Origin of the sequence: Streptomyces canus 299MFChir4.1 (assembly GCF_000383615.1) — a bacterium.
Classification (GTDB): Bacteria; Actinomycetota; Actinomycetes; order Streptomycetales; family Streptomycetaceae; genus Streptomyces; species Streptomyces canus_C.
This window is the reverse complement of record NZ_KB911595.1, coordinates 1-55754: the sequence shown is the minus strand read 5'-3', so window position 1 is coordinate 55754 and position 55754 is coordinate 1. Positions and strand designations below refer to the sequence as shown.

The 55754-nt window shown below is 70.2% G+C and carries 59 protein-coding genes and 1 pseudogene; 45 read left to right on the top strand and 15 right to left on the bottom strand.

The genetic code is table 11. From position 1 onward, the window contains the following. Positions 1 to 85 precede the first annotated feature (85 nt). Positions 86 to 1279 (top strand): signal recognition particle-docking protein FtsY, encoded by a 1194-nt coding sequence (gene ftsY, locus H293_RS0127140; RefSeq protein WP_020120987.1) that lies wholly within the window; start codon positions 86 to 88, stop codon positions 1277 to 1279. A gap of 135 nt (positions 1280 to 1414) precedes the next feature. Here ftsY and H293_RS0127135 read toward each other — a convergent pair whose 3' ends face one another. Continuing rightward, positions 1415 to 2071, bottom strand: a complete 657-nt coding sequence (locus tag H293_RS0127135; RefSeq protein ID WP_020120986.1) for a bifunctional DNA primase/polymerase — start codon at positions 2069 to 2071, stop codon at positions 1415 to 1417. A gap of 433 nt (positions 2072 to 2504) precedes the next feature. Between H293_RS0127135 and nsdA the strand changes: the two genes are divergently transcribed. From nsdA to ffh, 5 genes are all read left to right on the top strand, one after another. After that, on the top strand, positions 2505 to 3998 hold the full coding sequence (gene nsdA / locus H293_RS0127130; protein WP_020120985.1) for a transcriptional repressor NsdA: 1494 nt from the start codon (positions 2505 to 2507) through the stop codon (positions 3996 to 3998). Between the two features lie 313 nt (positions 3999 to 4311). Continuing rightward, positions 4312 to 5643: an ammonium transporter gene (locus H293_RS0127125; protein ID WP_020120984.1), complete on the top strand. Its 1332-nt coding sequence runs from the start codon at positions 4312 to 4314 to the stop codon at positions 5641 to 5643. Further along, a complete protein-coding gene (locus H293_RS0127120) occupies positions 5640 to 5978 on the top strand; it encodes a P-II family nitrogen regulator (protein ID WP_003997576.1) in 339 nt (112 codons plus the stop codon). The genes H293_RS0127125 and H293_RS0127120 overlap by 4 nt, the downstream gene beginning before the upstream one ends. A 26-nt stretch (positions 5979 to 6004) precedes the next feature. Next, positions 6005 to 8452 carry a [protein-PII] uridylyltransferase gene (locus tag H293_RS0127115; RefSeq protein WP_020120983.1) on the top strand — a complete coding sequence of 816 codons (2448 nt, stop codon included), beginning with the start codon at positions 6005 to 6007 and terminating at the stop codon, positions 8450 to 8452. 84 nt (positions 8453 to 8536) lie between these two features. After that, entirely contained in the window at positions 8537 to 10084 is a 1548-nt protein-coding gene (ffh, locus tag H293_RS0127110; RefSeq protein ID WP_020120982.1) for a signal recognition particle protein, read from the top strand. Positions 10085 to 10200: 116 nt separating this feature from the next. Here the strand turns inward: ffh and H293_RS0127105 are convergent, their stop codons facing one another. Continuing rightward, positions 10201 to 11058, bottom strand: a complete 858-nt coding sequence (locus tag H293_RS0127105) for a methyltransferase type 11 (protein WP_033415711.1) — start codon at positions 11056 to 11058, stop codon at positions 10201 to 10203. A 199-nt stretch (positions 11059 to 11257) separates the two neighbouring features. Here H293_RS0127105 and proS point away from each other — a divergent pair, with 199 nt between their 5' ends. The 18 genes from proS to H293_RS0127015 all read left to right on the top strand — a co-directional run bounded on the left by proS (position 11258) and on the right by H293_RS0127015 (position 25904). Continuing rightward, on the top strand, positions 11258 to 12673 hold the full coding sequence (gene proS / locus H293_RS0127100; RefSeq protein ID WP_020120980.1) for a proline--tRNA ligase: 1416 nt from the start codon (positions 11258 to 11260) through the stop codon (positions 12671 to 12673). Positions 12674 to 12934: 261 nt separating this feature from the next. Next, positions 12935 to 13537 carry a hypothetical protein gene (locus H293_RS0127095; RefSeq protein WP_007384963.1) on the top strand — a complete coding sequence of 201 codons (603 nt, stop codon included), beginning with the start codon at positions 12935 to 12937 and terminating at the stop codon, positions 13535 to 13537. 252 nt (positions 13538 to 13789) lie between these two features. After that, a complete protein-coding gene (gene rpsP, locus H293_RS0127090) occupies positions 13790 to 14218 on the top strand; it encodes a 30S ribosomal protein S16 (protein ID WP_007384964.1) in 429 nt (142 codons plus the stop codon). A gap of 2 nt (positions 14219 to 14220) precedes the next feature. Beyond that, positions 14221 to 14460 carry an RNA-binding protein gene (locus H293_RS0127085; RefSeq protein WP_007384965.1) on the top strand — a complete coding sequence of 80 codons (240 nt, stop codon included), beginning with the start codon at positions 14221 to 14223 and terminating at the stop codon, positions 14458 to 14460. A gap of 93 nt (positions 14461 to 14553) precedes the next feature. After that, on the top strand, positions 14554 to 15096 hold the full coding sequence (gene rimM / locus H293_RS0127080; RefSeq protein WP_020120979.1) for a ribosome maturation factor RimM: 543 nt from the start codon (positions 14554 to 14556) through the stop codon (positions 15094 to 15096). Between the two features lie 3 nt (positions 15097 to 15099). Beyond that, the gene (gene trmD, locus H293_RS0127075; RefSeq protein WP_020120978.1) at positions 15100 to 15933 is read left to right on the top strand and encodes a tRNA (guanosine(37)-N1)-methyltransferase TrmD; all 834 of its coding nucleotides are present in this window, start codon (positions 15100 to 15102) and stop codon (positions 15931 to 15933) included. Between the two features lie 131 nt (positions 15934 to 16064). After that, positions 16065 to 16415 (top strand): 50S ribosomal protein L19, encoded by a 351-nt coding sequence (gene rplS, locus H293_RS0127070; protein ID WP_007384968.1) that lies wholly within the window; start codon positions 16065 to 16067, stop codon positions 16413 to 16415. A gap of 45 nt (positions 16416 to 16460) precedes the next feature. After that, positions 16461 to 17156 (top strand): signal peptidase I, encoded by a 696-nt coding sequence (gene lepB, locus H293_RS0127065; RefSeq protein ID WP_028808237.1) that lies wholly within the window; start codon positions 16461 to 16463, stop codon positions 17154 to 17156. After that, positions 17149 to 18243 carry a signal peptidase I gene (gene lepB, locus H293_RS0127060; RefSeq protein WP_020120975.1) on the top strand — a complete coding sequence of 365 codons (1095 nt, stop codon included), beginning with the start codon at positions 17149 to 17151 and terminating at the stop codon, positions 18241 to 18243. The genes lepB (H293_RS0127065) and lepB (H293_RS0127060) overlap by 8 nt, the downstream gene beginning before the upstream one ends. Next, positions 18131 to 19102 (top strand): signal peptidase I, encoded by a 972-nt coding sequence (gene lepB, locus H293_RS0127055; RefSeq protein WP_078612675.1) that lies wholly within the window; start codon positions 18131 to 18133, stop codon positions 19100 to 19102. Before lepB (H293_RS0127060) ends, lepB (H293_RS0127055) begins: the two co-directional genes overlap by 113 nt. A gap of 124 nt (positions 19103 to 19226) precedes the next feature. Continuing rightward, a complete protein-coding gene (gene lepB / locus H293_RS0127050; protein WP_020120973.1) occupies positions 19227 to 20000 on the top strand; it encodes a signal peptidase I in 774 nt (257 codons plus the stop codon). Next, on the top strand, positions 19990 to 20508 hold the full coding sequence (locus H293_RS0127045) for an NUDIX hydrolase (protein ID WP_020120972.1): 519 nt from the start codon (positions 19990 to 19992) through the stop codon (positions 20506 to 20508). The genes lepB (H293_RS0127050) and H293_RS0127045 overlap by 11 nt, the downstream gene beginning before the upstream one ends. A 56-nt stretch (positions 20509 to 20564) precedes the next feature. Then, complete coding sequence (locus H293_RS0127040; protein WP_003965949.1) at positions 20565 to 20873, top strand: DUF2469 domain-containing protein; 309 nt, start codon at positions 20565 to 20567, stop codon at positions 20871 to 20873. A gap of 138 nt (positions 20874 to 21011) precedes the next feature. Continuing rightward, positions 21012 to 21374, top strand: coding sequence for a YraN family protein (locus H293_RS0127035; RefSeq protein ID WP_020120971.1), 363 nt, complete (start codon positions 21012 to 21014; stop codon positions 21372 to 21374). A gap of 1 nt (position 21375) precedes the next feature. After that, a complete protein-coding gene (locus tag H293_RS0127030) occupies positions 21376 to 23001 on the top strand; it encodes a YifB family Mg chelatase-like AAA ATPase (protein ID WP_028808236.1) in 1626 nt (541 codons plus the stop codon). Further along, positions 22998 to 24155, top strand: a complete 1158-nt coding sequence (gene dprA, locus H293_RS0127025; RefSeq protein WP_020120969.1) for a DNA-processing protein DprA — start codon at positions 22998 to 23000, stop codon at positions 24153 to 24155. The genes H293_RS0127030 and dprA overlap by 4 nt, the downstream gene beginning before the upstream one ends. Before the next feature lie 243 nt (positions 24156 to 24398). Continuing rightward, complete coding sequence (gene whiG / locus H293_RS0127020) at positions 24399 to 25241, top strand: RNA polymerase sigma factor WhiG (RefSeq protein ID WP_028808235.1); 843 nt, start codon at positions 24399 to 24401, stop codon at positions 25239 to 25241. Positions 25242 to 25346: 105 nt separating this feature from the next. Next, entirely contained in the window at positions 25347 to 25904 is a 558-nt protein-coding gene (locus H293_RS0127015; protein ID WP_020120967.1) for a TetR/AcrR family transcriptional regulator, read from the top strand. A 149-nt stretch (positions 25905 to 26053) separates the two neighbouring features. On the opposite strand, the gene H293_RS0127010 is transcribed toward H293_RS0127015, so the two are convergent. Then, positions 26054 to 26644: a M23 family metallopeptidase gene (locus H293_RS0127010; protein ID WP_106968422.1), complete on the bottom strand. Its 591-nt coding sequence runs from the start codon at positions 26642 to 26644 to the stop codon at positions 26054 to 26056. 272 nt (positions 26645 to 26916) lie between these two features. On the opposite strand from H293_RS0127010, the gene rpsB reads away from it, so the two are divergent. The 10 genes from rpsB (at position 26917) to H293_RS50060 (ending at position 34431) form a co-directional block, all read left to right on the top strand. Continuing rightward, positions 26917 to 27837 carry a 30S ribosomal protein S2 gene (gene rpsB, locus H293_RS0127005; protein WP_020120965.1) on the top strand — a complete coding sequence of 307 codons (921 nt, stop codon included), beginning with the start codon at positions 26917 to 26919 and terminating at the stop codon, positions 27835 to 27837. Positions 27838 to 27995: 158 nt separating this feature from the next. After that, the gene (tsf, locus tag H293_RS0127000) at positions 27996 to 28832 is read left to right on the top strand and encodes a translation elongation factor Ts (RefSeq protein ID WP_020120964.1); all 837 of its coding nucleotides are present in this window, start codon (positions 27996 to 27998) and stop codon (positions 28830 to 28832) included. 187 nt (positions 28833 to 29019) lie between these two features. Then, positions 29020 to 29778: a UMP kinase gene (gene pyrH / locus H293_RS0126995; RefSeq protein WP_020120963.1), complete on the top strand. Its 759-nt coding sequence runs from the start codon at positions 29020 to 29022 to the stop codon at positions 29776 to 29778. Between the two features lie 148 nt (positions 29779 to 29926). Then, the gene (frr, locus tag H293_RS0126990) at positions 29927 to 30484 is read left to right on the top strand and encodes a ribosome recycling factor (RefSeq protein ID WP_020120962.1); all 558 of its coding nucleotides are present in this window, start codon (positions 29927 to 29929) and stop codon (positions 30482 to 30484) included. After that, positions 30484 to 31653 carry a phosphatidate cytidylyltransferase gene (locus H293_RS0126985; protein WP_033415710.1) on the top strand — a complete coding sequence of 390 codons (1170 nt, stop codon included), beginning with the start codon at positions 30484 to 30486 and terminating at the stop codon, positions 31651 to 31653. The genes frr and H293_RS0126985 overlap by 1 nt, the downstream gene beginning before the upstream one ends. Before the next feature lie 215 nt (positions 31654 to 31868). Continuing rightward, the gene (locus tag H293_RS0126980) at positions 31869 to 32198 is read left to right on the top strand and encodes a WXG100 family type VII secretion target (protein WP_259294545.1); all 330 of its coding nucleotides are present in this window, start codon (positions 31869 to 31871) and stop codon (positions 32196 to 32198) included. Next, positions 32195 to 33331, top strand: coding sequence for a WXG100 family type VII secretion target (locus H293_RS0126975; protein ID WP_020120959.1), 1137 nt, complete (start codon positions 32195 to 32197; stop codon positions 33329 to 33331). Before H293_RS0126980 ends, H293_RS0126975 begins: the two co-directional genes overlap by 4 nt. Beyond that, the gene (locus H293_RS0126970) at positions 33328 to 33591 is read left to right on the top strand and encodes a hypothetical protein (RefSeq protein WP_020120958.1); all 264 of its coding nucleotides are present in this window, start codon (positions 33328 to 33330) and stop codon (positions 33589 to 33591) included. Before H293_RS0126975 ends, H293_RS0126970 begins: the two co-directional genes overlap by 4 nt. Positions 33592 to 33865: 274 nt before the next feature. Then, positions 33866 to 34171: a putative quinol monooxygenase gene (locus tag H293_RS0126965; RefSeq protein WP_259294544.1), complete on the top strand. Its 306-nt coding sequence runs from the start codon at positions 33866 to 33868 to the stop codon at positions 34169 to 34171. Between the two features lie 53 nt (positions 34172 to 34224). Beyond that, entirely contained in the window at positions 34225 to 34431 is a 207-nt protein-coding gene (locus H293_RS50060; protein ID WP_020120956.1) for an Imm32 family immunity protein, read from the top strand. Positions 34432 to 34625: 194 nt separating this feature from the next. Here the strand turns inward: H293_RS50060 and H293_RS0126955 are convergent, their stop codons facing one another. Next, entirely contained in the window at positions 34626 to 34919 is a 294-nt protein-coding gene (locus tag H293_RS0126955) for a hypothetical protein (protein ID WP_020120955.1), read from the bottom strand. A gap of 221 nt (positions 34920 to 35140) precedes the next feature. Here H293_RS0126955 and H293_RS0126950 point away from each other — a divergent pair, with 221 nt between their 5' ends. The 6 genes from H293_RS0126950 to H293_RS0126925 all read left to right on the top strand — a co-directional run bounded on the left by H293_RS0126950 (position 35141) and on the right by H293_RS0126925 (position 41655). After that, on the top strand, positions 35141 to 35767 hold the full coding sequence (locus H293_RS0126950) for a hypothetical protein (RefSeq protein WP_020120954.1): 627 nt from the start codon (positions 35141 to 35143) through the stop codon (positions 35765 to 35767). Between the two features lie 94 nt (positions 35768 to 35861). Continuing rightward, positions 35862 to 36968 carry a dual-specificity RNA methyltransferase RlmN gene (rlmN, locus tag H293_RS0126945; RefSeq protein WP_020120953.1) on the top strand — a complete coding sequence of 369 codons (1107 nt, stop codon included), beginning with the start codon at positions 35862 to 35864 and terminating at the stop codon, positions 36966 to 36968. 131 nt (positions 36969 to 37099) lie between these two features. Continuing rightward, positions 37100 to 38182, top strand: coding sequence for a thiamine ABC transporter substrate-binding protein (locus H293_RS0126940; protein WP_020120952.1), 1083 nt, complete (start codon positions 37100 to 37102; stop codon positions 38180 to 38182). Continuing rightward, entirely contained in the window at positions 38158 to 39828 is a 1671-nt protein-coding gene (locus H293_RS0126935; protein ID WP_078612674.1) for an ABC transporter permease, read from the top strand. The genes H293_RS0126940 and H293_RS0126935 overlap by 25 nt, the downstream gene beginning before the upstream one ends. Further along, positions 39828 to 40853 (top strand): ABC transporter ATP-binding protein, encoded by a 1026-nt coding sequence (locus H293_RS0126930; protein ID WP_020120950.1) that lies wholly within the window; start codon positions 39828 to 39830, stop codon positions 40851 to 40853. Before H293_RS0126935 ends, H293_RS0126930 begins: the two co-directional genes overlap by 1 nt. Before the next feature lie 25 nt (positions 40854 to 40878). Further along, positions 40879 to 41655 (top strand): maleylpyruvate isomerase family mycothiol-dependent enzyme, encoded by a 777-nt coding sequence (locus tag H293_RS0126925; RefSeq protein ID WP_020120949.1) that lies wholly within the window; start codon positions 40879 to 40881, stop codon positions 41653 to 41655. A 62-nt stretch (positions 41656 to 41717) separates the two neighbouring features. Here H293_RS0126925 and H293_RS0126920 read toward each other — a convergent pair whose 3' ends face one another. The 7 genes from H293_RS0126920 to H293_RS0126890 form a co-directional block, all read right to left on the bottom strand. Further along, positions 41718 to 42416, bottom strand: coding sequence for an LAETG motif-containing sortase-dependent surface protein (locus H293_RS0126920; RefSeq protein ID WP_051138165.1), 699 nt, complete (start codon positions 42414 to 42416; stop codon positions 41718 to 41720). A gap of 141 nt (positions 42417 to 42557) precedes the next feature. Next, a complete protein-coding gene (locus H293_RS0126915; RefSeq protein ID WP_020120947.1) occupies positions 42558 to 43679 on the bottom strand; it encodes an LOG family protein in 1122 nt (373 codons plus the stop codon). Between the two features lie 36 nt (positions 43680 to 43715). Further along, positions 43716 to 44135: a VOC family protein gene (locus H293_RS0126910; RefSeq protein ID WP_020120946.1), complete on the bottom strand. Its 420-nt coding sequence runs from the start codon at positions 44133 to 44135 to the stop codon at positions 43716 to 43718. 82 nt (positions 44136 to 44217) lie between these two features. Beyond that, positions 44218 to 45609 (bottom strand): hypothetical protein, encoded by a 1392-nt coding sequence (locus H293_RS0126905; RefSeq protein WP_020120945.1) that lies wholly within the window; start codon positions 45607 to 45609, stop codon positions 44218 to 44220. Beyond that, positions 45591 to 46331, bottom strand: coding sequence for an ABC transporter ATP-binding protein (locus H293_RS0126900; protein ID WP_020120944.1), 741 nt, complete (start codon positions 46329 to 46331; stop codon positions 45591 to 45593). The genes H293_RS0126905 and H293_RS0126900 overlap by 19 nt, the downstream gene beginning before the upstream one ends. A gap of 203 nt (positions 46332 to 46534) precedes the next feature. Next, positions 46535 to 47899 carry an aspartate aminotransferase family protein gene (locus tag H293_RS0126895; RefSeq protein ID WP_020120943.1) on the bottom strand — a complete coding sequence of 455 codons (1365 nt, stop codon included), beginning with the start codon at positions 47897 to 47899 and terminating at the stop codon, positions 46535 to 46537. A 19-nt stretch (positions 47900 to 47918) separates the two neighbouring features. Next, on the bottom strand, positions 47919 to 48449 hold the full coding sequence (locus H293_RS0126890; protein WP_020120942.1) for an Lrp/AsnC family transcriptional regulator: 531 nt from the start codon (positions 48447 to 48449) through the stop codon (positions 47919 to 47921). Positions 48450 to 48618: 169 nt separating this feature from the next. Between H293_RS0126890 and H293_RS0126885 the strand changes: the two genes are divergently transcribed. Continuing rightward, positions 48619 to 50058: a gamma-aminobutyraldehyde dehydrogenase gene (locus H293_RS0126885; RefSeq protein ID WP_020120941.1), complete on the top strand. Its 1440-nt coding sequence runs from the start codon at positions 48619 to 48621 to the stop codon at positions 50056 to 50058. A 109-nt stretch (positions 50059 to 50167) separates the two neighbouring features. Here H293_RS0126885 and H293_RS0126880 read toward each other — a convergent pair whose 3' ends face one another. Further along, the gene (locus H293_RS0126880) at positions 50168 to 50635 is read right to left on the bottom strand and encodes a hypothetical protein (protein WP_259294543.1); all 468 of its coding nucleotides are present in this window, start codon (positions 50633 to 50635) and stop codon (positions 50168 to 50170) included. Between the two features lie 240 nt (positions 50636 to 50875). Here H293_RS0126880 and H293_RS0126875 point away from each other — a divergent pair, with 240 nt between their 5' ends. From H293_RS0126875 to H293_RS0126865, 3 genes are all read left to right on the top strand, one after another. Next, complete coding sequence (locus H293_RS0126875; RefSeq protein WP_020120939.1) at positions 50876 to 51094, top strand: hypothetical protein; 219 nt, start codon at positions 50876 to 50878, stop codon at positions 51092 to 51094. Positions 51095 to 51203: 109 nt separating this feature from the next. Continuing rightward, positions 51204 to 51626 carry an SRPBCC family protein gene (locus H293_RS0126870; RefSeq protein WP_020120938.1) on the top strand — a complete coding sequence of 141 codons (423 nt, stop codon included), beginning with the start codon at positions 51204 to 51206 and terminating at the stop codon, positions 51624 to 51626. A 43-nt stretch (positions 51627 to 51669) separates the two neighbouring features. Next, positions 51670 to 52197, top strand: a complete 528-nt coding sequence (locus tag H293_RS0126865) for a hypothetical protein (protein ID WP_020120937.1) — start codon at positions 51670 to 51672, stop codon at positions 52195 to 52197. Here H293_RS0126865 and H293_RS0126860 read toward each other — a convergent pair. Further along, complete coding sequence (locus H293_RS0126860; protein WP_020120936.1) at positions 52190 to 53341, bottom strand: serine hydrolase domain-containing protein; 1152 nt, start codon at positions 53339 to 53341, stop codon at positions 52190 to 52192. The genes H293_RS0126865 and H293_RS0126860 overlap by 8 nt on opposite strands. Positions 53342 to 53629: 288 nt before the next feature. Between H293_RS0126860 and H293_RS60275 the strand changes: the two are divergent. After that, positions 53630 to 53768: pseudogene (locus H293_RS60275) on the top strand (NADP oxidoreductase); the annotation flags it as partial. Positions 53769 to 53786: 18 nt separating this feature from the next. Here H293_RS60275 and H293_RS50055 read toward each other — a convergent pair. Beyond that, on the bottom strand, positions 53787 to 54518 hold the full coding sequence (locus tag H293_RS50055; protein ID WP_020120935.1) for a glycerophosphodiester phosphodiesterase: 732 nt from the start codon (positions 54516 to 54518) through the stop codon (positions 53787 to 53789). After that, on the bottom strand, positions 54515 to 55558 hold the full coding sequence (locus H293_RS0126850; RefSeq protein WP_020120934.1) for an adenosine deaminase: 1044 nt from the start codon (positions 55556 to 55558) through the stop codon (positions 54515 to 54517). The genes H293_RS50055 and H293_RS0126850 overlap by 4 nt, the downstream gene beginning before the upstream one ends. Positions 55559 to 55754: the final 196 nt, after the last annotated feature.

Genomic DNA, 55754 nt, shown 5'->3' with positions numbered 1-55754 from the left:
CGGGGCATGAACCGCAGATTGCTCGCTCTCCTGAGCGCAGCGGCGCAGTCGCCCCGGCGAGGGCGGGATGGATACTGGACGGGTTATGGAAACCGTCATCCTTGCTGTAGTCATCGCCGTGGTCGTGCTCGGTGTGCTCGGCGGGCTCGTCGTCGGCAGCCGACGCAAGAAGTCGCTGCCCCCGCCACCTCCCGCCGCGCCCGACATCACCGCCCCTCCGGCCGAGCCGCACGTCGGCGACGAGGCCGAGACGCCGCGCGACGAACCGCGCCGGACCATTGAGGAGGTGGATCTCCCGGGCGGCTCGGCGCCGCCCGTCGTGGAAGAGCTCCCGCCGACCGAGATCGAAGTCCCGGAGCCCACCGCCGGACGCCTGGTCCGGCTGCGCACCCGGCTCTCCCGTTCGCAGAACGCGCTCGGCAAGGGGCTGCTCACGCTCCTGTCGCGCGAACACCTCGACGACGACACCTGGGAGGAGATCGAGGACATCCTCCTCACCGCCGACGTCGGCGTGGCCCCCACCCAGGAACTGGTCGACGGGCTGCGCGAGCGGGTGAAGGTGCTCGGCACCCGGACCCCCGACGAACTGCGCGGACTGCTGCGCGCCGAGCTGCTCAAGCTGGTCGGCACCGAGGTCGACCGCACGGTGCGCACCGAGCCCGAGGAGCGCAAGCCGGGCATCGTGATGGTCGTCGGGGTCAACGGCACCGGCAAGACCACCACCACGGGCAAGCTCGCGCGCGTGCTCGTGGCCGACGGACGGACCGTCGTCCTCGGTGCGGCCGACACCTTCCGGGCCGCCGCCGCCGACCAGCTCCAGACCTGGGGCGAGCGGGTGGGCGCCCACACCGTGCGCGGGCCCGAGGGCGGCGACCCCGCCTCCGTCGCCTTCGACGCGGTGAAGGAGGGCAAGGAGATGGGGGTCGACGTGGTCCTCATCGACACCGCGGGCCGCCTCCACACCAAGACCGGTCTCATGGACGAGCTCGGCAAGGTCAAGCGGGTCGTCGAGAAGCACGCCCCGCTCGACGAGGTGCTGCTGGTGCTGGACGCCACCACGGGCCAGAACGGCCTGGTGCAGGCGCGCGTCTTCGCCGAGGTCGTCGACATCACCGGCATCGTCCTGACCAAGCTGGACGGCACTGCCAAGGGCGGCATCGTGGTCGCGGTCCAGCGGGAACTGGGCGTGCCGGTCAAGCTGATCGGCCTCGGAGAGGGCGCGGACGACCTGGCGCCGTTCGAGCCGGAAGCTTTCGTGGACGCGCTGATCGGCGACTGAGACGCCGTACCCGCGGCCGAGCCGGAGCCGTGGAACGCGAAGAAGCGCCCGCCCCCGAGGTGCAGTCGGAGACGGGCGCTTCGCTGTGTACGGCTGTGCGGCTGGACGACCGTAGGGCTTACGGCGGCTGTACGGCTACGCGCGCGACCGGTGCGCCACGTACGCAAGCGTCCCCAGCAGCAGGCGGGCCGCCGGCGGCTTCGTCGCCGTGTCCAGGGAAGGCGGCCGCAGCCACCGCACCGGCCCCAGGCCGCCCCGGTCCGACGGCGGAGCCGTGATGTGGGTACCGGGGCCCAGGCCGCGCAGGTCGAGGGAGGCGGTGTCGTCCCAGCCCATGCGGTAGAGGAGTTCGGCCAGGTCGGACGCGGCGCCGGGGGCGACGAAGAACTGGGCGCGGCCCTCGGGGGTCGCGGTCACCGGGCCGAGTGGCAGGCCCATGCGCTCCAGGCGGACCAGGGCGCGGCGCCCGGCCGGCTCGGCGACCTCGATGACGTCGAAGGCACGGCCGACCGGCAGCATCACGGCGGCGCCGGGGAACTCGGACCAGGCCTTGGTCACCTCGTCGAGCGTGGCCCCGGCCGGGACCGGGGACGCGAAGTCGAGGGGGTGGGCACCGGGGTGAGGGCAGTCCGCGCGGCCGCAGGAGCAGGCGCCGGCCGAGGCACGCGCGCCCGGCACGACGTCCCAGCCCCAGAGTCCGGTGAACTCGGCGACGGCGGTGCACTCCGAGGAGCGGCCGCGCCTGCGCGTACCGGAACGAATCTCCCGAATGCCGCCGATCGTGAAGCCCATGCCCCCTCCAACGGGTCCAGCGCGCCGGTGGTTACGAGGCGGACGCGACCGGTCACTCTCCGTTGCCTCTTCCGGGCGACGGTGGCGCCCGGAAGCGCCCAGGGTGGTGCGCCGGGACAAGTGCGCCCCTGAGTGCACCGCTCCGCCCATCTCGCTCGGTCTATGTCAAGTGAATCGTGTGGAGGCGACCGTGAGTTCATTCGAAGGGGTGGCGAATGGTGGCGTTTCCGGGATCGCCATGGCTGGACGCGTGATCGTAGGATTACGTTGAGTGCACGAGTCCTGGGGGCACATGCGCTTGTGGGTATGCCGGAGGCAAGTCGGTTCCTCGTTCGAAGGCTGACAACTGCCGGACGAACGGCCGTATTTACCGGCATTCTGATAAGGCTTGGCGCACTCGGCGACAAGTGGTCTCAGGGATGGGGGCGTTCCAGTGGGCGGCAACAGCGGAAGCGGGACGGGCGCCGGGAGCGCTGCGCAAGCTGACAAGCGCCCGAACGAACTGCTCACCTCCTGGTTCGTGCGCAGCGGCTGGTCGAAGGGCGAGCTCGCCCGCCAGGTCAACCGCAGGGCCCGCCAGTTGGGCGCCAACCACATCTCCACCGACACCTCGCGGGTGCGCCGCTGGCTGGACGGCGAGAACCCCCGCGAACCCATCCCCAGGATCCTGTCCGAGCTGTTCTCCGAGCGGTTCGGATGCGTCGTCTCCGTCGAGGACCTCGGACTGCGCACCGCCCGCCAGTCACCGTCCACGACCGGGGTCGACCTGCCCTGGACGGGCCCGCAGACCGTGGCCCTGCTCAGCGAGTTCTCGCGCAGCGACCTCATGCTGGCGCGGCGCGGCTTCCTCGGGACCTCGCTGGCCCTGTCCGCGGGCCCGTCCCTCATCGAGCCCATGCAGCGCTGGCTGGTCCCCGGGCCCGCCGCCACCCCGCACCGCGAGCCCGACCCGGCCGCCTCCCGCCGCGTCGGCCGGCTCTCCAAGCCGGAGCTCGACCTCCTTGAGTCGACGACCGTGATGTTCCGCCAGTGGGACGCCCAGTGCGGCGGCGGTCTGCGCCGCAAGGCGGTCGTCGGCCAGCTGCACGAGGTGACGGACCTCCTCCAGGAACCCCAGCCCGAGGCCACCACCCGCACGCTGTTCAAGGTCGCCGCCGAGCTGGCCGAGCTCGCGGGCTGGATGTCGTACGACGTGGGGCTCCAGCCCAGCGCGCAGAAGTACTTCGTGCTCGCCCTGCACGCCGCCAAGGAAGCCGGTGACAAGCCGCTCGGCTCCTATGTCCTGTCCAGCATGAGCCGCCAGATGATCCACCTCGGGCGGCCCGAGGACGCCCTGGAGCTGATCCACCTCGCGCAGTACGGCAGCCGGGACTGCGCGAGCCCGCGGACCCTGTCGATGCTGTATGCGATGGAGGCCCGCGCCTACGCCAACATGGGCCAGCCCGGCAAGTGCAAGAGGGCGGTCCGGATGGCCGAGGACACCTTCGCCGAGGCCGACGAGTGGGACGAGCCGGACCCCGACTGGATCCGCTTCTTCTCCGAGGCGGAGCTGTACGGCGAGAACTCCCACTCCTACCGCGACCTGGCCTACGTCGCCGGTCGCAGCCCGACCTACGCCTCCCTGGCCGAGCCCCTCATGCAGCGGGCGGTGGAGCTCTTCTCCGAGGACGGCGAGCACCAGCGGTCGTACGCACTCAATCTCGTCGGCATGGCCACCGTGCACCTGCTGCGGCGGGAGCCCGAGCAGAGCACCGTACTGGTGGAACAGGCCATGCACATCGCCAAGAAGGTCCGCTCCGAGCGGGTCAACACTCGTATTCGAAAGACGGTCGACACGGCCGTACGCGATTTCGGTGATCTCGCCGAGGTCGTGGACCTCACCGACAAGCTCGCCGTGGAACTTCCGGAGACCGCGGAAGCCGTCTGAATCCCCGGAACCCCGGCCGCGGCCGGCCCTCCCGAACTGCCCGACTCGGCTCCCCCATGCCAGGTCGTCGGAAGGCCGGCCGCGGCCGGTTTCTTTCCTTCTACGAAGGTTGCGCCACGATAACGATCGACGTGGCCCAAATCTGCCAGTTCATCGATGCGTAACACGCAAGGCGTCTTCGTCACGGCGGCGAAACAACGAGGGGCTTCCACCGAAACCGCGCTGCGTCAATCTCATGGCGCATAACCGGCCCACCCCTCAATCCGCTCTGGCTTCGCCCGCACGGGGCCGTACCTACGACGAGGAGACGCCGATGGCACCAGCCATCACGCTCGCCGCAGACAAGCTGTCTGTGGCGAACACAGGCTTCATGTTGATCTGTTCCGCCCTGGTGCTGATCATGACGCCGGGTCTTGCCTTCTTCTACGGAGGCATGGTCCGCGTCAAGAGCACCCTCAACATGCTGATGATGAGCTTCATCAGCATGGGTATCGTCACCATCCTGTGGGTGGTCTACGGCTTCTCCATGGCGTTCGGTACGGACCACGGTTCGCTCATCGGCTGGGAATCCGACTTCTTCGGGTGGACCGGCATCGACAAGGGCGACATCTGGTCCGGGTACACGATCCCGGTTCTCGCCTTCGCCGTCTTCCAGATGATGTTCGCGATCATCACGCCCGCCCTGATAAGCGGCGCGATCGCCGACCGCGTGAAGTTCTCCGCCTGGGCGCTCTTCGTCGCGCTGTGGGCGACGGTCGTGTACTTCCCGGTCGCCCACTGGGTCTGGGGCACCGGCGGCTGGGCCTTCGAGCTCGGTGTGATCGACTTCGCCGGTGGTACCGCGGTCCACATCAACGCGGGTGCCGCGGCGCTCGGTGTGATCCTGGTCATCGGCAAGCGCGTCGGCTTCAAGCGCGACCCGATGCGCCCGCACAGCCTCCCGCTGGTCATGCTCGGCGCCGGTCTGCTGTGGTTCGGCTGGTTCGGCTTCAACGCCGGCTCGTGGCTCGGCAACGACGACGGCGTCGGCTCGCTGATGTTCGTCAACACGCAGATCGCCACCGCCGCCGCGATGCTCGCCTGGCTCGCCTACGAGAAGATCCGCCACGGCGCGTTCACCACCCTCGGTGCCGCCTCCGGCGCGGTCGCCGGTCTGGTCGCCATCACCCCCTCCGGCGGTGCGATCACCCCGATCGGCGCGATCTGCATCGGCGCCATCGCCGGTGTCGCCTGCGCCGCGGCCGTCGGCCTGAAGTACCGGTTCAACTACGACGACTCCCTGGACGTCGTCGGTGTCCACATGGTCGGCGGAATCATCGGTTCCCTGCTGATCGGCTTCTTCGCCAGCGGCAAGGGCCAGTCCGACGTCAAGGGCCTCTTCTACGGCGGCAACGCGGACCAGCTCTGGAAGCAGTGCGCCGGTGTCTTCGCGGTCCTCGCCTACTCCCTGATCGCCTCCGCGATCCTGGCCTTCCTGCTCGACAAGACGATCGGCATGCGGGTCAGTGAGGACGAGGAGGTGTCCGGCATCGACCAGGCCGAGCACGCCGAGACCGCATACGACTTCAGCGGCGCCGGTGGCGGCGCCGCCCGGACCTCCGCCACGGCATCGGCCGCCGACGCGGGCAAGAAGGTGGACGCATGAAGCTCATCACCGCCGTCGTCAAGCCGCACCGGCTCGACGAGATCAAGGAAGCCCTCCAGGCCTTCGGGGTCCACGGCCTGACGGTCACCGAGGCGAGCGGCTACGGTCGTCAGCGGGGCCACACCGAGGTCTACCGCGGTGCCGAGTACACCGTGGATCTGGTGCCGAAGATCCGCATCGAGGTCCTCGCCGAGGACGACGACGCCGAGCAGCTGATCGACGTCATCGTCAAGGCGGCCCGCACCGGCAAGATCGGTGACGGCAAGGTCTGGTCCCTGCCGGTCGAGACCGCCGTACGGGTCAGGACGGGCGAGCGCGGCCCGGACGCGCTCTGACCGAAGAACAGAACAGGAGCTGCTGGGTGACGAGCACGAACGTGCGCAAGGATGCAGAGGACTCGGGACCCAGCGGCTACGCGGCGGCCCGGCTGCGCCTCCTCCAGGAGGGGGCGCGGTCCGGGCCGCCGCGCCGTTCCGCCCTCGCCGAACTGACCGACGACTGGCTCTCGGGTCTGTTCACCGCGGGCAACGAGCAGGTGCGCGGCGTCTCCCTGATCGCCGTCGGCGGTTACGGCCGCAGTGAGCTGTCGCCGCGCAGCGACCTGGACCTGGTCCTGCTGCACGACGGCAGCGACCCGGGCGCGGTCGCCACCCTCGCCGACCGCATCTGGTACCCCGTGTGGGACCTCGGCCTCGCCCTCGACCACTCCGTGCGCACGCCCGCAGAGGCCCGCAAGACGGCCGCGGAGGACCTGAAGGTCCAACTCGGCCTGCTGGACGCCCGCCACATCGCCGGTGACCTCGGACTGACGACCGGTCTGCGGACAGCGGTCCTCGCCGACTGGCGCAACCAGGCCCCCAAACGCCTTCCCGAGCTCCAGGAACTGTGCGCCGAGCGCGCCGAACGCCAGGGCGAGCTCCAGTACCTGCTCGAACCCGATCTGAAAGAGGCCCGCGGCGGTCTCCGTGACGCCACCACCCTGCGCGCCGTCGCCGCCTCCTGGCTGGCCGACGCCCCGCGTGAGGGCCTCGACGACGCCCGGCGCCGGCTGCTCGACGTCCGGGACGCCCTGCACCTGACGACGGGCCGCGCGACCGACCGGCTCGCCCTCCAGGAACAGGACCAGGTCGCCGCCGAACTCGGCCTGCTCGACGCCGACACCCTGCTGCGGCAGGTCTACGAGGCCGCCCGGGTCATCGCGTACGCCAGCGACGTCACCTGGCGCGAGGTGGGACGCGTCCTCAGGTCGCGCGCCGTGCGGCCACGGCTGCGCGCCATGCTCGGGGGCGGCAAGCCGGTCGCCGAACGGTCGCCTCTGGCGGAGGGTGTCGTCGAGCAGGACGGCGAGGTGGTGCTCGCCCGCGCCGCGCGCCCCGACCGGGACCCCGTGCTCCCGCTGCGGGCCGCGGCCGCCGCCGCCCAGGCCGGACTCCCGCTCTCCCTGCACGCCGTGCGCCGCATGGCGGCCGGCGGGCGCCCGCTGCCCACGCCCTGGCCCGCCGAGGCCCGCGAACAGCTCGTGACCCTGCTCGGCTCCGGCCGGCCCACCATCGAGGTCTGGGAGGCACTGGAGGCCGAGGGGCTGATCACCCGGATGCTGCCCGACTGGGAGCGGGTGCGCTGCCGCCCGCAGCGCAACGCCGTGCACATCTGGACCGTCGACCGGCACCTGATCGAGACGGCGGTCCGCGCCTCGGAGTTCACCCGGCGCGTCCACCGCCCCGACCTGCTGCTCGTCGCCGCCCTGCTGCACGACATCGGCAAGGGCTGGCCCGGCGACCACTCGGTGGCCGGCGAGATCATCGCGAAGGACGTCGCCGCGCGCATCGGCTTCGACCGCGACGAGGTCGCCGTACTCGCCGCTCTGGTACGGCACCACCTGCTGCTCGTGGACACCGCGACCCGGCGTGACCTGGATGACCCGGCCACCGTGCGCTCGGTCGCCGAGGCGGTCGGGTCGCAGGGCACGCTGGAACTGCTGCACGCGCTGACCGAGGCCGACGCCCTGGCCACCGGACCGGCCGCCTGGTCGTCCTGGCGGGGCTCGCTCGTCGCCGACCTGGTCAAGCGGGTGTCCGCGGTGCTCGCCGGGGACGACCCCGACGAGCCCGAGGCCGCCGCGCCCACCGCCGAGCAGGAGCGGCTCGCCATCGAGGCGCTCGCGACGGGCGGCCCGGTGCTGTCCCTGCGCGCGCAGACCGAGCCGCCCGTGGACGCCCAGCCCTCGGGCGACCCGGAACCGCTCGGCGTGGAGCTGGTGATCGCCGTACCCGACCAGCCGGGTGTGCTGCCCGCGGTCGCCGGAGTGCTGGCCGTGCACCGGCTGACCGTCCGCACCGCGGAGCTGAGCACCCAGGAGCTGCCCGACGGCGTCGAGGGTGCCGTGCTCCTGCTGAACTGGCGGGTCGCCGCCCAGTACGGCTCGCTGCCCCAGGCGGCCCGGCTGCGCGCCGATCTCGTACGGGTCCTGGACGGCTCACTGGATGTCGCCGCGCGCCTCGCCGAGCGGGACGCGGCCTATCCGAGGCGCCGGGGTGTCATCGCGCCCCCCGCGCGCGTGACGGTCGCCGCGGCCGCCTCCCGGCACGCCACGGTGATCGAGGTGCGCGCCCAGGACGCCCCCGGACTGCTGTTCCGCATCGGACGCGCGCTGGAGGACGCCGGGGTGCGAATGCGCAGCGCGCACGTGTCGACGCTGGGCGCCAACGCGGTGGACGCCTTCTACGTCACCGACGGCAAGGGCGTTCCGCTCGGGGCCGGCGAAGCGGCTTCCGTGGCCCGGAAGCTGGAGGAGACCCTGCGGGGCTGACCGGGGGATCCCGGCTATGCGTGTCGCCGGGATACCCTGGAGGGCGATTCCCAGCTGCCACCGACCCCGAGGACCGCGAGCGCCGTGTTCGATACTCTTTCCGATCGCCTCTCAGCGACTTTCAAGAACCTGCGCGGCAAGGGACGGCTCTCCGAGGCGGACATCGACGCCACCGCGCGCGAGATCCGGATCGCGCTGCTGGAAGCGGACGTGGCGCTCCCGGTCGTCCGGACGTTCATCAAGAACGTCAAGGAGCGTGCCCTCGGCGCCGATGTCTCCCGGGCGCTGAACCCCGCCCAACAGGTCCTGAAGATCGTGAACGAGGAGCTCGTCACGATCCTCGGCGGCGAGACCCGGCGCCTGCGGTTCGCCAAGAACCCGCCCACCGTGATCATGCTGGCGGGTCTCCAGGGTGCCGGTAAGACCACCCTCGCGGGCAAGCTCGGCCACTGGCTGAAGGAGCAGGGCCACTCGCCGCTGCTCGTCGCCGCCGACCTCCAGCGGCCGAACGCCGTCAACCAGCTCAGCGTGGTCGCCGAGCGCGCCGGTGTGGCCGTCTTCGCCCCCGAGCCGGGCAACGGCGTCGGTGACCCGGTCAAGGTCGCCAAGGACTCCATCGAGCACGCCAAGGCGAAGGTCCACGACATCGTGATCGTGGACACCGCTGGACGTCTCGGTATCGACCAGGAGCTGATGCAGCAGGCCGCGGACATCCGCGACGCCGTCAGCCCCGACGAGATCCTCTTCGTCGTCGACGCGATGATCGGTCAGGACGCGGTCAACACCGCCGAGTCCTTCCGCGACGGCGTCGGCTTCGACGGCGTGGTGCTCTCCAAGCTCGACGGTGACGCCCGCGGTGGTGCCGCCCTGTCGATCCGGCAGATCACCGGCAAGCCGATCATGTTCGCGTCGAACGGCGAGAAGCTCGAGGACTTCGACGCCTTCCACCCTGACCGGATGGCCTCCCGCATCCTCGACATGGGTGACCTGCTCACCCTGATCGAGCAGGCGGAGAAGACGTTCAGCCAGGAAGAGGCCGAGAAGATGGCCTCCAAGCTGGCGTCCAAGAAGGGCCAGGACTTCACCCTGGACGACTTCCTGGCCCAGATGGAACAGGTCCGGAAGATGGGCAGCATCTCCAAGCTGCTCGGCATGCTCCCCGGCATGGGCCAGATCAAGGACCAGATCAACAACCTCGACGAGCGGGACGTCGACCGCACGGCCGCCATCATCAAGTCGATGACCCCGGCCGAGCGCGCCGACGCCACGATCATCAACGGCTCGCGCCGCGCCCGTATCGCCAAGGGCTCCGGCGTCGAGGTCAGCGCGGTCAAGAACCTCGTCGAGCGGTTCTTCGAGGCCCGCAAGATGATGTCCCGCATGGCCCAGGGCGGCGGCATGCCGGGTATGCCCGGGATGCCGGGCATGGGCGGTGGCCCCGGCCGGGCCAAGAAGCAGCCCAAGAAGGCCAAGGGCAAGCAGCGCTCGGGCAACCCGATGAAGCGCAAGCAGCAGGAGCAGGAGGAGGCCGCGCGCAAGGCCGCCCAGGCCGGCAGTGCCTTCGGGGTGCCCGGCCAGCAGGCCCCGCAGGACTTCGAGCTGCCGGACGAGTTCAAGAAGTTCATGGGCTGAGTTCACGCCCGCGTGTGCCGGGGGCGGGCGTTTGTCGTAACGTCCGGATATGACCGACCCCGCCCCGGCGCGCAAGTCTCCTGAGCAACCCTGGCGTACCTGGGAGCCGCCGCGTGCTAGGGCACGCGCGCGACCAGGTAGCGGAAGACGTTCGGCATCCACACCGTGCCGTCCCGGCGCTGGTACGGATGCAGGGCTTCCGTCACCTCCTTGTCCACCTGCGCCTGGTCGGTCGCCTCGATGGCCGCGTCGAAGAGGCCGGTCGACAGCAGGCCCTTGAGGGCGCTGTCGAGGTCGGCGTACCCGAAGGGGCAGGAAACCCTCCCCGAGCCGTCGGGCCGCAGGCCGGCCCGCTGGGCGACCTCCTCCAGGTCGTCGCGCAGGGCCGGGCGCCAACTGCCCGTGCCGCGCAGTGGTTCCGCCAGCTTGGTGGCCACCCGCAGCACGGACGTCGTGGCGCACCGCTCCGGCGGACCCCAGCCGACGAGTGCCACGGGTGCTCCCCGCTCGGCGAGCGGTGTCGCCGAGGCGAGCAGGTCACCGAGCCCCTCCGAGTCGCCCGCGAGACACCCGATCGGCTCGAAGGCGGTCACGAGGGTGTACGGGGCGGTGCCGGCGTCGGAGGCGTCCCCGGGCGCTCCCTCGACGAGCCTGGTGCGCGCACGCGCGCGTGCGCCCCACACCTCCGGCTGCAGCCGCTCGCGCGCGAGCGCCAGCCGTTCCGGGGAGGAGGGCTCGACACCAGCGACCGCGGCGCCTCTGGAGGCGGCCATCAGCAGGGCGAGCCCACTGCCGCAGCCGAGGCCCAACAGCCGCGTCGTGGGGCCCACTTCCAGTCGCTCGTACACGGCCTCGTACAGCGGGACCAGCATCCGCTCCTGGATCTCGGACCAGTCACGCGCGCGTGCACCGAGGTCGCGACGGGAGGTCTCTCCCGTCGAGGGCAGGTGCTGCCGCACGAGCGTAGGTGTCATGGATAAGCGCCCCAATCCGCCGAGAGTTGACTCTGTGCCCGATTCCGTAGCCCCCGTGACGTGCGCTCGCAGTTCCCCCGTATGCCAGGTAACTCCGCACTCGACCGCTCGTCCAGAGGCAGAAGGGCCCTGCTGCCGGTTGGCATGTGCCGGGGAAAAGAATTCACATCCCGGCAATGTGCGCCCGTAGCATCGCGTCATGGCAAAGGCACCTGTTCTCACACCCCGGGCGGACGACTTCCCGCGCTGGTACCAGGATCTGATCGCCAAAGCCGAACTGGCCGACAACGGCCCGGTGCGCGGCACCATGGTCATCCGACCGTACGGGTACGGGCTGTGGGAGCGGATGCAGGCCGAGATGGACGCCCGGATCAAGGCGACGGGCACGCAGAACGCGTACTTCCCGCTGCTGATCCCGCAGTCGTACCTCACCCGCGAGGCCGACCACGTCGAGGGCTTCGCGCCCGAGCTCGCGGTCGTCACACACGGCGGGGGCAAGGAACTGGAGGAGCCCGCGGTCGTCCGCCCCACCTCCGAGATGATCATCAACGACTACTTCTCGAAGTGGGTGCAGAGCTACCGCGACCTGCCCCTGCTGATCAATCAGTGGGCGAACGTGGTGCGTTGGGAGCTCAGGCCCCGGCTCTTCCTGCGGACGACGGAGTTCCTGTGGCAGGAGGGCCACACCGCGCACGCGACCGCGGAGGACGCGCGCGTGTTCGCCTCGCGCATCCACCGGCAGGTCTACGAGGACTTCATGACCCACGTCCTCGCCATGGATGTCGTCCCCGGCCGCAAGACCGTCAAGGAGCGCTTCGCCGGCGCCGTCAACACCCTCACCCTCGAAGGCATGATGGGCGACGGCAAGGCCCTCCAGATGGCCACCAGTCACGAGCTGGGCCAGAACTTCTCCAAGGCCTTCAACACCTCCTACCTGTCCAAGGACGGCACCCAGGAACTCGTCTGGCAGACCTCCTGGGGCTCCACCACCCGCATGATCGGCGCCCTGGTGATGATGCACGGCGACGACAACGGCCTGCGCGTCCCGCCGCGGCTGGCGCAGACCCAGGTCGTCGTTCTGGCCATCAAGGGAGACGAACAGGTTCTGGCCAAGGTCCGCGACATCGGCGACCGGGTCACGGCGGCGGGCCTGCGCGTCCACGTCGACGACCGCACCGACATCCCCTTCGGCCGCCGCGCGGTCGACTGGGAGCTCAAGGGCGTGCCGGTCCGCGTCGAGGTCGGACCCCGTGACCTGGAGAACGGCACCGCGATGGTGGCCCGCCGCATCCCGGGCGGCAAGGAGGCGGTCGCCGTCGACGATCTCGTACGGCTGCTCCCGGCCGTCCTCGAGGAGGACCAGGCGCTGCTGCTGGCCCAGTCCCGCGCGCGCCGCGAGTCCCGGACGGCCGACGTGTCGACGTTCGACGAGGCCGTCGAGGCCGCCGTCGCCGGCGGCTGGGCGCGGATCCCGTGGGCCACTCTGGGCGAAGAAGGCGAGGCCAGGCTGGCCGAGCACGGGGCGACCGTACGGTGTCTGGTCGCGGAGGACGGGTCGGTGCCGGGAACCGACGACGCCCCGGGTAACGTCGCAGTGGTCGCGCGCGCTTACTGAGGCAGCGCCCTTCCGGCGGGAGAGCGGCCGAAACGCCTCTTGCGTACCTGCGGATACCAACCGCACCGGCGCGTGGACACGATCTACGCGCCGGGGCGTACCTCACACTACGCACCAGCTTGGTACGAGCTGTGAGGCTTCTCCGCAGATCAGCGCACCCGCCCTCGTCTCCACGCATCAGCGGCAACTGACGGGTACGTGCAAATTATTTGGGATGCCCCGGAATAGGAACACCGGGGCACTCTGGCTCGTTGTCATTACGTGAGCACGACACAGACACCACCTGTTCTCGCCGCAGAGCTGGCAGAGGCGTGGGCCGACATTCAGCGGTACCACCCCGAACTGCCCGACCTTGCCGCGCCAGAGTCCCTGATCGGGGAGTCGTCGTCCGCATGCGGTCACGAGCTCTCCTTCGAGCGACTGCTTCACGAGGCAGTCCACGGCATCGCCGCCGCGCGAGGCATCCGCGACACCTCCCGCGCCGGCCGCTACCACAACCGCAGATTCCTCGCGATCGCCGAGGAGATGGGCCTGGACCACCCCGAGGAGCCGCACCCGAGCAGTGGCTTCTCGCTGGTCTCGCTCACCCCCGAGGCAAAGCGCCGGTACCGCCCGACCATCGAGCGGCTCCAGCGCGCACTCAAGGCCCACACGGCGGCGACCTCCGCCGACACCGCCCGCTCCTTCCGGGGTCCGGCGGCGCGGCACGGCTCCTCCGGAGGCGGGGTCCGGGTCAAGGCGGTCTGCGACTGCGGCCGCAATGTGCGGGTCGTTCCTTCCGTCCTGGCCCAGGCGCCCATCGTCTGCGGGGGCTGCGGGAAGCCGTTCCGCATCCCCGAGATCGTGGGCGCGGCAGCGAGCTGAATCGCGGCTGCTCGTGGCAGCCGCGGTCCTGTCCGGGGGCACCTGGAGTGCCGGGTGCCCCTCAGGCATGCTCGCGCGCGGTCCCGGTCGGAGGGGAGCCCCGGGGTGTGGCACAATGGCTAGCTGTACTCGACAGCCGCACAGGAACCCTCTCGCCTCCGGCTGACGCGTCCATCGGGCACTCGGGTACCGCAACCCCACGCGGCTTTCTCGCCGTGCCCAACCACGTCAAATCCAGGAGAATCCACTCCCGTGGCAGTCAAGATCAAGCTGAAGCGTCTGGGCAAGATCCGTGCGCCTCACTACCGCATCGTCGTCGCCGACTCCCGCACCCGTCGTGACGGCCGTGCGATCGAGGAGATCGGCCTGTACCACCCGGTGCAGAACCCCTCGCGCATCGAGGTCGACTCGGAGCGCGCGCAGTACTGGCTGGGTGTCGGCGCGCAGCCGACCGAGCCCGTGCTCGCCATCCTGAAGAAGACCGGCGACTGGCAGAAGTTCAAGGGCGAGCCCGCCCCGGCTCCGCTGCTCCAGCCGGCCGAGAAGGCCGCGCGTCCCTCGTTCGAGGCCCTCGGTGGCGACGACGCGGGCAAGGGTGAGGCCATCACCCAGAAGAAGAAGGCCGAGAAGAAGGACGAGGCTGCCGCTGAGTCGTCTTCGTCTGAGTCGACCGAGGCCTGAGCATGCTCGAGGAGGCTCTCGAGCACCTCGTGAAGGGCATCGTCGACAACCCTGACGACGTGCAGGTCGCCTCGCGCACCCTGCGTCGCGGGCGAGTGCTGGAGGTCCGGGTCCACCCCGACGACCTCGGCAAGGTGATCGGCCGCAACGGCCGCACCGCTCGCGCCCTGCGTACCGTCGTGGGGGCCATCGGCGGCCGCGGTGTCCGCGTCGACCTCGTCGACGTCGACCACGTCCGCTGACGTCAAACGCAGCACCGGCTCGGGCCGGGGAGGGCCATCGGGCCGTCCCCGGCCCGTAGTCGTTACGGGCCCAACGACAGGAGATCTTCGGAAGTGCAGCTCGTAGTCGCGCGGATCGGCCGTGCCCATGGCATCAAGGGCGAGGTCACCGTCGAGGTCCGCACCGACGAGCCGGAACTCCGGCTCGCACCCGGCGCCGTACTGGCGACCGACCCGGCCGCCACCGGCCCGCTCACCATCGAGACGGGCCGCGTCCACAGCGGCCGCCTCCTGCTGCGTTTCGAGGGTGTCCGTGACCGGACCGCCGCCGAGGCGCTGCGCAACACCCTCCTGATCGCCGAGATCGACCCGGAGGAGCTGCCCGAGGAGGAGGACGAGTACTACGACCACCAGCTCATGGACCTCGACGTCGTGACCAAGGACGGCGTGGAGGTGGGCCGGATCACCGAGATCTCGCACCTGCCCTCCCAGGACCTCTTCATCGTGGAGCGGCCCGACGGCAGCGAGGTGATGATCCCGTTCGTCGAGGAGATCGTCACCGAGATCGACCTCGCCGAGCAGAAGGCCGTCATCGACCCGCCTCCCGGGCTGATCGACGACCGCGCCGAGATCGCGTCCTCGCGGGAAGAGTCGTAGAAGATGCGCCTCGACATCGTCACGATCTTCCCCGAGTACCTCGACCCCCTGAACGTCTCCCTGGTCGGCAAGGCACGCGCGCGGGGACAGCTGAACGTGCACGTCCACGATCTGCGCCAGTGGACGTACGACCGCCACAACACCGTCGACGACACCCCGTACGGCGGCGGCCCGGGCATGGTCATGAAGACCGACCCGTGGGGGGACGCGCTGGACTCCGTGCTGGCGGACGGCTACGAGACGGGCTCCGGTGCGCCCGCCCTCATCGTCCCCACCCCGAGCGGCCGCCCCTTCACCCAGGAACTCGCCGTGGAACTCTCCGCGTCCCCGTGGCTGATCTTCACGCCGGCGCGCTACGAGGGCATCGACCGGCGAGTGATCGACGAGTACGCCGGCAGGATGCCGGTCCACGAGGTGTCCATCGGCGACTACGTCCTCGCCGGCGGCGAAGCGGCCGTCCTGGTGATCACCGAGGCGGTGGCCCGGCTGCTGCCCGGCGTCCTCGGCAACGCCGAGTCCCACCGGGACGACTCCTTCGCGCCCGGAGCCATGGCCAACCTGCTCGAAGGCCCCGTCTACACCAAGCCGCCCGAGTGGCGCGGCCGCGGCATCCCGGACGTCCTGCTCAGCGGGCACCACGGCAAGATCGCCCGCTGGCGCCGCGACGAGGCGCTCAGGCGTACGGCGGCCAACCGGCCCGACCTCATCGAGCGCTGCGACCCGGCGGCCTTCAACAAGAAGGACCGCGAGATGCTCTCCATCCTGGGCTGGGCGCCGGACCCGGCGGGGGAGCCGTACGGCCGATTTTGGCGCAGGCCAGAAGGCATGGAACAATAGGCCGCTGTTGTGCGTCGTCCGGCGTGCGCCCCTGCCACAGGGGGACACGACGCCCGCCCCGACACGGACAGCCTCCTCACGAACCTATCTACCGCCGATGACCTGTGGCATGGGCGAAGAAAGCAGACGAAATGTCTCACCTGCTCGACACCGTCGACTCCGCGTCGCTGCGCACCGACATCCCGGCCTTCCGCCCGGGTGACACCGTCAACGTCCACGTCCGCGTCATCGAGGGCAACCGCTCCCGTGTGCAGCAGTTCAAGGGCGTAGTCATCCGTCGCCAGGGCGCCGGTGTCCGCGAGACCTTCACGGTCCGCAAGGTCTCCTTCTCCGTCGGCGTCGAGCGCACCTTCCCGGTGCACACCCCGATCGTCGAGAAGATCGAGCTCGTCACCCGCGGTGACGTGCGTCGCGCCAAGCTGTACTACCTGCGCGAGCTGCGCGGCAAGGCCGCGAAGATCAAGGAGAAGCGCGACAACTGAGCGCTTCTCGGACGTCACAGCGCGGCCGGATAGCATCTGGCCCCGATGGACACCGAAGCACAGCCGACGGAGCGCGACCGCTCCTCCCACCCCGCACCAGGGGCCGCGGAGGAACGGTCGCGTTTCGCGTTGGTGTCGAGGATCACCCAGTGGCTGCCCGGCGGCCGGATCTCCCTGACCCTGCTGGTCTGCCTGGTCTTTCTCTTGCTGATCAGTACGTTCGTGGTCAGACCTTTCCAGATTCCCAGCGGATCCATGGAAAACGGATTGAGGATCGGGGACCGCGTTCTCGTAAATAGGTTGGCGTACCGTTTCGGTGCCGTGCCGCAGCGGGGAGATGTGGTCGTGTTCGACGGAACCGGGTATTTCGGGGACGGGGACTACGTCAAGCGCGTTGTGGGCGTGGGGGGAGACCACGTGGTCTGCTGCGACAAGAAGGGGAGGGTCGAGGTGAACGGCCGGTCGGTCGACGAGTCGGGCTTCCTGTACCCCGGCGACAGCCCGTCCTCGGTGCCCTTCGACGTCGAGGTGCCCGACGGCACCCTGTTCGTCCTCGGTGACCACCGCAGCGTCTCCAGCGACTCCCGGGACCATCTGGGCTCACCGGGCGGCGGCATGATCCCCGTCGACGACGTCCTCGGCCGGGCCGACTGGATCATCTGGCCCGCCGGCCACGCCGTCCGCCTGCACCGTTCCGCCGCCTACGCGCGCGTGCCCGAAAGGGAGGGCGCGCATGGGTAACCGCGGCAAACCGCGCGGTGTGTCCACCACCCCCGCCGAGAATCTGCTGCCCACCGGCGTCCGGCGGTCCGCCAGCCCGGCGGGCGGCCGCTCACGCGCCGAGCGACGCCACCTCCAGCGCAAGGTCAAGCGGCGCAGGAGGCGTGGCGCGGTCAAGGAGATACCCCTCCTGGTCGGCGTGGCCGTCCTGATAGCCCTGGTCCTGAAGACGTTTCTGGTCCAGGCGTTCGTGATCCCGTCCGGCTCGATGGAGCAGACGATCCGGATCGGCGACCGCGTCCTGGTCGACAAGTTCACCCCGTGGTTCGGCTCCGAGCCGAAGCGCGGGGACGTCGTCGTCTTCAAGGACCCCGGCGGCTGGCTCCAGGACGAGCAGACCACGACGAAGAAGGACGACCCCGTCGTCGTCAAGCAGGTCAAGGAAGGGCTCACCTTTATCGGACTGCTGCCGTCCGACAACGAGAAGGACCTGATCAAGAGGGTCGTCGGAGTCGGCGGCGACCGCGTCAAGTGCTGTGACAGCGAGGGGCGGGTCACCGTCAACGGCGTCCCCCTGAGCGAGACGGACTACCTGTATCCCGGAAACGCCCCGTCCACCCAGCAGTTCGACATCACCGTCCCCAAGGGGCGGCTGTGGGTGATGGGTGACCATCGCGCCAACTCCGCGGACTCCCGCTCGCATCAGGACACCGACTACGGCGGCACCGTGTCCCTGGACTCGGTGGTGGGACGGGCCAGGGTCATCGCGTGGCCGTTCGGCCACTGGAACATGCTCGACGAACCGAAAACTTACTCTTCCGTTGCCGACTCGGTGTCCGGGACGACCGCAGCCTCCCGGGCGTCGCTTAGGGTTGCTCACGACGATCCGAACGAAGCGATCCAACTCCCGAGCCCTGCGGAACTCCCGCTCGTTATGGGAGTGGTGGGCCTGCGCCGTACTTGGCGCAGGCGGCGGCACAGAGTAAGGAGTTGGCGTGGGGGATGTGGCGGTTGGCGCACGATCCGGGCACGACGGCGAGGAGCACCGCGGACGCCCCGTGGAAGCAGCCGACCCGGCATCGGACAGCGCCGTGACCTCCGGGAGTGACTCCGGAGCGACCGAGGACGGTACGGCGACGGAGGTCCGGGGAGGGGGGCCGGGCGATTCGGCCCCCGCGGCGAAGAAGCAGCGCTCCTTCTGGAAGGAGCTGCCCATCCTGATCGGCATCGCGCTCGTGCTGGCGCTGCTGATCAAGACGTTCCTGGTGCAGGCCTTCTCGATCCCCTCCGACTCGATGCAGAACACCCTCCAGCAGGGTGACCGGGTGCTGGTGGACAAGCTCACCCCGTGGTTCGGCTCCAAGCCCGAGCGCGGCGAGGTCGTCGTCTTCCACGACCCCGACAACTGGCTGGCGGGCGAGCCCACGGCGAACCCGAACGCGGTACAGACGTTCCTCTCCTGGATCGGCCTGATGCCCTCCGCCGAGGAGAAGGACCTCATCAAGCGCGTCGTCGGCGTGGGCGGTGACACGGTCTCCTGCGAGGGCACCGGACCGCTGAAGATCAACGGCCACGCGCTGAGCGAGTCGTCGTACGTCTACGCCGGCAACACCCCGTGCAGCCAGGACGACCAGGGCGGCCAGTTCACCGTGACGGTCCCCAAGGGCTACATCTGGGTGATGGGCGACCACCGGCAGAACTCCCGTGACTCGCGCTACAACCAGTCCGACAAGCACCACGGCATGGTCCCGGTCGACGACGTCGTGGGCCGCGCCATCGTGAAGGCCTGGCCGATCAACCGCTGGGGCACGCTGCCCAAGCCGGACACCTTCGACCAGGCCGGCATCAACGACAAGGCGTCGGCCTCCGCCGCCCTGACGGTCGCGCCCCAGGGGATCGCCCTCGTCGGTGTGGTGCCGGTGGCGCTGTGGCGGCGCAGGAAGGCCGTCGTCGAGCGGACCCGCTGAGTACCGTCCTGCCGACCGGACCGCATGGCTGTCACGGGCCTGGTGAAAGGTTTGCGGAGCTTGTCGCTCCGGCCGGGCGGGAGGGGCTGACCCACTCGGGTACCGCCGGGTAGGGTGCGGATCCATGGGTGGCGAGAGCACTACACGTACGGCCCCGCACAGCGGTGGCACCAGCACGGGCCCGGTGAGCGGCCGGACCGGACAGCGACTGTCCGGACTGGCCGTCGCGCTGGGCCTGGTGCTGTTTCTCGGGGGATTCGCCTGGGGAGCGGTGCTGTACCGGCCGTACACCGTGCCCACCGGTTCGATGACGCCCACGATCGAGGTCGGCGCCCGAGTGCTGGCGCAGCGCGTCGACGGCGACGAGGTGCGCCGGGGCGACGTCGTCGTCTTCACCGACAAGACCTGGGTGAGCAACGGGCCCGTGGTCAAGCGGGTCGTCGCGGTCGGCGGTGACACGGTCTCCTGCTGCACGGACGGGAAGCTGACCGTCAACGGCAAGGAGCTCGACGAGACCTATCTCAAGGGCGGCGTGGTGGAGGACAAGTCCATCCCCACGGTAAAGGTGCCCAAGGGCCGCCTGTTCCTCCTCGGCGACGAGCGCCAGGGCTCGCTGGACTCCTCCGTCCACCTCACCGACGCCGCCCAGGGCACCGTCGCGAGCTCGGCCGTCACCGCTCGCGTGGACGCCGTGGTCTGGCCCATGAAGGGCATGCTGGAGCGCCCCGCCGCCTTCGAGCCGCTCGGCGCGCTCTCCTCACCCGGCCCGCTGCGTACGATCGTCGTTCTGATCGTCGCCGGCGGGGTGCTGGTCCTCGGCGGCGGCGCGTACGGGCCGGTCGCCAAGCTCTTCAGCAGGCGCTCCCGGGTCCGGACGGAGCCCGTAGGTGCCCGCTGAGGCGTCGGCCGCGGCCTTGTCCGGAGGCGGGCTGCGCAAGGTGGCCCGGGTGGTGCTGCTCGATCCCGAGGACCGCATCCTGCTGCTGCACGGCCACGAGCCGGACGATCCGTCCGACGACTGGTGGTTCACGCCCGGCGGCGGACTGGAGGGCGACGAGACCCGTGAAGAGGCCGCACTGAGGGAACTCGCCGAGGAGACCGGCATCACCGAGGTGGAACTCGGGCCGGTGCTCTGGCGGCGGACGTGCTCGTTCCCGTTCGCGGGCCGTCGCTGGGACCAGGACGAGTGGTACTACCTGGCCCGTACGACGGTGACGGACACCGGGGCCACGGCCCTGACCGAGCTGGAGCGACGCAGCGTCGCCGGAGCGCGCTGGTGGACGTGTCAGGAACTGACCCGGGCACATGAGACGGTGTATCCGACCAGACTCGCCGAGCTGCTGCGCAGGCTGCTAGACGAAGGTCCCCCGGCCGGGCCCGTGACCCTCGACACCGAAATCGTCTAGGTGCCGACGGGACTGGCGCACAATGGTGGGATCGCACGGCTGAAGGGGAACATGCCATGAGCGCCGAGGACCTCGAGAAGTACGAGACCGAGATGGAGCTCAAGCTCTACCGGGAGTACCGCGATGTCGTCGGTCTGTTCAAATACGTGATCGAGACCGAGCGGCGCTTCTACCTGACCAACGACTACGAGATGCAGGTGCACTCGGTCCAGGGTGAGGTGTTCTTCGAGGTGTCCATGGCAGATGCGTGGGTGTGGGACATGTATCGGCCGGCTCGCTTCGTGAAACAGGTCCGCGTGTTGACGTTCAAGGATGTGAACATCGAGGAGCTGAACAAGAGTGATCTGGAGCTGCCGGGCGGCTGACGGTGGCTTTCCCTCACGTAGCTGACGGTGGATTTCACCCATGTGGGTGACGAGGTTTTCCACAACCGCTGAGTAGTCCACCAAGATCAACTCGGTGGGCGGGGTTGCGTGATCGTTGGCGCCGGAGGTGGTGCCGACATGAACGCACGCAGTGCACTCGGCAAGTACGGCGAGAGTCTGGCCGCGCGGCGGCTGACCGAGGCCGGGATGACGGTCCTGGAGCGCAACTGGCGCTGTGGCAGGACGGGCGAGATCGACATCGTGGCGCGGGACGGCGAGGTCCTCGTCGTCTGCGAGGTCAAGACACGGCGGGCCGGTGCCTTCGAGCACCCGATGGCCGCGGTGACTCCCGACAAGGCGGAGCGCCTGCGGAGCCTCGCCGCATGCTGGATCCACGCCCACGGAGGAGCGCCACCGGGAGGCGTCCGCATCGACCTGGTGGGCGTCGTCCTGCCCCAGCGCGGCGCACCCGTGGTCGAGCATGCGCGGGGGGTGGCCTGAGATGGGTTTCGCTCGTACGTGCTCGGTGGCGCTGGTGGGCGTCGAAGGGGTCGTGGTCGAGGTCCAGGCCGACCTGGAGCCCGGCGTCGCGGCCTTCACGCTGGTGGGACTGCCGGACAAGAGCCTGACGGAGAGCCGGGACCGGGTTCGGGCGGCCGTCGTGAACTCGGGCGGTGAATGGCCCCAGAAGAAACTCACGGTGGGACTCAGCCCGGCGTCGGTGCCGAAGGCGGGTTCGGGGTTCGACCTCGCTGTCGCGTGTGCCGTGCTGGGGGCCGCCGAGCGGATCGACCCGCGCGTCCTCGCAGACATCGTGATGATCGGCGAGCTGGGCCTGGACGGCCGGGTTCGTCCGGTCCGGGGCATCCTGCCCGCGGTGCTGGCCGCCGCGGACGCCGGCTACGAACAGGTCGTCGTCCCGGAGTGCGCCGCGGCCGAGGCCTCGCTGGTGCCCGGTGTCTCCGTGCTGGGGGTACGCAGTCTGCGGCAGCTGATCGCGGTCCTCGCGGACGAACCGGTGCCCGACGAGGAACCGCACGAGCCGGGCCGCCCCGACCCGCTGCTGGCCGGCCTGCGCGTGCCGGGCACGGGCGCCGCCACCGGTATGCACAGCGCCGGAGCCGCACAGCAGGACCACGGACACGACCTGGCCGACGTCGTCGGTCAGACCTCGGCGCGTACGGCCGTGGAGGTCGCGGCGGCCGGCGGCCATCACCTGTTCCTGGAGGGGCCGCCGGGAGCGGGCAAGACGATGCTCGCCGAGCGGCTGCCCGCGGTGCTGCCCCGGCTGGCCCGGGAGGAGTCGCTCGAGGTGACGGCGGTGCACTCGGTGGCCGGTCTGCTGCCACCGGGCAAGCCCCTGATCGACGTCGCCCCCTACTGCGCCCCGCACCACTCGGCCACCATGCAGGCACTCGTCGGCGGAGGGCCCGGCATCGCCCGTCCCGGGGCGGTGTCCCTGTCTCATCGCGGTGTCCTCTTCTTGGACGAGACACCCGAGTTCAACACCCAGGCCCTCGACGCGCTGCGGCAGCCACTGGAGGCGGGACACGTCGTGATCGCGCGCAGCGCGGGTGTCGTACGGTTCCCGGCGAAGTTCCTGATGGTGCTCGCGGCCAACCCGTGCCCCTGCGGTCGCTTCTCGCAGACCGACGACTTCTGCGAGTGCCCGCCCTCGGCCGTCCGCCGCTACCAGGCCCGGCTCTCCGGGCCGCTGCTCGACCGGGTCGACCTGCGAGTGCAGGTGGACCGCGTCACGCGCGACCAGCTCGCCGGCCGGGGCGCCCGGGGCGATTCGACCGCCGTGGTCGCGGACCGGGTGCGGGCCGCACGGGAACGCGCGGCGACGCGCTTCGCAGGCACCCCGTGGCGCACCAACAGCGAGGTGCCCGGACGCGAACTGCGCAGCCGCTGGCACGCCGTGTCCGGGGCCATGGACGAGGCCGAACGCAATCTGGAGCGCGGCGTCCTGACCGCCCGAGGCCTCGACCGCGTCCTGCGCGTCGCCTGGACCGTCGCGGACCTCGTCGGACACGACCGCCCGGACGCGACGGACGTCGCCCTGGCGCTGCAACTGCGCACCGGAGTACCCCGGGGCGTACCGATGGCCATCGGGGCGCTGACATGACCGGCGGCGAACCCGACGACGAACTGCTCGACCGTGTCCTGCTCGCTCGCGTCGTCGAGCCCGGTGACGAGGTCGGCGGGCGGTGGATCCGGGAGTGGGGCGTGCGGGAGGTGGCCACGCGGTTGCGCGGTGGTGGGGAGCCGTTGCCCGGGGTGAGCGAGAAGCGCTGGGGCGGGATGCGGGCCCGGGCCGAGGTGGCGGAGCCGCGCCGGGATCTCGCCGTCGCGTACGAGGCCGGTGCCCGGTTCGTCGTGCCCGGGGGAGCCGAGTGGCCGGGACAGCTCGACGGCCTCGGGGACGCCCGGCCGATCGGACTGTGGGTGCGGGGGCGGCCCAGCCTTCGAATGTGGGCGCTCAGGTCCGTCGCCCTCGTCGGAGCCCGTGCCTGTACCGAGTACGGGGCCCACATGGCCGCCACCCTCGGCACCGGGCTCGCCGAGCTCGGGTGGGTCGTCGTGTCGGGCGGGGCCTACGGGGTCGACGGCGCCGCCCATCGCGGTGCCCTCGGCGCCGGCGGCGCCACCGTCGCCGTGCTGGCCTGCGGGGTCGACCGGCCCTATCCGCGCGGACACGCCCAGTTGATCACCAGAATCGCGGAACAGGGCCTGGTCATCGGGGAGTTGCCGCCCGGCGATCACCCGACGCCCAGCAGATTCGTGCTGCGCAACCGGGTGATCGCCGCCCTCACCCGGGGCACCGTGGTGGTCGAGGCCGCCCACCGCAGCGGCTCACTGGTCACCGCGCGTGCGGCACAGCGGTTGGGCCGTCACACGATGGGGGTGCCCGGCCCGGCCACCAGCAGCCTGTCCGCCGGGGTGCACGAGCTGCTGCGCGGGGGCGCCACGCTGGTCACGGACGCCGCGGAAGTCGTGGAGCTGGTCGGCGACATGGGGGAACTGGCCCCCGACCGGCGCGGACCGGTGCTGCCGCGCGATCTGCTGGACCCGGAGGCGCGAAGAGTCCTGTCCGCGCTGCCCGGGCGGCGGGAGGCGGGCGCGGACGAGATCGCGCGGGGTGCGCAGACGACGCGGGACGACGCCGTCGCGAGACTGTACGAACTCCGCGCACTTGGTTACGTCGAACGACACGGCGACGGCTGGAAGTTGACACGCCAGGCGATGATCTCCGTCCGGGGTGGCCGCGCCCCGTGTTGACGGAGCGTGTTCGGCCGTCCGGGGGAACCCCGAAGCCCTTGGGAATTACCGCAGTTGGGGTGTTCCGTTGATCACACAGGGAGACGGCCGCGGCTCGCGGGAGAGGTCCGGGGAACGCATCCGGGGGTGAATCCGAGCCCGCTGTTTGCGCACTGCGACTCCTCAGTCACGCTACGCTCACGGGGATTCCGACGCACATCACGTACATCGCGTACTTCACGGCAGAACGGCACAAGGCGACGCATGCCCCAGCACACTTCCGGGTCCGACCGGGCGGCCATCCCCCCAGCCGCCCGTGACGGTGGCAGCGTGCGGCCGCCCGCTCCCTCGACGCTCGACGAACTGTGGCGGTCGTACAAGGCGACGGGGGACGAGCGGCTGCGCGAGCAGCTGATCCTGCACTACTCACCGCTCGTGAAGTACGTCGCCGGACGGGTGAGCGTCGGTCTGCCGCCCAACGTCGAGCAGGCGGACTTCGTGTCCTCGGGCGTCTTCGGGCTCATCGACGCGATCGAGAAGTTCGACGTCGACCGGGAGATCAAGTTCGAGACGTACGCGATCACCCGGATCCGCGGCGCGATGATCGACGAACTGCGGGCACTGGACTGGATCCCGCGGTCCGTGCGGCAGAAGGCGCGCAACGTCGAGCGGGCGTACGCGACGCTGGAAGCGCGGCTGCGACGGACGCCCACGGAGGGGGAGGTCGCCGGCGAGCTGGGGATCGCGGTCGACGATCTCCACGCTGTCTTCAGTCAGTTGTCGCTGGCCAACGTCGTGGCCCTGGAGGAACTGCTGCACGTCGGCGGCGAGGGCGGCGACGGGTTGAGCTTCATGGACACGCTGGAGGACCCCGCCGCCGACAACCCCGTGGAGGTCGCCGAGGACCGGGAACTCAGACGGTTCCTCGCGCGGGCCATCAACACGCTGCCCGAGCGGGAGAAGACCGTGGTCACTCTGTACTACTACGAGGGGCTCACGCTCGCCGAGATCGGGAACGTGCTGGGAGTGACCGAGAGCAGGGTCAGCCAGATCCACACCAAGTCGGTGCTGCAACTGCGGGCGAAGCTGGCCGGTTTCGGTCGCTGACCCGGCCTGGCTGCCCTCCGGTGAGGGCAGCTCGGGCGGAGTGACTCCCGTCCGCGGTGGTGCGTCCGTACAGTGGTTGACGTGCCAAGGATTCGAGCGGCCTCCGTGGCCGAGCACCGGTCGATGCAGCGAGCCGCCCTGCTGGACGCGGCTCGCTCTCTGCTGTCCGAGGGCGGGACGGAGGCGCTGACCTTCCCGGCTCTCGCCGAGCGGACGGGGCTCGCGCGGTCGTCCGTGTACGAGTACTTCCGGTCACGGGCCGCCGTGGTCGAGGAGCTGTGCGAGGTCGACTTCCCGGTGTGGGCGGCGGAGGTCTCGCAGGCGATGGCCGCCGCGGAGGGGGCGCAGGCCAAGGTCGAGGCGTATGTGCGACGGCAGCTGACGCTGGTGGGGGACCGGCGGCATCGGGCCGTCGTCGCCATCTCCGCGAGCGAGCTGGACGCGGGGGCCCGGGAGAAGATCCGCGCGGCACACGGCGGACTGGTCGCGATGATCGTCGAGGCGCTCGCGGAGATGGGGCACGAGCAGCCTCGGCTGGCGGCGATGCTGGTGCAGGGTGTGGTGGACGCGGCGGTGCGGCGGATCGAGCTGGGGGCGGCGGAGGAGCCTTCGGTGATCACCGAGGCCGCGGTCTCCATGGCGCTGCGGGGCGTGCGAGGCTGAGTGCGGGGTCGGTCTGCCGGACTGAGGGCGGAGTCGGCGTACGGGGGTGAGGGCGGCTGTCGGGTGCGGGTCCGTGGTGGCTGGGCGCGCGGTTCCGCGCGCCCCTCGGGCGCGTGCAGCCGAACGCCTCTTGGAAGGCGGTACGGAGACTACGTCGGTACGGGCACCCCCAGGACGGGGAGCAACCTGGACGGGCCTCTCCGTAGCAGCCATGGCGGAAGCAGGGACAGCGGGTCCAGGTAGGTCTCGCCTCTCAGCAGACCCCAGTGCACACACGTGGTCGGGCAGTGGGAGCCCGTCGGCTCCACCACCCCCACCACCTCGCCCGCCGTCACCTCGTCGCCCTTCCGCACCGACGCCGTCACCGGTTCGTAGGTCGTGCGAAGGTCTGTGCCCGTCAGTTCCACCGAGACGACCGCCTTGCCCGCCACCCGGCCCGCGAAGGACACCCGGCCTGCCGCCACCGCCCGAACCGGGGTGCCGGCAGGTGCCGCCAGGTCCACGCCCCGGTGGCCGCGGCCGTACACCGTCGCCGGTGGTTCCCAGCCGCGCAGGACCGCCGGCCGGGTGCCCACGGGCCAGGTGCGCCCGATCCCCGGCACCGAGGCGTCCGTGATCGTGGCCGTCGGTGTCAGGGCGGCCTGCCCAGGCGCGGGTGCCGGCGCAGTCAGGAACAGCAGAAACCCCAGCACCAGCCACGTACCGCGTCGTTCGCGTCGTCCGCATCGCTTCGCTCGCATGCGGAAACCGTCCCGCACCCGCCCCGGTCATGACCGGGCCCTGTGGACTACTCCCGGGTTGTGGACAGCGGCGTCACCCGGTACCCCGCCGGTCCCGTACACTTCTTCTGGCGATCCGGGTCACCGGGTCGACTTCGCACGCCCCGACACCACGCCGTCACGCGGTCGGTGTCAGCGCCTCTCGGTCCTTTGCGGCAAGGCGCGTCGCGGGCGTCAGGCGCGGGTGCCCTCCGGTACCCGCGGTACAACCGAGAACACCAAGGAGAACGGCCATGGCCGTCGTCACGATGCGGGAGCTGCTGGAAAGCGGCGTCCACTTCGGTCACCAGACCCGTCGTTGGAACCCGAAGATGAAGCGCTTCATCTTCACGGAGCGCAACGGCATCTACATCATCGACCTGCTCCAGTCGCTGTCGTACATCGACCGCGCCTACGAGTTCGTCAAGGAGACCGTCGCCCACGGCGGCACGGTCATGTTCGTCGGCACGAAGAAGCAGGCGCAGGAGGCCATCGCCGAGCAGGCCACCCGCGTCGGCATGCCCTACGTCAACCAGCGCTGGCTGGGCGGCATGCTCACCAACTTCTCGACCGTCTACAAGCGTCTGCAGCGCCTCAAGGAGCTCGAGCAGATCGACTTCGAGGACGTCGCCGCTTCCGGTCTGACCAAGAAGGAGCTTCTCGTGCTCTCGCGCGAGAAGGCCAAGCTGGAGAAGACCCTCGGTGGTATCCGCGAGATGTCCAAGGTGCCCAGCGCCGTCTGGATCGTGGACACCAAGAAGGAGCACATCGCGGTCGGCGAGGCCCGGAAGCTCAACATCCCGGTCGTCGCCATCCTCGACACCAACTGCGACCCCGACGAGGTCGACTACAAGATCCCGGGCAACGACGACGCGATCCGCTCCGTCACCCTGCTCACCCGCGTGATCGCCGACGCCGTCGCCGAGGGCCTCATCAGCCGCTCGCGCGTCGCCACCGGTGACAAGGGCGAGAAGGCCGCGGGCGAGCCGCTCGCCGAGTGGGAGCGCGACCTGCTCGAGGGCGGCGAGAAGAAGGCCGAGGAGGCTCCCGCCGCGGAGGCCGCCGAGGCTCCTGCTGCCGAGGCCCCCGCTGCCGAGGCCCCCGAGGCTGAGGCGGCTCCGGCTGCCGAGGCTCCCGCTGAGGCCGCTCCGGCCGCGGACGCCGAGCAGGCCTGACCCGTCAGCGTCAGGGGTGACGGCGGGAGCGGGGGCATGATCTCCGCTCCCGCCGTTCACCCGTAGGTCGACGGAGAGTCGGCGGCCCCTGGCTGTATGGGGGCCGTAGACCCCGTAGATCTTCGATCTTCCAGACTTCGAGAAAGATTCACAGACTCATGGCGAACTACACCGCCGCCGACGTCAAGAAGCTCCGTGAGCTCACGGGCGCCGGCATGATGGACTGCAAGAAGGCGCTGGACGAGGCCGCGGGCGACGTCGAGAAGGCTGTCGAGGCGCTCCGGATCAAGGGTCAGAAGGGCGTCGCCAAGCGCGAGGGCCGCTCCGCCGAGAACGGCGCCGTGGTCTCGATCATCGCCGACGACAACTCCTCCGGCGTCCTCGTCGAGCTGAAGTGCGAGACGGACTTCGTCGCCAAGGGCGAGAAGTTCCAGGCTGTCGCCAACCAGATCGCCGAGCACGTCGCCGCGACCTCCCCGGCCGACCTGGAGGCCCTGCTCGCCTCCGAGATCGAGGCCGGCAAGACCGTCCAGGCGTTCGTGGACGAGGCCAACGCCAACCTCGGCGAGAAGATCGTCCTGGACCGCTTCGCGCAGTTCGCCGACGGCTTCGTGACCGCGTACATGCACCGCACGATGCCCGACCTGCCCCCGCAGATCGGTGTCCTCGTCGAGCTGGACAAGCCGAACGCCGAGGTCGCCCGCGGTGTCGCCCAGCACATCGCCGCCTTCGCGCCGAAGTACCTCTCCAAGGAGGACGTGCCGGCCGAGGTCGTCGAGTCCGAGCGCCGCATCGCCGAGGAGACCACCCGCGCCGAGGGCAAGCCCGAGGCCGCCCTGCCGAAGATCGTCGAGGGTCGCCTCAACGGCTTCTTCAAGGACGCCACGCTGCTCGGTCAGCCGTACGCGCTCGACAACAAGAAGTCGGTCCAGAAGGTTCTGGACGAGGCCGGTGTCACCCTGAAGCGCTTCACGCGCATCAAGGTCGGCATCTGAGTCCGTACCGCGAGCGACGCGCGGGCCCGATAGGGTCGACAGCAGTCGTCCGGTACGCCGCCACGCACGCGCGTGGCGGACGACAGCAGATCTGACGAGGAGGCCATTGCCGCGCATGGGATGCGAACCAGTTCCCACCGGCAGTGGCCTTCTTCGTATGTGCGACAGGTGAAAGAGGCGGGATCCCATGACCACCAAGGCCCAGAAGAGCGACGACGGCAAAGTACGCGGCCGGTTTCTGCTGAAGCTGTCCGGAGAGGCGTTCGCCGGTGGCGGGGGCCTGGGTGTGGACCCCGACGTGGTGCACAAGATCGCTCGTGAGATCGCCGCCGTCGTCCGGGACGGCGCCGAGATCGCCGTCGTCATCGGCGGCGGCAACTTCTTCCGTGGTGCCGAACTCCAGCAGCGCGGCATGGACCGTGCCCGCTCGGACTACATGGGCATGCTGGGCACCGTGATGAACTGCCTCGCCCTCCAGGACTTCCTGGAGAAGGAGGGCATCGACAGCCGGGTGCAGACCGCCATCACCATGGGCCAGGTGGCCGAGCCGTACATCCCGCTGCGCGCCGTGCGCCACCTGGAGAAGGGCCGCGTCGTCATCTTCGGCGCCGGTATGGGCATGCCGTACTTCTCCACCGACACCACCGCCGCGCAGCGCGCCCTGGAGATCGACGCCGAGGCGCTGCTCATGGGCAAGAACGGCGTGGACGGGGTCTACGACTCCGACCCGAAGACCAACCCCGACGCGGTCAAGTTCGACTCCCTCGGATACGGCGAGGTCATCACCCGTGACCTGAAGGTCGCCGACGCCACGGCGGTCACGCTGTGCCGCGACAACAAGCTCCCGATCCTGGTGTTCGAACTCCTGGCGGAGGGAAATATCGCCCGAGCCGTCAAGGGTGAGAAGATCGGCACGCTTGTGGGTGAGCAGGGCAGCCGGGACTGACCCGGGGACAGACCCGGTCCCTGACCGGGGGATGGACAATGTCCTGCCGGTCGGGAACCGTGCAGGAAGAAGACGCGACGCAGCCGGCCGCCGCCCCCAGGCACATGGAACAGCAGCCGGGCCTACTCAAGACACGCAGGAGCAAGTGGTGATCGAAGAGACCCTCCTCGAGGCCGAGGAGAAGATGGAGAAGGCCGTCGTGGTCGCCAAGGAGGACTTCGCCGCGATCCGCACCGGGCGTGCGCACCCGGCGATGTTCAACAAGATCGTGGCCGACTACTACGGTGCGCCGACGCCGATCAACCAGCTGGCTTCGTTCTCCGTGCCGGAGCCGCGCATGGCCGTGGTGACCCCGTTCGACAAGACCGCGCTGCGCAACATCGAACAGGCGATCCGCGACTCCGACCTGGGCGTCAACCCGAGCAACGACGGCAACATCATCCGCGTGGTGTTCCCCGAGCTCACCGAGGAGCGCCGCCGCGACTACATCAAGGTCGCCAAGGCCAAGGCCGAGGACTCCCGGGTGTCCATCCGCTCCGTCCGCCGCAAGGCCAAGGACTCGATCGACAAGCTCGTCAAGGACGGCGAGGTCGGCGAGGACGAGGGCCGCCGTGCGGAGAAGGAGCTCGACGACGCGACGCACAAGTACGTCGCCCAGGTGGACGAGCTCCTCAAGCACAAGGAAGCGGAGCTTCTCGAGGTCTGATGAACGACTCTTCCTGGGCGACGCCGCCTCACACCGGGTACTGGGGGCCGTCCGACCAGGGGCCTGTCCAGGGGGCTGCCCCGGCGGGTCCCGCGTACGATGCGCATGACGCGCAGCACACTCGCCCCATGCCCATCGTGCCCGACGGACCCGCTGTGCCCCGGTACGGCGACGACCAGGATGACGACCGGGGGGCCGCTCGGCTGAGCGGTCCCTTGTTCCGGGACGACACGTTCCGGGACGAGACGTTCCGAGAAGAGACCGCATCGGCGCAGCCCCACCCGGCCGCGCCGCAGAAGCAGAATCCGGAGCCCATGCCCGACTCCTCGCAGCCGGCGCCCGCGCCGCAGAAGAAGAGCGCGGGGCGGGACCTGGGTGCGGCCATAGGGGTCGGCGTCGGACTCGGCGTGGTGATCATCGCGTCGCTGTTCTTCGTCAAGGCCGCGTTCGTCGGCGTGATAGCGGTCGCCGTCGTGGTCGGGCTGTGGGAGCTGACGAAGCGGCTGGAGGAGCGCAAGGGCATCAAGGCGCCGCTCGTGCCCCTGGCGCTCGGCGGGGCCGCGATGGTCGTCTCGGGGTACGTCCGGGGCGCGGAGGGTGCCTGGGTCGCCATGGCGCTCACGGCACTCGCGGTCCTCGTCTGGCGGATGACGGAACCGCCGGAGGGCTACCTCAAGGACGTCACGGCGGCCGTCTTCGCGGCGTTCTACGTCCCGTTCCTGGCCACCTTCGTCGCGATGATGCTGACGGCCGAGGACGGGGCGGCACGCGTCCTGACCTTCCTGCTCCTGACCGTCGTCAGCGACACCGGCGCGTACGCGGTCGGCTGGCGCTTCGGCACCCACAAGCTCGCGCCGCGCATCAGCCCCGGCAAGACCCGCGAGGGCCTGGTCGGAGCGGTGGCGTTCGCGATGGTCGCGGGCGCGCTGTGCATGGAGTTCCTGATCGACGACGGCGTCTGGTGGCAGGGCCTGCTGCTCGGGCTCGCGGTCGCGGCCAGCGCGACGCTCGGTGACCTCGGCGAGTCGATGATCAAGCGGGACCTCGGCATCAAGGACATGGGCACGCTGCTGCCGGGCCACGGCGGCATCATGGACCGCCTGGACTCCCTGTTGCCGACGGCTCCCGTGGTGTGGCTGCTGCTGGTGCTGTTCGTGGGCAGCGGCTGACGTACGACGGTGAGCGAGGGGCGGCAGCGACGGCTGCCGCCCCTTTGCGTTTCGTCACAGCAGACATGGCGGGGCCTGTCGCAGCAGGCAAGGCGGAGCCCAGGTCGGCGCAAATTGTGTGTCAGGCATTGCTTCGCATACGTAAAAGGAGCCGCTTCCGCGGAATCTCGTCCGGGATGCTGACCGTCGCGTCGGTTTTCGAACGGGGGAGCGGGATGAGCGAGCAGTTCGGGGTGGACCCCGAGACGTTGACGGATCTGGCGGGCCGGTTCGACCGGGAGGCGACGGGGCTCGCCGGGCCCATCGGGACGTTCTCGGGCAGCGCGGTGGAGATCGGGCAGGCGTTCGGGCTGCTGGGGGCCTGTGACGGTGCGTCGGAGAAGTACCGGCAGCTGTTGGAGAACACCGTCAAAGCGCTCGGACATCTGCCGGACGTGCTCAGGGGCGACGGCGACCGGCTGCGGCTGAACGCCACCCACTACAGGGACTCGGATCGGACGGCCCTCGACTATCTGCACTCCGCGGCCTCGGGCGGCCGTCCGTGAGCGTCAACGACTGGATAGACGGCAAGGTCCTGGAGATCCTCCAGGCCGCCGGTGTGGAACTCCCCGGCGGCGACGGCGACACCCTCCGGGCCATCGCCCGTTCCTGGGACGCCATGGGCACCGAACTGACGGATGTCGTACGGGCCATGGACTCCGCGATCGCCGGGGTCGACAAGCAGGGCTGGCACGGGGCCGCCCGGGACGCCTTCGAGAAGCACTGGGGCGAGCAGAGGAAGGTCGTCCAGGACGTCGCCGCCAACTTCCACCATGTCGCCGATGGCCTGCGGTCCTACGCCGACGAGATCGACGGGATCAACAAGGAGATCATCGACATCTGCGTCGAGATCGCCGAGATGGAGATCGCCGGGATCGCGCTGTCGTTCTTCACCGGTTTCATCTCCGACCTCGTCGCGAACACGGCGGTGGCGGCGCGGGTGGCCAGGATCGTGGACCTGGTCCGGCTCTTCACGGCGGCGGCGGAGCGGGTGACGGGCCTCCTGGAACGGTTCTCGGGGCTCAGTACGGAGACCGTCGCCACGCTGGAGCGGATGGTCACGGCCGTGGCCAGGGTCGCCGCGACCTTCGCCAAGACGGGGCTGGAGAGCTTCACGACGAACTTCGTGGCGGACTCGGGAAGCATCATGGTGACCCAGGCCGTGAACGGGCAGCCGGTGACCGTCGGCGCCGACGTCAGGAACGGCGCGCTGCTCGCGGGCGGTACGGCGGGCTTCACCGCGGGAGCCGGCGCCGTCGGGGCCCGTCTCACCGGGGTGGCCGGAGACCTCCTGCGCGGGGAGGGCCTGCTCGGCACCGCGGTCAACGGCGCGTTCGGCAACGTCACGGGTGGTCTGACAGCCGACTACGCGAACGGCCAGGACGCGTCGACCATGGGCCAGGACGCCCTGACCAACGCGGTCGCCGGTGCCGCCGGAAACGCTCAGAACCACGGGGTCAACCACGCCCTGAAGGAGCACGGCAGCCTCGGTGGGGAACACCTCAGCGAGCAGGGCAGGCTCGCGGACGGAGCGTTCAAGAACACCGTGGGCACCACCCTCAACACCGGCGTCTACGCCGCCGCCTCAGGTATCGAGGCCGATATCCAGGACCTGACGAAGGACGAGAACGACAAGTGAGCCTTCTCGGCGGAACGGCCCTCGCGGCCGTGTTCACCCCGAACCCCGACCACACCTCCACGTGGTCCGGTTTCTTCGGCTTCCTCGCCCTCGCCATCGGCTGTGCGATCGCTCTGATCGGCCTCTACGCGGCGATCAGCACCTGGCGCGGCCTGGAGCCCTCGCGCCGCCGCGGCCAGGTACTCCCGGTCACCCTCACCGGCGGGTGCTTCCTGGTCGTCGGCGCGGCGGTGGCCGCCCTGGGCATGTGGATCTTCTGAACGCGACTCCGGAATGATCTGCGACGCCATCAAGGGCCCGGCGCGCTCGCTCGCTGCTTCGGGTGATGGAGGGGGCGCCGTACGCGGCCGCGGGTGCGAAGTGGCGTACGCGGGATGGGAGCTGGGGAGAGTGGTGGACTGGGACAAGTGGGGACACCGGGGCGCGGAGTGGCCGTGGGCGTTCGACCGTGATCTCCCGTCCTTGTGTCTCCAGGCCGCCGATGGCAGGGTCCTGGCCCGGGCGCGACGGCCCATTCCATTCCAGGGAGAGGGAATGATGATGACTTACGGCTACATCGCCTCGATGAGGACCCAACCAGGTTCCCGCGGCAAAGTCGTCTCCATTTTGCTGAGTGGTGTGGACGGTCTCCGCGAGGCGGGATGCCACCTCTACGTTGTCAGCGTGTCCGACGACGATGACGTGACGATCTGGGTGACCGAGGTCTGGGAGAGCAAGGGGCATCACGATGCTTCACTAGAGCTGCCGGAGACAAAGGCCGCCATCGGCAAGGCGATGCCGATGCTGACGGGAGAGTTCACCAGGCAGGAGCTGTCTGTCATGGGCGGGCTGGGACTTTAACGTTGTCAAGACCGCCCCGTAGGACTTCACCAACCGGACGGTAGCGTGAGGCCATGGATGAACCTCGGATCAAGGTGTATGGCTCAGCCACCGAAATCACCATTGCGGCCAACGCAGCCGGCCTGCGGGATCTCGCAGAGCGACTCACTGGTCTTGCTGATCCGGAGCTCCGAGGCGGCTACCACGAACATCTTGAGGGTGGCATCAATCTCGAGGACGGATCGATCAGCCTGATCCTGGAGCGGGACGACAAGGTGTAGTCCGCGGGCTGTGCCACTCTCGTGCCGGAACGGACGGGGGGCTCACCGGAACCGCGGTACGGCACGGCACTCAGCGCCAGGCAGGCCCAAGATGGCAAAGACGCTGGTCAGCCGAGCACGTGCCCCACCCTGCCCCACCTCGCTCCTAATGCGGTGCATGACGCTGCGACGGGGCGGCTCCACTACGTCCAGTGCTAGCCCGTCACCACTTTGAACGCCTGGTAGATCTTGGGTTCCGTTTCGGGGATCCCGGCTTCCCGCAGCAGAGGGGCAAGCTCCGCGCCGAACTGCCGAAACGCCTCCTCGGACTCCCAGACATCCGTCACGAACCAGCCGGTCGGGCTGGGGCCGGTGGCGTGGGAGATCAGACCCGCTACCGGCCAGTCCGAGGCCTTCTCAAGACCGCGCCCCTCGGTCATCTTGTTGGTGACCTGCTCGTACTGGGCCTGAGTAGTGCCCGGAAAGTCAAACGTGATGATGATCGCCATGGGGATAACCGCTCTCGGTCGAAGGCAACAACTACTGCTCTGAGCTCACCAGTACGAGAAGGCTGCTGCCAGCGGAGCAGGGCCGTCTGTATGCATCTCGATGTCGCCGGCAGCCGAGACCTCCGCTGCGGAGCCACGTCCTGGCCAGATCGCCCCCTTGTGCGCCCTTCGTGTACGTGTCACACAGTTCAGAGGCGTGACCCGGGGGAGGGGAGCACTGCATGTCGGTGTTGGGTGGCTATCCGGTGGGGCCGTCGGCCTGGGCCGTCGAGCGGTTCGGGCGGCATGCCGGCGCGCTTGCCGCCGCGGTTCCGGTGCAACTGGCCAAGGCGCACGGGAAGGCTCATGCTGCGCACCTCGCTGCGGGTCTGAAGAAGCGGAGTCCGTACGGTCTCGCGCTTGCAGGCGTGGTGCGCGAGAACCTGGCGGAGACGGCGCACCGGCTGGGAGAAGCCGTAAGAGACGTGCGCGGATACGAGTACGCCGTGATCAACGATCACGCCCTCTTCCCGTTCCGGTACGCGGACAGGCCGAGGCCACTGGACCGAGCCCGATTGCCCTCCAACGCGTCGCCCACTCGGCACCGGCTGTTCCGAGCGCACGGGCCGCAGCCCCCGGAAGGCCTGTTCGACGTCGGTGAGGACTTGGCGACCGAGGAGTACCTGGGGCTGCACGACGCGTTCGAGGAGCTGGGAGCTTCCACGAGGCTGGTCTGTGTGTTCTTCACGGCCGACGTCGAAAACGGCATCCACGCCATCCACTGGGGAGATGCCCACCTGGAACCGGACCGCACCTTCACGTGGCCCTACAGGGAACAGCTCCCGGTCGCTCCCGTGCAGCCGGAGTGACGCGCGGTGGCCCTGGGCACCTCCCCACAGGTGACCACCCCCACCCCGCTCCGGGCCTGGGCACCCGGTGATGATCTGCCACACTGGAAGGGTTATGCCTGCACCCGGAGAACTCACTTTCGTCGCCCCCCGCGGAGCCAAGAAGCCGCCGCGGCATCTCGCCGACCTCACGCCCGCCGAACGTAAAGAGGTCGTGGCCGGGATCGGGGAGAAGCCGTTTCGTGCCAAGCAGCTCTCGCAGCACTACTTCGCGCGGTACGCGCACGACCCCGCGGAGTGGACGGACATCCCGGCCGGGGCGCGCGGCAAGCTCCAGGAGGCGTTGCTTCCCGAGCTCATGACCGTCGTACGGCATCTGTCGACCGACCAGGGGACCACGCGCAAGACGCTGTGGCGGCTGTTCGACGGGACGCTCGTGGAGTCGGTGCTGATGCGGTACCCGGACCGGGTGACCATGTGCATCAGCTCGCAGGCCGGGTGCGGGATGAACTGTCCGTTCTGCGCCACCGGGCAGGCGGGGCTCGATCGCAATCTGTCCACCGCCGAGATCGTCCATCAGATCGTGGACGGGATGCGGGCGCTGCGGGACGGGGAGGTGCCGGGCGGGCCCGCGCGGCTCTCCAACATCGTCTTCATGGGGATGGGCGAGCCGCTCGCCAACTACAAGCGGGTGACGCAGTCCATTCGCGCGCTCACCGATCCCGCTCCCGACGGGCTCGGGCTCTCGCAGCGGGGCATCACCGTGTCGACCGTGGGCCTCGTGCCGGCCATTCACCGGTTCTCCGACGAGGGCTTCAAGTGCCGGCTCGCGATCTCCCTGCACGCGCCGGACGACGAGCTGCGCGACACCCTGGTCCCCGTGAACACTCGGTGGAAGGTGCGCGAGGTCCTCGACGCCGGGTTCGAGTACGTCGAGAAGAGCGGGCGCCGGCTGTCCATCGAGTACGCGCTGATCCGGGACATCAACGACCAGGCGTGGCGGGGCGACCGGCTCGGACGGCTGCTCAAGGGCAAGCCCGTGCACGTCAACCTCATCCCGCTGAACCCGACCCCCGGGTCCAAGTGGACCGCCTCCCGGCCCGAGGACGAGAAGGCGTTCGTCGAGGCCATCGCCGCCCATGGTGTGCCGGTGACCGTCCGGGACACCCGTGGACAGGAGATCGACGGGGCCTGTGGCCAGCTCGCGGCCACCGAGCGGTAGTCTGACGACCGTACGTACGTACATCTTCATATCCGACAGGGGAGCGCAACAGCGCTGAGAGTGCGGCAAACGGGCCGCAGACCCTCTGAACCTCGCCCAGGTCATTCTGGGTAGGAAGTTCGGTCATCACCGTGAACAACAAGAAGTTTTTCGCTGCCGTCGTCGGCCTCGGCCTGGTCACGCTGTCCGCGTGCGGATCCTCCGACGGCGACGGTGGCGGCTCCGGCTCCGAGTCCAAGACCGTCACCCTGGTCAGCCACGACTCCTGGGCCGTCTCCAAGAGCGTCCTCGCCGACTTCGAGAAGAAGTCCGGCTACAAGGTCAGGGTCCTGGAGGACGGCGACGCCGGGCAAGCCGTCAACAAGGCCATCCTCACCAAGGACAACCCGCAGGGCGACGTCTTCTTCGGCGTCGACAACACCCTGCTCTCCCGCGCCCTCGACAACGGTCTCTTCCAGTCGTACGAGGCGAAGGGCGCCGACCGGATCAAGACCGAGTACCGGGTCGACCAGGACAAGCACCGGGTCACGCCCATCGACAGCGGCGACATCTGCGTCAACTACGACAAGGCCTGGTTCACCGCGCACAAGCTCCAGCCGCCGACGTCGTACGACGATCTGGTCAAGCCCGCCTACAAGAACCTCCTCGTCACCGAGAACGCCTCCACCTCCTCGCCGGGCCTCGGATTCCTGCTCGGCTCGGCCGCGAAGTACGGGGACGACGGCTGGCAGGGGTACTGGAAGAAGCTCAAGGCCAACGGCGTCAAGGTCGTCGACGGCTGGGAGCAGGCCTACAACGAGGAGTTCTCCGGTTCCGCGGGGGGCAAGAAGGCCAAGGCCGACCGGCCGCTCGTCGTGTCGTACGCCTCCTCGCCGCCCGCCGAGGTGATCTACGCCGACCCGAAGCCGAAGACCGCCCCCACCGGGGTCGCCCAGGGCACCTGCTTCCGGCAGATCGAGTACGCCGGGCTGCTGAGCAACGCGAAGAACACCAAGGGCGGCAAGGCGTTCCTGGACTTCCTGCTCACCAAGGAGTTCCAGCAGGACATGCCGCTCAACATGTTCGTCTACCCGGTCGTGGACGGCGCCCAGGTGCCGGCCGAGTTCACCGAGTACGGCCCGCAGGCCAAGGATCCCGAGACCATGGACCCGGCGAAGATCGCCGACAACCGTGACGACTGGGTCAAGTCATGGACCTCGCTCGTACTGAAGTAAGGCCCCGTCAGGGCGTCAGGAACGCGGCGGCCCGGCTCGGGCTGGTGGCCGTGCCCGTCGCGTTCTTCGCCGTCTTCTTCGCCTATCCCGTCGCCGCGATCGTCACGCGCGGACTCAAGACCGGCGGGACCTGGCAGTTCGGCAGGATCACCGACGTCCTCGCCCAGCCGGACATCCGGCACGTCCTGTGGTTCACCACCTGGCAGGCACTCGTCTCCACCGCGCTCACGCTCCTGGTGGCACTCCCCGGCGCGTATGTCTTCGCGCGCTTCGACTTCCCCGGCAAGCAGGTGCTGCGGGCCGTGGTCACCGTCCCCTTCGTGCTGCCGACCGTCGTGGTCGGTACGGCCTTCCTGGCGCTCGTCGGCCGGGGCGGGCTGCTGGACGAGTGGTGGGGCGTACGGCTGGACACCACCGTGTGGGCGATCCTGCTGGCGCACGTCTTCTTCAACTACGCGGTGGTCGTACGGACCGTCGGCGGACTGTGGGCCCAGCTGGACCCGCGTCAGGAGGAGGCCGCGCGCATGCTGGGCGCGTCCCGGCTCACCGCCTGGCGGACCGTCACGCTGCCCGCGCTCGCGCCCGCCGTGGCCGCCGCCGCGCTGATGGTCTTCCTCTTCACCTTCACCTCCTTCGGTGTCGTGCAGATCCTCGGCGGTCCGACCTTCTCGACCCTTGAGGTGGAGATCTACCGGCAGACCTCGGAGATCTTCGACCTCTCCACCGCCGCCGTGCTGACGCTGATCCAGTTCGTCGCGGTGGGCGCGGTCCTCGCCCTGCACGCCTGGACCGTGCGGCGCCGGGAGACCGCGCTGCGGCTCGTGGACGCGTCCATGACCGCCCGGCGCCCGCGCGGCGCGGGGGAGTGGGGGCTGCTGGCCGGGGTCGTCGGAAGCATCGCCGTCCTGCTGTTCCTGCCGCTCGCCGTGCTGGTGCAGCGCTCCCTCGACGCCCCCGACTTCGGCTACTACCGGGCGCTGACCCGCTCCGACGGCGGGGTCTTCCTCGTCGCGCCGATCGAGGCGGTCGGGAACTCGCTGGAGTACGCCCTCGCCGCGACCGCCATCGCGGTGGTGGTCGGGGGGCTCGCGGCGACCGCGTTGACACGGCGGGACGCGGGGCGGTTCGTGCGGGGCTTCGACGCGCTGCTGATGCTGCCGCTCGGGGTGTCCGCGGTGACCGTGGGCTTCGGGTTCCTGATCTCCCTCGACGAGCCGCCGCTGGACCTGAGGCAGTCCTGGATCCTGGTGCCGCTCGCGCAGGCGCTGGTCGGGGTGCCGTTCGTCGTGCGGACCATGCTGCCCGTGCTGCGGGCCGTGGACCACCGGCTGCGGGAGGCCGCGGCCGTGCTCGGGGCCACGCCGTGGCGGGTGTGGCGGGAGATCGATCTCCCCATGGTGCGGCGGGCGTTGCTGATCGCGGCGGGCTTCGCCTTCGCCGTGTCGCTGGGCGAGTTCGGGGCGACCGTGTTCATCGCACGGCCCGACAACCCGACGCTGCCGGTCGCCGTGGCCCGGCTGCTCGGCCGGGCCGGCGACCTCAACTACGGCCAGGCGATGGCCCTTTCGACGATCCTGATGGTGGTGTGCGCGGTGGCGCTGCTGATCCTTGAACGGCTGCGGACCGACCGGACCGGGGAGTTCTGATGCTGCTGAGTCTCCAGGGCGCGACGGTTCGGTTCGGCGGCCGGGCCGTGCTCGACGGGGTCGGTCTCGAGGTCGCCGAGCACGAGATCGTGTGCGTGCTCGGGCCCAGTGGCAGTGGGAAGTCGACCCTGCTGCGGGCGGTGGCCGGACTCCAACCCCTCGACGCCGGGCGGGTGTCACTCGACGGACACGACCAGGGCGGGGTGCCCGCGCACCGACGCGGGGTCGGGCTGATGTTCCAGGACCATCAGCTGTTCCCGCAGCGGGACGTGGGCGCCAACGTGGCCTTCGGGCTGCGGATGCACGGGGCCGGCAAGGGCCAACAGGACGAGCGGGTGCGGGAGTTGCTCGACCTCGTCGGCCTTCCGGGAGCCGGGCGGCGGGCGGTGGCCGCGCTCTCCGGCGGTGAACAGCAGCGGGTCGCGCTGGCCCGGGCGCTCGCCCCGCGGCCCCGGCTGCTGATGCTCGACGAACCGCTCGGGCAGCTGGACCGGTCGCTGCGGGAGCGGCTGGTCGTCGAACTGCGGGAGCTGTTCGGGCGGTTGGGCACCACTGTGCTCGCGGTCACCCACGACCAGGGCGAGGCCTTCGCGCTCGCCGACCGGGTCGTGGTGATGCGGGACGGGCGGATCGCCCAGTCCGGCACGCCACTTGAGGTCTGGCAGCGTCCGGCGGACGAGTTCGTGGCCCGCTTCCTCGGCTTCGAGAACGTGGTCGACGGGACGGTGACCGGCGAGGCGGCGGACACCGCGTGGGGGAAGGTGCCGGTGCCTCCGGGAGCCGCCCAGGGAGCCCGGAGCGTACTGGTGCGGCCCGCGGGAGTACGGCTCGTGGCGGCCGGCGAGGGGCTGCGCTGCACGGTCGCCGCACGCACCTTCAAGGGCACGCATGTCGCCGTACAACTGCACCCCTCGGAAGGTGACGGGCCGCGGTTGGAGGCCGCGTGTGCGCTGCGCGAGGCTCCGGAGGTCGGGGACGCGGTCGGGGTGGAGTTCGACGCGGCCGAAATTGTCGTGCTGGGCTGACCGGGGCGGACCTACAGTGCGGGGCATGACCCTGCTCCCGCACGACCGCTACTGCGACGAGATCGCCCACCAGGTCGGCCTGCTGAGGACCGTGGTGACCTCCGGGGCCGACCTGTCCGCCACCGTGCCCACCTGCCCGGACTGGTCGATGGAGCGGCTGGTGCGGCACACCGGGGGCGCCCTGCGCTGGGCGGAGTCGATGGTGCGGACCCGGGCGCGGGAGGCGGTGCCCGAGGACCGGGTGCCCTTGGGGGAGGGGCCCGGGAACGCGGCTGAGCTCGACGCGTGGCTCGCCGAGACCGGTGACCTGCTCGTCGCCACGCTCCGGGAGGCCGGCCCCGACGCCGAGGTGTGGTCCTGGGCCGGGATTCCGACCTCGGGTTTCTGGGCCCGCAGGATGACCCACGAACTCACGATCCACCGCGCCGACGCCGCGCTCGCCGCCGGGCAGCCGTACGAGGTCGCTGCGGACATCGCCGCCGACGCGATCGACGAGTGGCTCCAGATCGTCGAGTTCGCGCAGCGGACCATGCCGCACGACGCGGCGAGGGAGCTGCGCGGCCCCGGCCGCAGCATCCACCTGCACGCCACCGACGGAACGTGGGGGACGGTGGTCGAACTCACCGAGGACGTCATCGTCCGGCGGCCCGGGCACGAGAAGGCGACCGTCGCGCTGCGCGGCCCGCTGACCGCCGTCCTGCTCGCCTTCTACCGGCGACTGCCCCTGGACAGCCCGGAGTTGGAAGTGCTCGGGGAGCGGGAGCTGCTGGACTTCTGGCTGGAGCGGGCCACGTTCGGGTGAGGTCGTGGCTGTGGCCCGCCCCCACACCGGGGACGGGCCACAACGGTCGATCAGCTACGGCGTCAGCGGCTGCCGGCGCCACGACGGCGCAGGCCGAAGAACACCGCGCCGCCGCCGAGGGCGACCAGGGCGATGGCGATCCCGGCGATCAGGCCGGTGTTGGAGTTCGCACCGGTCTCGGCGAGGTTGGAGTCGCCGGCCGCGGGCGACGGGGCGTTGCTCTCGACGGTCGCCGGAGCGGTGGTGCCCTCGGAGGCCGACGGGGTCGGGGTCGGGGACTCCTCGGCCGGAGTGCTGGCGGAGTCCGACGGGGTGGGCGTCGGCGTCGGGGTCGGCGTGTCCTCGGTCTTGCAGGCGGTCGCCGGGGTGATCAGGTTGGTCTTGATGTCCTCGCCCTTGATGTAGGGCAGGGCTTCCACGTGGATGCGGTACTCGGCGTTGGGCGCCCAGTCCTCCTGGAAGGTGATGGTGGTGCCGTCCTTGGAACCCTTCACCGTCTGCTCGCCGACCTTCTTGGCGTCGGCGCCGTTGTTCTGCAGGTACACAGAGACGGTGGCCTCGACACCGGACTTGTCCACGTCAGTCACGGTGATGATGCCCTTTTCGCCGTCGCACTTGGCTTCGGCGGAGAACTCGTTGATGTTGCAGGCAAGGGCGTTGCCGGAGGCGCCGAGCACGATCGCGGTCGAGGCGGCGGCGACGCCGAGGAAGCGCGCGGCGCGGGAGGTGCGGCGGGATATGGGCGTGAATGCCACGTTCATCCTTCACGGGGTGCGCAAATGCGGGGGGTTGAAAGGACGGTGACGCGTCATCACCGTCCCCACGAGTCTCACAGGTCTATAAGCGCTGCATAAGAAGTGTCAACGTGTAGACGCCCTACAACCGTTGGCTTTGCCATTTTATTACACAGAGAGACGTTTCAGCGCCGCCGGAGCGTCCTCGATCCGGTCAACCAGGGCGATTCGGGACTCCATCGACCTCTCCCGCGCGAGCGCCTGGAGCAGCGGCCAGGTGGGCAGCTTCTCGGTCCAGTGGACGCGGTCGACGAGGACCATCGGCGTGGGTTCGCCGCGCGACTCGTAGTAGTTGGGCGTCGCGTTGTCGAAGATCTCCTGCACGGTGCCTGCGGCGCCCGGCAGGAAGACCACGCCCGCGTTCGAGCGGGCGAGCAGACCGTCCTCGCGGGTGGCGTTCGCGAAGTACTTGGCGATGCGCGAGGCGAAGGCGTTCGGCGGCTCGTGCCCGTAGAACCAGGTCGGGATGCCGACGGAAAGGCCGCCCCGGGGCCGGCGGGCGCGGACGTCGAAGGCGGCGCGCGCCCAGTCGGTGATCGAGGGCGTGAACGACGGTGCCGCGGCGAGGAGTTGGCACGCCTCGTCGAGCATGGAGTCCTCGAAGGGGGCCGCGTAGGCGCCCAGGTTGGCCGCCTCCATCGCGCCCGGACCGCCGCCGGTGGCCACGGTGAACCCGGCGCGGGCCAGTTCGCGGCCCAGGCGGGCGGCACCGGCGTATTCGCGTGTCCCGCGGGCCATCGCGTGGCCGCCCATCACGCCCACGACCCGGGCGCCGCGCAGGAGTTCGTCGAGGGCGTCGGAGACGGCGTCGTCGTGCAGGGCGCGGAGCGTCGACGCGTATATGTCCCCGTCGGCCCTGGTCCGCTGGAACCAGGCGTAGGCCAGGGCGTCGGGAGTCTGCTCGTAGCCCTTCTCCAGCCCGTCGAACAACTCGTCGGGGGAGTACAGCAGTCCGCGGTACGGATCGAAGGGCAGGTGGGGGACGGGCGGGAAGACCAGCGCGCCGTCCGCGCGGAGCTTCTCCGCGGCGTTCTCCCGCATCGGGCAGCCGAGGAACACGGCGCCCGAGGTGTCGGTGGCCAGCAACTCTCGTGTCCGGTCCGTCAGATCGACGGACTGGACCCGGAAGCCGGTGAGGGTGCCGCGGGCCGGTACGACCGCGTCGAACTCCTCCAGCGTCTCGATCTCACGGTCGTCGTGGTGTGCCGCGTGGGCGGGACTCGTCTGCACCCGCCCATGCTCGCACGCCGGATTCCGGCCCGGGGGTCAGCCCTGGATCGCCGCCGGGTCCATCCACACCACCTCCCAGCCGTGGCCGTCCAGGTCGTTGAAGGAACGGCCGTACATGAATCCCTGGTCCTGCACGTCGTCGTTGGCCGTACCCCCCGCGGCGACGGCCCTCTCGACCAGTTCGTCCACCTTCGCGCGGCTCTCGGCGCTCAGGCAGAGCAGCACCTGGCTGGTCTTCGTCGGGTCCGCGATCTCCTTCTTGGTGAACGTCGCGTAGAACGGCTTCGTGAGCAGCATCGCGACGATCGTCTCGCTGATCACGACCGAGGCCGCCTTGTCGTCGCTGAACTGTTCGTTGAGCGTGTAGCCGAGCCCCGTGTAGAACTTCTTCGAGGCGTCGAGGTCGTTCACGGGCAGGTTGACGAAGATCATCTGCTGATAGGCAGGCGCGGTCATCGGAGTCTCCCATCGGGTGCGTGCTGTACGCGGGGTAGACGGGCGGGGTCGGCGGAACTCATCGCTGCCGCGGGCCTTTTCTTCAGCCGGTCAGCGGGAGCGCCGCCAGCTCGGCCACGACCAGGGTCAGCGGGCCGAAGAGGGCCAGCAGGGCGCCGGCGCGGAGGGCCGCCGCGCTGCGGAGCATCGTCGCGGGGGCGCCGAGGCGGACGAGCGCGGCCGTGGTGTGCGACCTCGCGTGCTTCGCCTCCACGGCGGCGGTGAGCAGTGTGGCGATGGTGCAGCTCGTCACGAGGGCCAGGCCCAGGGTGGTGAGGGGGCCCACCTCCGGGCCCGTGCCGTCGTACAGGGTGGTCATCGCGTAGGTGCCGGAGGCCACCGCGCAGACGATGCCCAATGGGCGGCCGATACGGGTGGCCTCCGCCATGAGGACCCTTCCGGCGAGGAGGCGGAGGGCGCCTGGCCGGGTGGACTGGAGGAGACGGCCGCAGAGGTGGGTGAGACCGGGTCCGGCGATCGCCAGGCCCACGGCGGTCAGGAGCCAGCCGACGAGGACGGAGGGGGTGCCCGCGAGGCCGCCGGGGAGAGGGGCGGCGGGGTCGGTGCCCTGACGGTTGGCGTAGGCCTCCACGGCCAGACCGGCGGCGAGGACCGCGACGCCCCAGGGGAGCCCCTTGGGTGCCTCCTTGGGGGAGGGAAGGACCGCTGGGTCGAGGTCGTCGGTCCGGCCGTCCTCGGCGGGCGGTCCTGCGGGGACGTCCTCGCCGACCCGAGCCGACGGGGTGCCGGCCCGCTTCGGCTCGTGAGCCACCGCAGCGGCGTTACGGTCTTCGGCGGGCTCTCCCGCCGTCCGGCGCGCGCGGAAGCGGCCGTACGCCCCGAAGGGCTCCCCGGCGGCCGTCCTGCCGTACGCCCCGAAGCGGCCGTACGACCGCGCCTCCCTCTTCGCCGCCGCCGGCCTGTCGTCCCGTGGCCGCAGCACGAGTCCCACCGTCACGGAGGCGATCGCCGGGACCAGGCCCAGCAGGGTCAGGGCCGCCGGCAACGGGAGGGGGGCGTCCGCGGCCAGGAAGTCCGCCGCCGCTCCGTCGAAGGGCATACCCGTCAGGTCGCCCCGCAGATGGAGGAAGAAGAGCAGCGCCAGCATCGAGCCGAGGGTGCACGAGAGGGCCGTCGTCGCGGCCGTGACGGCCATCAGGCGGGCCGGGCCGAGGCCGATCGCCGCGAGACCCGGGCGGGGACGGGTGCCCGGGTCGGTGCGGGCGACCGCCAGGGCGAAGTGGACCGTCGCCGCCAGCGGGGTCAGGCACCACGCCAGGCGCAGGACGGCGCCCGACGCGTCCTCGGGGTGGCTGATCGCGTGGCCGAGGGTGCACAGGAGGAGGAAGCCCGTGCCCGCCGACGCGAGGGCCACCAGGAGGCGGCGCAGCTGTACGGCGGGACGGGCGCCCCGGGTCAGACGGAGAGCGAGCACGCGGTACGGCCTTCCGAGTCGGCCATCGGGGGCAGGTGCACGGTGTTCACCCGGCGTCCGTCCAGGAGGGTGACCGTGCGGTCCGCCAGGGCTGCGGTGTCGGGGTCGTGCGTCGCCAGGACCACGGTGATGCCGTGGGAGCGGGCGGCCGTCGTGAGCGTGCGCAGGACGTGGGCGCGGTCCGCCCGGTACAGCGGGGCCGTCGGTTCGTCCGCGAACAGGACCGACGGGGCCGGGGCCAGGGCGCGGGCGACGCAGACGCGCTGGCGTTCGGACTGGGTCAGCTCGTGCGGGCGGCAGCGCGTCCGGTCGCCGATGTCGAGGCGCTCCAGCCACTCCAGGGCGGCCGTCCTGGCGCGCCGGCGACCGGTGCCGCGCAGCATGAGGGGGAGGGCGGCGTTCTCCCAGGCGTTGAGCTCCGGGACGAGCACCGGGGCCGGGTCGATCCAGCCGAAGCGGTCACGGCGCAGGCGCTCACGGGTCATCGGGCCCATGGTGTGCACGGGCACGCTGTTGAACCAGACCTCGCCGCGCTGGGCCGGGGCGAGTCCCGACAGGCATCTGAGCAGTGCGGTCTTGCCGCTGCCGCGCGGCCCGCTGACGGCGAGGATCTCTCCCTCGCGCACTCCGAGGGACACACCCTGGAGCGCCGGTGAGCCGTCGCGGTGGGTGAAGTGCAGGGAGCGTGCCCAGAGCACATCGTTGTCCGGCGGGGCCTCCATGGGCGTACACCTCGTTCTGGTCCGTTGTGCCTTGCAATCCCCCGAGCGGGGGAACGAAAGCAGGGCCGATCGGTTACCAGGCACGCTAGGGAGGCGGGGGCGGGACGCCGTACAGCACACGGCCCGGGGTGCGTGCCTGTCACTCGGACGGACGCACCCCGGGCCGCGTGAGCCGCTCAATCGCCGGGGGCCGGAACCGGGGGCTAGAGCTTGGTCCAGGCCTCGGTGAGGGTCGCGCGCAGGATCTGCTCGATCTCGTCGAAGGTCCCCTGGTCGGAGATCAGCGGCGGGGCGAGCTGGACGACCGGGTCGCCGCGGTCGTCGGCACGGCAGTACAGGCCGTTGTCGTACAGCGCCTTGGAGAGGAAGCCGTACAGGACGCGCTCGGTCTCCTCGTCGTTGAAGGACTCCTTGGTCACCTTGTCCTTGACCAGCTCGATGCCGTAGAAGAAGCCGTTGCCGCGGACGTCGCCGACGATCGGCAGGTCGTGCAGCTTCTCCAGGGTGGCGCGGAAGGCGCCCTCGTTGTCGAGGACGTGCTGGTTGAGGTTCTCGCGCTCGAACAGGTCGAGGTTGGCCAGGCCCACCGCGGCCGACACGGGGTGGCCGCCGAAGGTGTAGCCGTGCAGGAAGGTGTTGTCGCCCTTGTAGAACGGCTCGGCCAGGCGGTCGGAGATGATGCAGGCGCCGATCGGGGAGTAGCCCGAGGTCATGCCCTTGGCGCAGGTGATCATGTCCGGGACGTAGTCGAACTTGTCGCAGGCGAACATGGTTCCGAGGCGGCCGAAGGCGCAGATGACCTCGTCGGAGACCAGCAGCACGTCGTACTGGTCGCAGATCTCGCGCACCCGCTGGAAGTAGCCGGGCGGAGGCGGGAAGCAGCCGCCCGCGTTCTGGACCGGCTCCAGGAAGACCGCGGCGACGGTGTCCGGGCCCTCGAAGAGGATCTGCTGCTCGATCTGGTCGGCGGCCCAGCGGCCGTACGCCTCGGGGTCGTCGCCGTGGATCGGGGCGCGGTAGATGTTGGTGTTCGGGACCTTGTGGGCGCCCGGGACCAGCGGCTCGAACGGGGCCTTGAGGGCCGGCAGACCGGTGATGGACAGGGCGCCCTGCGGGGTGCCGTGGTAGGCGACCGCGCGGGAGATGACCTTGTACTTGGTCGGCTTGCCGGTGAGCTTGAAGTACTGCTTGGCGAGCTTCCAGGCGGTCTCGACCGCCTCGCCGCCACCGGTCGTGAAGAAGACCTTGTTGAGGTCGCCGGGCGCGTGCTGCGCGAGGCGCTCCGCGAGCTCGACGGCCTTCGGGTGGGCGTAGGACCATACCGGGAAGAACGCCAGTTCCTGCGCCTGCTTGAACGCAGCCTCGGCGAGTTCGACGCGCCCGTGGCCGGCCTGGACCACGAACAGGCCCGCGAGACCGTCCAGGTAGCGCTTGCCCTTGTCGTCGTAGATGTAGGTGCCCTCGCCCCGGACGATGGTCGGGACCGGGGAGTTCTCGTACGAGGACATGCGGGTGAAGTGCATCCACAGGTGGTCGTACGCGGTGCGGCTGAGGTCCTTGGAGCTCACGGTTATCGGGTCCTCACGGTTATCGGGTTCCCCACATGTAGGTCTGCTTCTTGAGCTTCAGATAGACGAAGCTCTCGGTGGAGCGCACTCCGGGGATGGCCCGGATACGGCGGTTGATGACCTCCAGGAGGTGGTCGTCGTCCTCGCAGACGATCTCCACCATCAGGTCGAAGGAGCCGGCGGTCATCACCACGTACTCGCACTCGGACATGGAGGTCAGCGCGTCGGCCACGGACTCGACATCACCCTCGACGTGAATGCCGACCATCGCCTGGCGCCGGAACCCCACGGTGAGCGGGTCCGTGACGGCGACGATCTGCATCACGCCCTGGTCGAGCAGCTTCTGGACGCGCTGGCGCACGGCCGCCTCGGACAGGCCGACGGCCTTGCCGATCGCGGCGTACGGACGGCGGCCGTCCTCCTGGAGCTGCTCGATGATGGCGAGGGAGACGGCGTCCAGGTTCGGGCTGCTGCCGTTCCTGGCCTCGCTCCTGGACTCGCGGGAGTCCCTGGGGTCTGTGCTTCGGCTGGCCACGAGCTCACTGTGCACGACGTCTCGACGGTTTCGCAAGGTTGAGGCGATGAAATTCGTTGTTTACGTGACGGAGACCTGCGGATTTCGCAGCCTTGGCCGGATCGGGGGTGTTGAAAACGTGGGGCTCCCGATTAGGGTGGGTGTCTCAGTCAGTGGACAGTTCCAACCCCTCAGGAGGCCGGCAGTGAGCACCGAACTGCGTCGTCTGCGCAACTACATCGACGGTGAGTTCCGGGACGCCGCCGACGGACGGACCACGGACGTGGTCAACCCCGCGACCGGTGAGGCGTACGCGACCGCGCCGCTGTCCGGGCAGGCGGACGTGGACGCGGCGATGGCGGCGGCCGCGGCGGCCTTCCCGGTCTGGCGCGACAAGACGCCCGCCGAGCGGCAGAAGGCCCTGCTGAAGATCGCGGACGCGTTCGAGGAGCGGGCCGAGGAACTCATCGCGGCCGAGGTGGAGAACACCGGCAAGCCGATCGGCCTGACGCGGGACGAGGAGATCCCGCCCATGATCGACCAGATCCGCTTCTTCGCGGGTGCGGCGCGGATGCTGGAGGGCCGGTCGGCCGGTGAGTACATGGAGGGCCTGACCTCCATCGTGCGGCGTGAGCCGGTAGGTGTCTGCGCGCAGGTCGCGCCGTGGAACTACCCGATGATGATGGCCGTGTGGAAGTTCGCGCCGGCGATCGCGGCGGGCAACACGGTGGTGCTGAAGCCGTCGGACACGACGCCCGCGTCGACCGTGCTGATCGCGGAGATCATCGGCGGGATCCTGCCGAAGGGTGTCTTCAACGTCATCACCGGCGACCGCGACACCGGGCGGCTGATGGTCGAGCACCCGACGCCGGCGATGGCGTCGATCACCGGGTCGGTGCGGGCCGGTATGTCGGTCGCCGAGTCCGCGTCCAGGGACCTGAAGCGGGTGCACCTGGAGCTGGGCGGCAAGGCCCCGGTCGTCGTCTTCGAGGACACCGACATCGCGAAGGCCGTCGAGGACATCTCGGTGGCGGGCTTCTTCAACGCCGGGCAGGACTGCACGGCGGCCACGCGGGTGCTGGTGCAGTCCTCGATCCACGACGAGTTCGTCGCGGCGCTGGCGAAGGCCGCCGCCGACACGAAGACCGGGCAGCCGGACGACGAGGACGTGCTGTTCGGTCCCCTGAACAACCCGAACCAGCTCAAGCAGGTCTCCGGGTTCATCGAGCGGCTGCCCGCGCACGCCAAGGTCGAGGCGGGCGGTCACCAGGTCGGCGAGAAGGGGTACTTCTACGCTCCGACCGTCGTGTCCGGGCTGAAGCAGGACGACGAGATCATCCAGAACGAGGTGTTCGGACCGGTCATCACCGTGCAGTCCTTCTCCGACGAGGAGCAGGCCGTCTCGTGGGCCAACGGCGTCGAGTACGCCCTCGCGTCCTCGGTGTGGACCAAGGACCACGGCCGCGCGATGCGGATGTCCAAGAAGCTCGACTTCGGCTGCGTGTGGATCAACACCCACATCCCGCTGGTCGCCGAGATGCCGCACGGCGGGTTCAAGAAGTCGGGGTACGGCAAGGACCTGTCGGGTTACGGGTTCGAGGACTACACGCGGATCAAGCACGTGATGACGTCGTTGGACGCGTAGCTTCTTCGGCGCTTCTTCGGCGTTTCTTCGGCCGCGGGGGTGTGGGGGCTGGTCGCGCGGTTCCCCGCGCCCCTGGGTGGCTCGGGGCCCGCCCCTGCGTCGGCCCCGCTCAGTGGTAGTACGTGTCGAACGACCCGATCCACCACGCGGCCGACGGCAGGAGGCACAGCTGCACCCCGGCCGTGATCCAGCAGCGGCACAGGGCCGCCGTGCCGAAGGTCCACCACGCCGTCGCGCGCAGCGCGTTCACCGCGTCAGCCTGATAGGTCTGCCCGGCGGGATCCATCATGCCGGGGTAGCCCATCCAGCCCTCGGTGAAGATGCCGTCCGAGCCGAAGACGACGACCAGCGAGATGAACCACAGGTCGGCCAGGAGAGCCGTCACCGCGAGTGCCACGTCGAAGCGCCGGTAGGCGGGCGTCGGCACCAGCAGCCGTACGGCCGGGTTTCCGTCGCTCCGCACCCAGTCCAGTGACCGGACGCGCACCAGCGTGGCGACCGCGTACCCCAGCGCGGTCAGGGCCGCCAGCCACCCGCCCATGAAGAGCAGGCCGAAGAACAGCATCACGAGACTCACGCAGGACCAGAGGTCCGACTGCGCTGGAATGGTTCCCTCCGCGCTGATCGCCGACCCCGGAAACGCGACCGCCTTCGCCGCACCGCGGTGGGCCTCACCGAGTGGACCGCCGTCAGCGCCGACACCGGTTTCGCACGTGAGCCCGCGGGCACGTTGGGGAGGCATGAGCGGCGGGCGGTCGCCCCGGTACCGCCTCAGCGACGGCCACCTTGCCTCCGGCCTGCTGTCGAAAGGGTGGGGATGAGCAGATTCGGCCGGGAGGCCCACGGCTCGGATGCCGCGCTGCGGAGAAACGCGCTGCTGACCTGTGCGGTCTCCGTCGTGACGCTGGTCGCCGGCGTCATGATGCTCCTGAACGGCCTGGTGAAGGGCTGGATCTGCGTCGGTCTCGCCGTGCTCCACACGGGCTTCGTCCTCGTGGCGACGCGGGTCAGGGCCCGTAGAAGCGCGGGGCGTTAGGTGGCGCTCCGCGCCGTCGACCCCCCTGTGTGTGCCGTCCCGGCGGGGGTATCCGCTGCGCACCGCACCCGTCGGGCCGGCCCCGGCCAATCGGAAGGAGAGGTACCGCATGTCCGCGTCCCTCGTGGAAACCGTCGATATCGAGGCTCCCGTCGCCGTCGCCTGGGCACTGTGGAGCGATGTGGCCCGGTGGCCGACCTTTCTGAGCCACGTACGCCTGGTGGAGCGGCTGGACGAGCGCCGTTTCGCCTGGCAGCTCCAACTTCCCGGAGCCGACAAGAACTTCGTCGCCGAGCTCACCGAGGTCGTCCCCGAGGACCGCATCGCCTGGCGCACGGTGGAGGGGGTGCACCACGCGGGCGTGGTCACCTTCCACCGGCTCAGTGACACCACGAGCCGGGTGACCCTCCAGATCGAGTACGACCCGAAGGGGTTCGTCGAGCACCTCGGCGCGCTGACGAACCTCGACTCCGCCCTCGCCAACTACGACCTCGGCGAGTTCCAGAAGCTGGCGGAGACCGCCGCGTCCTGACCAGGCTTTTGAACATGTTCAATTCCAGGCGTACGCTGCTGCCATGAGCGACAGAGCCGCCCGTCTCAGGGGCATCCGCGCATGGCTGGTCTTCTTCGTCGTCTGCCTGGTGCTCAGCGGCGCCACGGCCTTCCCGCTGGTCCACGAACTGCGCTGGACCGAGGAGGTGTTGCGGCACCTTCCCGCGCCGGACGCCCTGACGGACTGGATCGCGCGCGTCCGGCGCGGGCTCGACACCGCCGACTCCGACTACCCCTTCCTCCTCTACGGCACGGACTGGCTGGCCTTCGCCCACCTGGTCATCGCGGTCGCCTTCTACGGCCCCTACCGCGACCCGGTCCGCAACATCTGGGTCGTCGAGTTCGCGATGATCGCCTGCGCCGGGATCGTCCCCCTCGCCCTGATCTGCGGGCCCGTCCGGGGTATCCCGTTCTGGTGGAGCGTGATCGACATGGCCTTCGGGGTGTTCGGGGTGCTCCCGCTGTACGTCGTACGGCGGAAGATCAAGCGGCTGGAGGCGCTTGTCCCGTACCAGCCCACGCCCGACACCCCTGCCGTGCCCGCTACTTGAGCGCGGCCGCGATGATCCGGACGACGACCGGGTTCGCGTCCTCGCTCTTGGCGTCGGTGGAGTTGACCGAGTACACGACCGTACGGCTCAGGTCGCAAGTGGCGGCGATCGCCGAGTTGTAGCCGTACCGGCCACCGGACTTGACCCAGTAGACCTTCCCCTCGGACTCGAAGCGCTGGAGGCCGCCCGCGCTGTAACTCGCGCCTGCGATGCCCGAAGGGACCGAGAACACCTCCCTCAGCCGCGGCCGCGGGACGATCCGGCCCCGGAAGAGGCCGGTGAGCAGTCGCTCCAGGTCCGCGGTCGTGGAGATCATGTCCCCGGCCGCGAACCGGTCCGCCTGGTTCCACTCGGTGACGTCCAGGAACTGGGTCGTCCCGTCGGCCTTCCGCACCGCCTGGTAGCCCCGGTTGTGCGGACCGAGGATGCGCGGGTCGGTGCCCGGGAAGTACGTGTCCCGCATCCCGGCCGGCCTGAGCACCAGCCGGGCGGCCTCGGAGGCGTACGACCGCCCGGTCACCCTCTCGATCAGCAGGCCGAGGAACGTGTAGTTGATGTTGAGATAGTGCTGCTGCCTCCCCGGGCAGAACTCCGGCTCCTTCGCACCCGCGGACGCGGCGACCCGCTGAGGCGTGAGCGTGTCGAAGCGGTGGGCGTACACCTCCTCGAAGGTGGTGCCTAGACCGTCGCCCGCCGGGATGCCGCTGGTGTGGTCGAGCAACTGCCGTACCGTGACCGGCCGGAACCGCCCGCCGAGGAGGCCGGGCAGGTAGTGCTGGACCGGCGTGTCCAGGTCGATCCGCCCCTCGTGCACCAGCCGCAGTACGGCCGCCGCCGTGACCACCTTGGTCGTCGAACCGGCCCGGAACCGCGCGTCCGGATCGGCGGGCCGTCCGCTCTCCAGATCGTGCACGCCCGAACTGCCGTGCCAGCGGCCCTCGGTGCCGCCGACCCGGACCAGGGCCGCCGTGGCGTTCGCGTCGGGGAGCCCCGCGATCGCCGCGCGCAGCGCCTCGGCGTCCGGTGCGGAGCCTGTGGTCGTGGTCACGGTCGTGATTGCGGTCGCGGACGCGGTCGGCAGGCCGGCGGTCAGGGGAAGGGCGAGGGCGCCGGCGAGGATGCTTCTGCGGCGAATGTCACGCATGAGTCGGCTCCTGCGGATGCGGGATGCGGGATGCGGGATGTGTGTGATCATCCTGCGTGGCTGCCGAGGTGACGGGATCGTCGGCGGGAAGGGGCCGGCCCCTGGCGGAACCCTGAGCAACTCCGGCTGCTTTCAAGGGAGTTGTGGGGGGAGTCCCCTAGGGGGCGAAAGAGTGTTGTCGCGGAGCCCTTCACTCCGTCTCCACGGACGGTTTCTGGTGCTGGCTGGTCGCCATCGCCATGCGCCAGGTGCCGTACGAGGCGGTCGTCGAGGTCGTCCGAACGCACCGGGTCCGCCGCACCTTCGGCGCACGTCGTGAAGGCAGGCCTTCCACCTGTGCCACGTCGACGTCTGGCGGCTGACCCCGCCCGTCTTCGACGGCCGCCCCCTCGCGGTGCCGCTGTGCGGGGACGACGAGGGGGCCCTGACAGGAGGGGGCGGACGCTCAGGCGATCGCGCCGCCGCGGGCGTACTCAGGGGTCTGACTCCCGTCCGCGTGCGCTCTCAGCGCGCAGAGCACGTCCACCCGGTTCGTCGTGATCGAGTCGACGCCCAGTGCGGCGAGGCGGCGCATCGAGCGGCGGGTGTCGGGTGTCCACACGGAGATCAGGTAGCCGTCGGCGTGGATACGGTCCGCGAGGTCCCGGTCCATCAGGCCGAAGCGGTAGTTGAGCCAACGCGGCTTCACCGCGTCCAGGAGGGCCGGGCGCGGGGGCGCCAGGCTCGTCCAGGTGAGCGCGATCTCCGCGGACGGGTCGGCCTCGCGGACGGCCAGCATGGCGGTGGCGTCGGCGCAGTAGTACACGCGGTCCAGGGCACCGCACTCACGGACCACGTCGACCACGCGGCGGGCCACTCGTACCTCTCTCGTGCCGGGCAGATCGAGCATCAGGCGGTGGCCTTCGGTGGCTTCGAGGGCCTGGGCGAGTGTCGGCACCCTCCCGTCCGTCAGCCCTCGTACCTCGTCCGCCGACAGGGAGAGGAGCGGGCGGTCGTGCTCCCACAGTCGCTTGAGCGTCTCGTCGTGGAGCAGCACCGGCACGCCGTCCCCGGTGAGCCGTACGTCGACCTCCACCGCGTCCGCGCCCCGGTCGAGCGCGGCACGCAGGGAGTCGATCGTGTTCTCACGGACGCGGTAGGGGTCGCCGCGGTGTGCCACGGCCGTCAGCGGGGTCACGGCGCGAGCCAGGAGGCCGTGTATGTGTCGATCTCGTCCTTGATCCTGGTCTTGCCGGGCTCGTCGAGGAACGACGCGTCGACCGCGTTCTTCGCGAGTCGGGCCAGGCCCTCTTCGTCGAGGTCCAGGAGCCGCGCCGCCACCGCGTACTCGCTGTTCAGGTCCGTGCCGAACATCGGGGGGTCGTCGGAGTTGATCGTGATGACTATCCCCGCCTTCACGAACTCCCTGATCGGGTGCTCGTCGAGGGTGCGGACGGCTCGGGTGGCGATGTTGGAGGTGGGGCACACCTCCAGCGGGATGCGGTGTTCCGCGAGGTGCGTGAGGAGCTTCGGGTCCCGGAAGGAACTCGTGCCGTGGCCGATGCGCTCGGCGCGCAGGTGGGTGAGGGCGTCCCACACGGTCTCCGGGCCGGTCGTCTCGCCGGCGTGCGGGACCGAGTGCAGACCGGCGGCGATCGCCCTGTCGAAGTACGGCTTGAACTGGGGGCGGGGGACGCCGATCTCGGGTCCGCCGAGGCCGAAGCTGACCAGGCCCTCCGGGCGGACGCGGTCGTCGGTGGCGAGGCGGGTCGTCTCCTCGGCGGCTTCCAGACCGGCCTCACCGGGGATGTCGAAGCACCAGCGCAGTACCGTGCCGAACTCCGACTCCGCCGCCTTGCGGGCGTCCTCGACGGCCTCCATGAAGGCGCGCTCGTCGATGCCGCGGCGGGTCGAGGAGAACGGGGTGATGGTGAGCTCGGCGTAACGGACCTGCTGGCGCGCGAGGTCCCTTGCGACCTCGTAGGTGAGGAGCCGTACGTCCTCGGGGGTGCGGATCAGGTCCACGACGCTGAGGTAGACGTCGATGAAGTGGGCGAAGTCCGTGAAGGTGAAGTAGTCGACGAGTGCCTCGGGGTCCGTGGGGACCTTGGAGTCGGGGTGGCGGGCGGACAGTTCGGAGACGATGCGGGGGGAGGCCGAGCCGACGTGGTGGACGTGGAGTTCGGCCTTGGGCAGGTCGGCGATGAAGGCGTGCAGGTGGTGGGGCGTCGTCGGCATGGGGCCTTCCCTTGCGGTGATCGGCTGATCGATGCGGAACATGTTAGGCGGGTGGGGGTGCCTGCGGCGGCGGTGCGGTGTCTTGTGCGGGTGCGGGTGCGGGTGCGGGTGCGGGTGCGGGTTGGTGGGGGCGGGCGTTTTGCGCAGTTCCCCGCGCCCCTGGTGCCTGCGGCGCAGCTGCGGGTCCGGTGGGGGC

Excerpts from the sequence above, each read along its gene's own strand:
- H293_RS0126870 (WP_020120938.1), top strand. The coding sequence starts at position 51,204 with ATGTCCGCGTCCCTCGTGGAAACCGTCGATATCGAGGCTCCCGTCGCC.
- H293_RS0127035 (WP_020120971.1), top strand. The coding sequence starts at position 21,012 with ATGAACGCACGCAGTGCACTCGGCAAGTACGGCGAGAGTCTGGCCGCG.
- tsf (WP_020120964.1), top strand. The coding sequence starts at position 27,996 with ATGGCGAACTACACCGCCGCCGACGTCAAGAAGCTCCGTGAGCTCACG.
- ftsY (WP_020120987.1), top strand. The coding sequence starts at position 86 with ATGGAAACCGTCATCCTTGCTGTAGTCATCGCCGTGGTCGTGCTCGGT.
- H293_RS0127120 (WP_003997576.1), top strand. The coding sequence starts at position 5,640 with ATGAAGCTCATCACCGCCGTCGTCAAGCCGCACCGGCTCGACGAGATC.
- H293_RS0126850 (WP_020120934.1), bottom strand. The coding sequence starts at position 55,558 with ATGCCGACGACGCCCCACCACCTGCACGCCTTCATCGCCGACCTGCCC.
- H293_RS0127010 (WP_106968422.1), bottom strand. The coding sequence starts at position 26,644 with ATGCGAGCGAAGCGATGCGGACGACGCGAACGACGCGGTACGTGGCTG.
- H293_RS0126865 (WP_020120937.1), top strand. The coding sequence starts at position 51,670 with ATGAGCGACAGAGCCGCCCGTCTCAGGGGCATCCGCGCATGGCTGGTC.
- H293_RS0126965 (WP_259294544.1), top strand. The coding sequence starts at position 33,866 with ATGATGATGACTTACGGCTACATCGCCTCGATGAGGACCCAACCAGGT.
- H293_RS0126985 (WP_033415710.1), top strand. The coding sequence starts at position 30,484 with ATGAACGACTCTTCCTGGGCGACGCCGCCTCACACCGGGTACTGGGGG.
- lepB (WP_020120973.1), top strand. The coding sequence starts at position 19,227 with ATGGGTGGCGAGAGCACTACACGTACGGCCCCGCACAGCGGTGGCACC.
- H293_RS0126950 (WP_020120954.1), top strand. The coding sequence starts at position 35,141 with ATGTCGGTGTTGGGTGGCTATCCGGTGGGGCCGTCGGCCTGGGCCGTC.
- H293_RS0127040 (WP_003965949.1), top strand. The coding sequence starts at position 20,565 with ATGAGCGCCGAGGACCTCGAGAAGTACGAGACCGAGATGGAGCTCAAG.
- H293_RS0127085 (WP_007384965.1), top strand. The coding sequence starts at position 14,221 with ATGCTCGAGGAGGCTCTCGAGCACCTCGTGAAGGGCATCGTCGACAAC.
- H293_RS0126955 (WP_020120955.1), bottom strand. The coding sequence starts at position 34,919 with ATGGCGATCATCATCACGTTTGACTTTCCGGGCACTACTCAGGCCCAG.
- H293_RS0126925 (WP_020120949.1), top strand. The coding sequence starts at position 40,879 with ATGACCCTGCTCCCGCACGACCGCTACTGCGACGAGATCGCCCACCAG.
- rplS (WP_007384968.1), top strand. The coding sequence starts at position 16,065 with ATGTCTCACCTGCTCGACACCGTCGACTCCGCGTCGCTGCGCACCGAC.
- dprA (WP_020120969.1), top strand. The coding sequence starts at position 22,998 with ATGACCGGCGGCGAACCCGACGACGAACTGCTCGACCGTGTCCTGCTC.
- trmD (WP_020120978.1), top strand. The coding sequence starts at position 15,100 with ATGCGCCTCGACATCGTCACGATCTTCCCCGAGTACCTCGACCCCCTG.
- H293_RS50060 (WP_020120956.1), top strand. The coding sequence starts at position 34,225 with ATGGATGAACCTCGGATCAAGGTGTATGGCTCAGCCACCGAAATCACC.
- H293_RS0126875 (WP_020120939.1), top strand. The coding sequence starts at position 50,876 with ATGAGCAGATTCGGCCGGGAGGCCCACGGCTCGGATGCCGCGCTGCGG.
- H293_RS0126860 (WP_020120936.1), bottom strand. The coding sequence starts at position 53,341 with ATGCGTGACATTCGCCGCAGAAGCATCCTCGCCGGCGCCCTCGCCCTT.
- H293_RS0127125 (WP_020120984.1), top strand. The coding sequence starts at position 4,312 with ATGGCACCAGCCATCACGCTCGCCGCAGACAAGCTGTCTGTGGCGAAC.
- H293_RS0126920 (WP_051138165.1), bottom strand. The coding sequence starts at position 42,416 with ATGAACGTGGCATTCACGCCCATATCCCGCCGCACCTCCCGCGCCGCG.
- H293_RS0126930 (WP_020120950.1), top strand. The coding sequence starts at position 39,828 with ATGCTGCTGAGTCTCCAGGGCGCGACGGTTCGGTTCGGCGGCCGGGCC.
- H293_RS0126910 (WP_020120946.1), bottom strand. The coding sequence starts at position 44,135 with ATGACCGCGCCTGCCTATCAGCAGATGATCTTCGTCAACCTGCCCGTG.
- H293_RS0126980 (WP_259294545.1), top strand. The coding sequence starts at position 31,869 with ATGAGCGAGCAGTTCGGGGTGGACCCCGAGACGTTGACGGATCTGGCG.
- H293_RS0126900 (WP_020120944.1), bottom strand. The coding sequence starts at position 46,331 with ATGGAGGCCCCGCCGGACAACGATGTGCTCTGGGCACGCTCCCTGCAC.
- proS (WP_020120980.1), top strand. The coding sequence starts at position 11,258 with ATGGCAAAGGCACCTGTTCTCACACCCCGGGCGGACGACTTCCCGCGC.
- whiG (WP_028808235.1), top strand. The coding sequence starts at position 24,399 with ATGCCCCAGCACACTTCCGGGTCCGACCGGGCGGCCATCCCCCCAGCC.
- rpsB (WP_020120965.1), top strand. The coding sequence starts at position 26,917 with ATGGCCGTCGTCACGATGCGGGAGCTGCTGGAAAGCGGCGTCCACTTC.
- lepB (WP_020120975.1), top strand. The coding sequence starts at position 17,149 with ATGGGTAACCGCGGCAAACCGCGCGGTGTGTCCACCACCCCCGCCGAG.
- H293_RS0127105 (WP_033415711.1), bottom strand. The coding sequence starts at position 11,058 with ATGACACCTACGCTCGTGCGGCAGCACCTGCCCTCGACGGGAGAGACC.
- lepB (WP_028808237.1), top strand. The coding sequence starts at position 16,461 with ATGGACACCGAAGCACAGCCGACGGAGCGCGACCGCTCCTCCCACCCC.
- H293_RS0126935 (WP_078612674.1), top strand. The coding sequence starts at position 38,158 with ATGGACCTCGCTCGTACTGAAGTAAGGCCCCGTCAGGGCGTCAGGAAC.
- pyrH (WP_020120963.1), top strand. The coding sequence starts at position 29,020 with ATGACCACCAAGGCCCAGAAGAGCGACGACGGCAAAGTACGCGGCCGG.
- H293_RS0127135 (WP_020120986.1), bottom strand. The coding sequence starts at position 2,071 with ATGGGCTTCACGATCGGCGGCATTCGGGAGATTCGTTCCGGTACGCGC.
- H293_RS0127030 (WP_028808236.1), top strand. The coding sequence starts at position 21,376 with ATGGGTTTCGCTCGTACGTGCTCGGTGGCGCTGGTGGGCGTCGAAGGG.
- rlmN (WP_020120953.1), top strand. The coding sequence starts at position 35,862 with ATGCCTGCACCCGGAGAACTCACTTTCGTCGCCCCCCGCGGAGCCAAG.